Below are 57,671 nucleotides of genomic sequence, written 5' to 3'. Positions count from 1 at the left end.
AAATCAAGATCCAAAACACCAAACCGTTCACTCAGAACTTCTGTCGATAATTTTGTAATTTCAACTAACCCATTAGCAGCTTCAACTTTTTCTTTCAACTTCGCGACAAACCAGTTATTTTTTGAAAAAGCGAGCACACCACAACTTATTTTACGAGAAGACTCCATCCCTAGGTAATTGCCACCTTCGTTTAATGAGGATAGATCCTTTATCATTTCAATATCTGCATCTAGATACACTCCACCGAAACGCTCGAGAATCAAACACCGAATATAATCCACTGCAAATGCATATTTTTTCGCTGATAACATTTTATTGTAGAATAACAACTCACTTGGAGTGAAAGTATTTGATATTTTATTTTCATCCCAAAATAAAATATCAAACTCCGGTAATATAACGTGCCACGTTGAAACGCATTCTTTGTACAAAGGGGGTAATTCTGCATTGCCAACCCAAATATAGTGTATTAATTTTGGTACCATAATTAACTCCTAAGTTAACATTAAGAATGTCACTTAAACAACTCAGTCTGAGTGCGTTTTTTACTAATAGACATGAATATATAATAAAGCGAAAAATTCAAAGTTAAATTAATCAACACATTTTCCACCACTGCATAAGACAAAAAACCTATAATAATAGCCAATCCCTTTATGTTCTTATGTTTTTGTAACTCAATAATTGACTTAGTATATAAAAATAGAATTAGCAATATCCCAAACAACCCATGATTATGGTAAACGGAAACGTATGACACATCAAGAGGATAATCTACATCACTCATGTCTGGCATGCCGAAGATTATTTTTTGAACCGAATCCATATCAGCAATAGCCAGGCTGGAAAAGTATAGTCGTCCTGAAAGTAGTTTATTCAAATAAGAAAATTCACCTGCATTATAAGTAACAAACAATGTAGCTACAATCAACAGAGTTGGATACAAAACTGCTAATTTATTTAGCTTTCCAGAAAATTTCAAAAAGAGAAATATAAATGGAAAAATAAGTATTAATAAATAAAAGCTTCTTGTGTGAATAGTTGTAAAAATTAACGCTAAAGAAAAAAATGCAACTGAACAGAAAAATGCTCTAAAAATTGAACTAGCTAATAGCAAATATAGTATCACCAGCAACTGCGGAAATGAATTTGGATTTTCAAAACCAAATGTTGCTATCATTCCATATCGTACATCGTAAAAAAAACTACCATTATTCCATAAAGATGTAGTAAAGAAGACAACTATGATTAACGATATTAAAAATAAATATAAAAGTTTAAATCTTGCATTGGACAAAACATTACTACTGACCCCCCAAAAAACAAGAACAAGCCAAAAAATAAAATTATTAATATTAAAATAAATTGAAACAATCATCAGCAAGAGCAAACCAAAAAGAAATATTGCTCTCACATTTAAACTAAACGCTATGCTACCAATAAGAATATAAAAACCACACAACACCCAGAATATTAATTTATATAGTAGTCCTAAATCTCCTGATTGCTTCAAAAAAACATTATCACCGTAACTGATTTTTAATACATTAGCAAATAAAATTACAATAAAAAGAAGACATAAAGAAGATGATATTAATTTTTTATTCGCATTCCTCATGATAACTTTCTCTTTATAAATAGAATTTTGAAAAAATAAAATATGGCATACTGAATAAATACGGAAAAAACAGCGCCAACAAAACCAATATACTTAGTCAACGAAAATATCACAATACAGTGAATAGTATTTGTGATAATCAATGTAATCATATTTTCTTTCATTAGGCCTAAGGCAACCGAAAATGGGTTTAACCAACTGAGCATTAATACTATGCTTTGACCAACCAGAAAAATAAAAATAACCCATCGATAATTAAAAAGTTGTTCATTAAAAAACTTAACATCAAACCAATTGATACTTAAATAATAAAATATTAAAATAAAAATAGACAAACAAAAAACCAGCAAAATTATTTTTTTTGCAATTACAAAAACATCATTAATATCATTATTTTTTATAATCTCTGTAAATCTAGGATAAAGAATCTGGTTAATTGGTTCAGATATTTGCTCCATAATCGAACCAAGCCTTTTTATTATATTATATATAGCCACAGAATTAGGCCCTAAGAAAGTAGCGACTATAAATTTATCCAACTGTGTCACAGGCAAATCAATTATGGCATGAACAGTTCCCCAACAACTAAATTTGAAATAATCTATTATTTCAAGCTTTGTTATTATAATAGTTTCGAGTAAATTACTATTGTTTTTTTTCAATACATATAATGTGAGGACGCTCCAACAAGCTAAATCTACATACAATGTGTACATGAATATAGCTTCAGCATTTGAGTGGCTCAACATAAATATGCCGACCAATTTGGCTAACATTGAAATAATATAACAACAAGAAATAAATCCAAACTCATTTTTTTTTCGTAAGATCCCGATTATAGTACCATTCTGTATGAAAAACAAACTCAAGATTAGTATAAATACAAGATGAATAGAATATCCAATTTCGCAAAAGTAGCCAATCAGAGCATATATAATAAATGCCACAATTATAGAAAATATAAGATCTATTATTAACGAAGGTATTGTATATTGGTTTTTATTGCTCTCTGAAAACCTTATATAAGCTTGCCATGTAATAGGTCTTAAAGCATTAAGACCTATTAGAAAAAAAGTTTGAAAAATAATGAAATTGCCATACGTTGTAGTGTCATATTTTTTTATAACAATAGAAGCCAGCAAAAAACTCCCTACGCTTGTTGATATATTTCCAGAAAAAACAATCAATATTTTTTTTATGAAAGCAATCAAAATAACCTCTACTGATTATTCATTTTTTCTTAGATCTAATTAATTTATATAAATATGTCAACAAGAATGTTGGTATAAGTCTAGGAATTGCTCTAGCACAGAATATAAAGAAGCCAAAAATTATATTGTTTATGCCTAGTTTATTCTTAAGTAAATATAACTCCCATTCGCTAGCTATATATTTAAGACCTCTTCTTCTACCCAACATATTTTGCCCTGCTCGTACTTTAACTAAAGGAATTGCCATATTTTCCATCATATTGTTAGAAGCTATTAATCTCAACCAAAGATTATAATCCTCCATAAATAAGTGGTGAACATAACCTCCAGCAGAAATTATTCTATCCTTCCTAAACATTACAGTCATATGGTTAAACGGGTTACCATATATTGCTTTTCTTTTGATCCCACTGTCATTATGTGGAACTACTCTCCGGCTAATTTCAACTTTAATATTTTCATCGTATTCTATTATATCACTTCCAACGATACTCAGCTCATCTCTTTCAGATAAAATTTTAATCTGTCTTTCAAATCTATCTTTTACACATTGATCATCCGTATCCATTCTTGCAATAAAATCATATGAACAATGTTGCAATCCAATATTTAATGCTCTACCTAATCCAACATTTGACTCAAGAGGTACAATCTTTAAAGGTAAATAGTTTTCCCAGTAGCAAATTATCGATTTTAATTTTTCATCAATAAAACCATCCAAGACTAGTACAATCTCATTAGCTTTTGTTGTCTGTTCATATAAACTAAGAAAACACAAATCTAAGGAACTTGGAGATTCTTTATTATAAAGAGACATCAGTACCGAAAAACCAACATCAAGATTTGCCATGCTCAATTACCTTTTCCTTCATTTTCACTAAGTCATTTAGTTTAGAAATAATATTATTTTCCACAGTAACTCCAGTAAATGAATCAATATTAATTAAATAGTTATATATATAATAATATCGCCACACAGGATCCACTAATTTTGAGTAGAATGTTTTACCAATAAAAAAAGTTTCCTTTCCACAAATGATTGCTTCAAATCCAACCGTAGAGTTATTAACGCCTACACATTTTGATCCAAGAATAAGCTCAAATGTATTTCTATTTGAAATATAAACCCCATCTTCTTCTTGAATTATCTCTTTAATTTTATTGATAAATTCAGCATTCCTTTCCGCTGGGTGTACTTTAACAACAAGTTCCAATCCCATGCTACGAGACATTTTTATATAATATTTTAATGCTTGGACATTATTATAGTCGCTATTAAGCACGGGTAAAATCATTGACAATTGAAGCCCAGCGGAATATACACCTAATTGCGCAGAAGAAAAATGATTATTAATAAACACCCTATCAAATTGACCTTTAACATAATAAGAAAGGTGATGTATTATAAGTGGTGCCGCATAGCATATCGCATGTATAATATATCTATGAAAGATTAATGGCTTTATTTTGAATTTCTTTCTTCTTAACAAAAAAAACAATAAAATTAAATATCCAATTGCATTTCCAATTGCTAATGAAATTATTCGATATTCAGCATCCTTTTGAATAAATTCAAAAAAAAACAAAGTGGCAAAAAAACCTATTAAAGTCACAAGCGATTGGATTAATACATAATTAAATGCTTTTTTTTGGCATTGTAATAGTGATAGTCCAGCTTGAAGCAGTGATTGAAAAAGTGCCACCGTTGCTAATAGTGACAAAACAGGGTGCTTAAAATAAATCCCGATAGAAACAACACTCATATACATAATTGTAGAGAGCGTAATGCCTGCGAATAATATGTTATATACACTTTTATTGCCATAAAAGAAATAGAATCTAGAAACAACATCTTGTTGTACTAGACCTATAATTATACTTAATAGTGTAATTACAGCCATAAAATAAGATAAACTTCCATACTCCGCAGGTCCCAATTGCCTGGTCAAATATGGCAATAATAAAAAAGGAAATAATTTTGAAAATATCTCACCGATGAGATAAATCATGCTATCTTTAAGTAATGTCAATATATTTACTCTTAGTAAGAGATAACGCTACCGCCCCTGGCTTAAAGCTACCAATGCACTTCATTACTCATCATAAGTATGGCTAACCTAGGGTATCCATAAACACAATTTCAAATTTTCTTACTAAATATTTATCTAAAAAGAAAAATACTTGCTATCATACTAATGAGCCAATAACCATATTTTGATAATACAAATTACTATTAATAGCAAGTACCACTACCGTCTAGCGAAGTTTTTAATCTGTACTATTCGTAATTGTTCATCTTATTCACTCAACAACTTCTCAATCCCCTTCCGGAACTTCGCCCCTTCTTTCAGATTCCGCAGACCATACTTGACGAACGCCTGCATATAGCCCATTTTTTTACCGCAGTCGTAGCTGTCGCCCGTCATCAACATCGCATCGACAGATTGTTTTTTAGCCAACTCTGCAATGGCATCAGTCAGCTGAATACGACCCCAGGCACCAGGTTGTGTATGCTCTAATTCAGCCCAAATATCAGCCGAAAGCACATAGCGCCCTACGGCCATCAGATCGGAATCCAGAGTCTGCGGCTGATCTGGTTTCTCAATGAATTCAACGATGCGGCTGACTTTGCCTTCGTTGTCTAAAGGCTCTTTGGTCTGGATAACAGAGTACTCAGAAAGATCCCCCTCCATACGTTTTGCCAGCACCTGACTGCGCCCGGTTTCATTAAAACGAGCAACCATGGCAGCAAGGTTGTAGCGCAGGGGATCTGCACTCGCATTATCAAGAACAACATCAGGAAGCACCACGACGAACGGGTTGTCCCCAACAATTGGGCGAGCACAAAGAATGGAATGACCCAGACCGAGCAGCTGTGCCTGACGAACGTTCATAATAGTCACGCCGGGAGGACAAATAGACTGTACCTCGGCTAATAGCTGACGCTTAACACGCTGCTCAAGCAACGATTCGAGTTCGTAAGAGGTGTCGAAGTGGTTCTCAACGGCGTTCTTAGACGCATGAGTCACCAGAACGATTTCTTTGATACCTGCAGCTACAATTTCGTCGACAATGTATTGAATCATCGGCTTGTCAACGATCGGCAGCATCTCTTTAGGGATTGCCTTCGTGGCTGGCAACATATGCATCCCCAGGCCCGCTACCGGGATAACTGCTTTCAAATTAGTCATTCTCTCTCCTACCTCTTAACGGCTGATAAAGTATAGACTTTAGCCGTACGTTAGCCAGTATTGCTGGCTCCATCCTTAACACGAAATAACTGGGTTAAGGTAAACCGAATGCAAACTCTACACTTCACCAGCGCCAAGGTGAACTCGGATTCCTCGGAAACAAACTCATCTCGTCAGTTTTATAGCATTTCCGAAAAATCGAAGTTAACTAAGCTCCAGACACTCTACAAACCACAATCACTCAGAGACAAACGTAATGTCATCTTTCTTATCGTGCAAAAATTCGTATTTTAAAGTGCGATCCAGCCCCTGAGACAGCGTGTAAGGAGCAACAAAATCGGATGAGTGGACTTTCGTTGCATCAAACTGTGTGGTGGCGCAGAACTTCTTCACACGCACTGAGCTGACTGCATATTTTTTGCCTGTCACTTTACCCAAAATATCAAAGCAATAACCACCTAACATACCTAAAGCGTAAGGTAAGTGTGCTGAGGGGATTTTTTTACTTAAGCTCTGTTCAACTTCTGTAACCAGTTGATTCATATTGAGATCAGGTTTATCAACGTAATTATAAACCTCATAACCAGCTGTCACATTCTTCAGTTTATACTTGATAAACTCAACAATATTGCCTACATAAGCCATTGATTTATAATTCGTACCAGCTCCAACCATCATAAACTTACCGCCAGCTATCTGCTTCAGCAGATTATAAACGTTGCCGCGGTTGCGCTCGCCAAAGATAACCGTCGGGCGGATAATGGTCAGCGAACGTTCATTTGGAGCTTTAGCATGCCATTCACGGAGAACCTCTTCCGCTTGCCACTTGCTTTTACCGTAGTGGTTGAAAGGATCGTGAGGATGGTTTTCATCAGGGTTGATTTTGTTCAGACCATAAACTGCGACAGAGCTGGTGAAAATGATGTTCTTAACATCATTTTTCTCCATAGCGGCCAATACATTGCGCGTCCCCTGAACATTCACATCATAGTAGAGTGAAGTAGGACTGACATCATCACGGTGTTCAGCCGCTAACAACACGACTGTGTCATAGCCTGAAAGCGCCTGATCCAGAATTTGTTGGTCGCGAACATCGCCGATTTGCGTGATTTGCGGATAGAAATGACTCTGCTGTTTATCCAGATTCTTGATATCAAAATCCGCAACAGCCGTCTCCAGGAGTCTGGTCCCCACGAATCCGGAGGCACCGATGAGCAAAACTTTATCGTTCATAAATCACTTTGTCTGTTCGTAACACAAGAAACATATGATAAAGATGAGCGTCTTCCCTGAGTAGTCAATGCTGCCCAGCCCCAGCTTTAACAGTAATTGGGTGATTATAATCTTTTAGCCAATGATATCCAGTAAGAATATAGTGGGGTTACCTCCCCTGCCCCGGTAGTCGAAAATTCACCGCTTCGACATTCACTACCTGATGGTTTATACGGTCGATGTCAACTGAACTTTGCCCGACTTCGTTTACTGCATGAACATTGGCCAGCGAGAGTAGCGTGTCCTGTTTAGCCATAAACTTACCGCGTACGTCCTGGCGCAGATCGAAGTGCATCTTAAGTGCGGGCCCCGTGGCCGATTGCTGCATCACCCTGATGTTACGTAAAAAAAGGTGCTGCGGTTGGTTGTGCAACTCAAGCGTGGCATGCTTCATCTCCACGTTGGTGATGGCCACGAATGACGTTGCATTACCAGAGGAGATCTGAATTCCGCGTAATTTGTATTCACGTTTGGTGTTATCGAGATGGATATTATTTAGCTTAAAATTTTGTGGAATGGATAAATATCGACCTTTGATGACGCCATAACCAATGAGCATACCTGCGCTGTTCTCCATATTGATATTATCAATCACGAAGTTATCACATCCATAAATAGCAACCGTCGCATTATCAATGCCCGCTTTCTTACTGAAATCCGGGGTGATATTTCGCGCGGTTATATTACGAATAATAAAGTGTTTGCCGTTCTCAACATGAACTAACTGCCGACAGTCGGTACCGGTGATGTTCGCCACCACGAAGTTTTTTACCGCCAGTTCATCTGGATAGCTATTATCATAGGTACTGCCTGCCAGCCCGATACCGATGCCCCAGTTCACATTGCCGTTAGTACAGTTGATACGTTCGATGACATGGTCAGAAATCAGGATGTTGCTGTCGTTGATCGCAACATTCCACTCAATGGCATCCCCCTGTAGATCGCTAAAACGGCAGTTTGTGATCTTTACGCCATCCATTCGGTTATGAAAACCCTGACGCAATATCCCATAGTTAGCACGCGTGACAGTAATATCATCGATAATCAGATTACGCATCAGCCTTGAAGTTTTACCGCCGATATAGATTTGCGTCACCGGACCGAAACCGCTCATGGCAATCCCTTTTATTACACAGTCCGAACCACGTACATCCAGGGTAACGTTCTTCAGGCTCCCGCCCTGCTCGCCCACCACTTTGCATCCATCCTGCAGAACAAAGCGCCCACGGCCATTGCCACTTATTCGCCCTTGCAGGAAGAGCGTTTTGCCTGGCGGAATAACAATAGCAGTATTGAGATCCTTACATTCCAGGCCTTTTGGTACGACGACCATTTGCCCTTCTTTGAACGCCTGCCTGAAAGAGGCCACCCAATCCTGTGGGTTGTAATCCTGAATATTGACGCTCCCCGATGATTCAAGCGCGCGAACAACGGGAGTATGCAGTACGACAAGCGCAGAGCCCGCCGTCAGAAAAGTACGGCGTGAGAGTTTGTTCTCTGACATACAACCTCGATTTACATCGTTTGCAGCAGACTAGCTAACTGTTTATTGATAGCTAACTGATTAAATTCATTTTCAATTTTTTCGCGCGCACACTGCACAATCGACTGTACCTGCTTACTGTCGAGCAGGCTAAATGCCGCTAAACGTTCTGCCAGTGCCTGCGCGTCGTTTTCCGGTGCCAGCCAGCCTGATTTACCCGACTCGACCAGCTCCGGGATCCCGCTGTGAACAGTGGAAATCACCGGAATACCCACCGCCATCGCCTCCATCAGCGCCACCGGGATCCCCTCCATGTCGCCATCCCTTCCGGTGATTGAGGGCAGCAAAAAGACATCCGCCTGTTCAAGCATCTGCTTTACCTGATGACTGGGTTTAAAGCCGGGCATCTCAATCATATCATCAAGCTGATATTGCTCGATCAGCGTCCGCAACCGACGCTCCCACGGGCCAATCCCCAGAATGCGATAGCGAAATGAGATGCCTTGCTCTTTTAACTGACGACAAGCTTCGATGGCGAGGTGCAGTCCTTTTTTCTCGGTTAACCGGGCGACAGAGATTATTTCCAGCGGTGCGGCTGGTGCTTTTAGTTGGCGAGGGGTAAAACGCGTCATATCAATGCCCATACGCGAAACCGCGATTTTTTGCGGCGGGCATCCCATGTTTTTTAAACGTCCGGCCCAGAGATTGCTGATGGGTAACATCAAATCTCCACGTTGAAACAGTTGCTGATACTCAGGGGTATAGCGGGCCAAAACGCCCCGGTGCGAAACATCAACCCCATGAAATACCGTGGCGATTTTTCCGCGGATCATCCCAAGCTCACGCAGCTTGGCGGCCGTTACGCCTGCGGGCCCAAAATGAGCAATAAAGACATCCGCCTCAAATGCTCGCGGATTCCCGCCGCAAATAGCAGCCAAAATCAGATTGCGCGCCTCCTCACCATAGCGTGCAACATTAAGCGCTTTCCAGGTCGCTGCGCGGGTAATACCGTGCAGAGCCGCCGCTGCCCTATATTTCAGTTTCGCCAGTTTGCTTTCCGGTTCATTCAGCAACCAGCGAGTTTTTTCACCCAGACGGTAGGTATTAAAGGAGGCATGAGTATTTTCAAGATCGCCCTTCTGCAAAGCGACAATCTCCACGTCGTAGCCCATATCGATAAATGCGGTTATCTGATTGAGTACAAATGTCTCGGAGGAGAGCGGAAATTTAAGCAGAAAAAAACCAATCTTCATTTTTCCCCCTCAATACGCGTTAAAACCGACTGCACCATGCGTACCCCACGTTCGCGTTCGCGCATAACCGCGTCGCCGAGACGTATGCGCAGCTCAGGTAACTGTCCTAGAGTATCGGCAACCTTCCCTTCGAGACTGCCATCGAGAAGATGACGAATATCAACAGCCATCTCCGGTAACCCCAGTTGTTGCATGATCCCGGCCGATTTGTGCTCGTAGTTAATGGCGATGGCAGGCGTCATAAAATTCATCGAGATGATGGCAGAATGCAAGCGAGTCCCCACCGTCAGATCGCATGCGCCCAGAATCTTCCCCATCTCCAGATCGTTAAGTTCATCCATCACCACATGATATCGGGCCGGATCGTTAACATACTGGCGCAGGTTTAACGCCACCATGCGGTCATCTTTGTTGTAACTATCAATACCGGTGCAAGTTGACAGCGCTATCACCTGGTAACCTTCATCAAGGATGCGATTCACCACCCCGCCAAAGGCTTGCTCATAGGCTTGCTGCGTTGTCCCCAGACGCTTATCAAAAGGAGCCAGCTCACGCAATGTAATGGCAACGGTCTTCTGTTTAGCCGCCATGTCTAACCAGTGCTGTACCGAATAACCTGGCTCAAAATCCTCATGATGGTTGTCGACCAGCCAGGCCGTATCCACGCCTGTTTCGACTTTATCCGTGGTAATTGCGCTGCGCTTCATCAGATCCAGACTGACGGATTCACGTAAAATCAGCGCATTACAGTGACCAAACACGTAGTTCGCCAGTTGATTAAACTGCTCATCCTGGAATGGCCCCACGCTGTGACCAATCATGTACAGCGGTTTTTTCGCCATAAACGAACACAGGGCATGTTCAAACTGCGGCACGCCATACAGATCGACAAAGAACGATCCGCCGACCTGGATGATGGCGTCATAGCGCGACAGCAGACGGACAAAATCGGTAAAGCCCTGGGCGATAGCGATATTGCGCAGATTACCGGAATCGGTAACACGCGAGAGTAGTACCTGATGCTGATAGCGACGACGCAGCACTTTCTTCACGCGCCCCATAACACCCGCTGCGTTGTTATGTTGCTTCATCTGCAAATACAGCGGGTCGCCCATAACCGGGCGGTTTAGCAACCACGAAGAACTCACCGGGTAACGGCTCATCACATCCACTTCGGTCTCGGGACGCAACGCGTTAATGGCATCCAGCAAACCGCGCAGGATCGCGCTATCCCCTCGGTTCCCGCAGGTATGGTTGCCTAAAATTAGTAATTTCATTATGACCTCTTAAAACGTTGTTCTTATCCCGCACGGAGCAAGGTTTTCATTTTTTCACTGCGACAGAGTTGGCGTTTTATTTCCACCACCAGCGGATGGCGCGACAACACAATCATTAGCGCAAACACCAGTGCTCCTGCCGCTATCTGGATCCCCAGCAGCGCGCTTAATGGCACCTGGTTGCGCAGGGTTAAGCCCAACGCATAGCTCACCACAAGGGTTGGTAAGGAGAGATACAACGGCAGCCACAGACTGAGCATGTACTGACGGTAGCTGGAGCCAAGAACAGGCTTGATCATCACGAAGTAGCTGAGGATCGTGTTAATCACCTGGACCAACAGAAAGCCCAGCGCCACGCCAATCGCCCCCGCCAGATGACCGCCAATGAAAATGGCAGGAATAAACAGAAAGGTTTTGAACACATTGAATTTGAAGCTGATATCGACCCGGGCTTTCGCCATCAAGAGCGATCCTATTGGATTCCCCACCGAGCGCAGCAAACCCACAATGCACAACAATTGCAGGACCGGAATAATGCCGTTCCACTTCTCGCCAAACACCAGCGGCACCACGTTGTCCGACACCACCATCAGTCCCAGTAGTGCCGGGAAGTTGATAATCCCAACCACTGACAGCAGCTTGTAAAAATTCACCCGTAGTTTTTCGCTGTCTTCCTGGATTTTGGCAAACGCCGGAAACAGCACGCGGGTGATAATCGGGTTCAGTTTTATCGGCGGGACAACCGCCACGTTCCAGGCGAGATTGAATCCGCCCGCCACGCCAGCTCCCAACGTGCGGGCTAAAACCAGCGTGGAAAGGTTGGTATTGATGTAATTGATGATGCTGTCTGCCGTCAGCCATGCGCCAAAACGCAGGTTCGACGAAACAGATGCCAGCGAAAAATGTAGCCCCGGACGGTAAATCCGGCGGCCAAAATAGCCGAACAGCAGCGTACGTAGCGTACTATTCACCAGATACCCAAGAATGGCCATCAGCGCGAGCGGCCAGAAATGGGCGCTGACTACGGTAAAGGTAAATCCAGCCAGCACTGAACTGGTTTCAATCATGCCAATTTTGTTGAAGGCCAACTCTTTTTGCATCAGCGCGCGAAACTGCTGCCCGTGCGGTATCACCACAAACGCCAGTGATAAGGTTTTGATGAGCGGTGCCAGTTCTGGGTTATTGAGCACATGGGCAATCGTCTCGCTCAGCAGAAACATCGCCACGCATACCACAATACCCAGCCCAACGTTTAGCCAGTACAGCGTCGTCAGCTCCAGATAACCAATCTCTTTGCGTTGAATAATTGAGTTGGCGATACCGAAATCCGACAGCGTATCGGCCAGCGCTATGATCACCAGCGACACAGTTAACAACCCGAACTGGTGGTTATCAATAATTCGCGCCAGGACGGTCATCTGAATAAGTCCGAGGCCAATAATGATCACCGTGGCAATCGCCGACCACTTTGCGCCATTAAGCGTTTTTTCTCGTAAGCTCATGTTAATACGCCGCTTTGTTAACAAAGCCTTTGAATATCGTCAGAAAAACAATTTTGATATCGAACCACACGCTCCACTCGCGAATGTATTCGAGGTCAAACTCCACACGTTTCTCCATTTTTTCCAGCGTATCGGTTTCACCGCGCCAGCCGTTGATTTGCGCCCAGCCGGTAATACCCGGTTTCACCTTATGGCGTAACATGTATCCCTCAATCAGTTGGCGGTACTGTTCATTATGCGCCACCGCATGCGGACGTGGTCCGACGATAGACATCCCCCCGGTGAGCACGTTAATAAACTGCGGCAGCTCATCGAGCGACGTCCGGCGCAGGAAATTTCCCACAGGGGTAACGCGCGGATCGTTTTGCGTCGCCTGCGTCACCACCGCGTCGTTCTCCATCACTTTCATTGAGCGAAACTTCCAGACTTTGATCGGTTTGCCGTCCATGCCATAGCGAGTCTGGCGGAAAATCACCGGTCCTTTGGAGGTCAGTTTTACCAGTAGCGCTATGCCACATAGCACCGGGGAAATAAGTAGCAGGATCAGTGAAGCCAGCACGATATCTTCCGCGCGCTTTAACAGACGATTAATCCCCGAGAGTGGCGTGTCATACAGCGGCACCACCGGAATGCCGTTCATCTCTTCAATCCGTGAATGCAGAATGTTGAAGGTAAAGACATCAGGAATAAGGAGCACTGAACAGGTGGTATCGGCCAACTCGCGCACTAATTTTTTGACGCTGGCACCATCGCTCATCGACATGGCGATATAAACGTTATGAATGCGTGAGGCTTTAGCGTCATCCACCAGTTGTTGCAGATTACCGGCCCAGTCGCGGGAGTTTTTTCCAGGGATAGGGTCGTGATAGATACCTGCAACTTCAAACCCCAGCCACGGTTCATGGCGAAAGCTCTCCAGCAGCATTTGGCCGGCTGGCAGGTCCCCTGCCACCGCCACTCGACGAGTGTTGTACCCGCGATTGCGCAGCCATCCCGCGCCGTAGCGAATAAACGAACGACTCAACACCAGGCCAACACTGGACAGCAGATACCACGCCAGCCAGACGGCGAGACGGTTATCAAAATCGTTATTAAAGGCGATCAGACCTGCGCAAAAAATCAGGCTCAGCGTCCAGTTTTGCAGCAACAGCACCAGCTCAGTGGTCATTTTGACACCACGCCAGGAGCGATAAAAATCCGTTATGCCACCGAGCATCTGAAAAACGACCAGCGTGATCAGCGCCACCAGCAGGTGCATGTACAGGAAAGGCAAACCGCTTAATTCGCAGATTACCCACAACCCGCCAAACATGATGGTGATATCTGAAAAGCGTTGCACCATCGAAATTAACGACGCATTGGTTTTGGCGCGCTCGCGCTTCTTTAGATGTGTCATCGTGGTTCCTGTTAGTCACCCTTTGCCCAGAATCGGGCAAAGGAAGCACCAGCATTACTGATTCAGTAACGCCAGAAGAGTGCGCGTTCGCGCTTCCATCAACGGAATATCTCCGCGCGATTCCACGTTCAGGCGCACCACCGGTTCGGTATTGGAAGAGCGTAAATTGAAGCGCCAGTCGACAAACGACATGCTGATACCGTCCGTTCTGTCTACCGTCAGCGCCTCACGGGAAAAATGCTGCTCCACGCGCGCAATCGCTGCCGCCGGCTCTGCCAGCGTGCTGTTTATTTCACCACTCGCCGGATAGGCCACCATCCGGTCGCGGACCAGTTCGCCCAGCGACTGTCCTTTCAGACAAAGCAGTTCAGCCACCAGCAGCCACGGGATCATGCCGCTGTCACAGTAGGCAAAGTCACGGAAATAGTGATGCGCACTCATTTCACCGCCATAGACGGCATCTTCGTGGCGCATCCGCTCTTTGATAAACGCGTGCCCGGTTTTTGACATCACCGGTTTACCGCCTGCCGCCGTCACCACGTCCACGGTGTTCCAGGACAGACGCGGGTCGTGGATAATCTTCGCCCCCGGATTCTTCTCCAGAAACGCCTCCGCCAGCAGGCCGACAATGTAGTAGCCCTCAATGAACTGACCTTTTTCATCGAACAGGAAGCAGCGGTCAAAATCACCGTCGAAGGCAATCCCCATATCCGCGCCGTGTTCAATAACCGCGTTGCGCGTGTCAGCCCGACATTCCGGCAGCAGAGGATTGGGAATACCGTTGGGGAAGTTGCCATCCGGCGTATTGTGGATTTTGATAAACTCGACCGGCACGCCCAATGTTTTAAAACGGGCTTCAATGGCGTCCACTACAGGGCCTGCCGCGCCGTTGCCGGAATTGAGCACCAGCTTCATCGGTTTCAGATTGGCGGGATTGATGTAACCCAGCAGGTGGTCAATGTAGGCATCACGGATAGTAATACGCTGGTAGCGGCCACGTTTTGTCTCATCAACCGCCGGGAAGTCGTTGGCTTCCGCCAGGCGCTGTACGTCGCGCAGACCGGTATCACCGCTGATGGGCCGTGCCCCTTCCCGCACCAGCTTCATGCCGTTGTAATCCATCGGATTATGGCTGGCGGTCACTTCAATACCGCCGTCAATACCCAGGTGGAAGGTGGTGAAATAAATCTCTTCGGTACCCGACATGCCAATATCCAGCACATCCACCCCCGCATCCTGTAGTCCTTTTGCCAGCGCCAGCTTCAGCGTCTCGCTGGTCAGGCGCACATCGCCGCCGAGGACAATCGTTTTTGGCTTCAGGAACTCACCGTAAGCGCGGCCAATACGCCACGCGATATCTTCATTCAGCTCTTCGCCCAGCCTGCCGCGAATATCGTAGGCTTTGAAACAGGTTAATTTCGTCATGATTTACCCTTCTTCAGGCAACAGGAGGCCCTGACTCTTAATGAGCCTTTTAATGAGTGTTAAATGCATTTCCCGGCGCACTTCGCTTCCCGGGCCTACGGTGTTGTAGGCTGGATAAGCGAAGCACATCCGGCATCAGGTACGCCCGTATCTGTCCGCAAACCGCACCACATCATCCTCATCGAGGTAAGATCCGGAGCGCACTTCAATCAGATCGAGCGGGATTTTCCCCGGATTCTCCAGACAATGGGTCGCCCCAAGCGGAATATAGACAGACTCGTTTTCAGCGAGCAGTTTGATATCATCATTGATCGTCACTTTCGCGGTACCGGCCACCACCACCCAGTGTTCAGCCCGGTGATGATGCATCTGCACGGACAATCCCTCACCTGGTTTAACGGTAATTCGCTTCACCTGGTAACGGTCTCCGGCATCAATGGAGTCGTACTTGCCCCACGGACGGTAAACTTCACGGTGAATATGGTGTTCATGTCGTCCGTCAGCTTTAATTTGCTCCACCACTTTTTTGACGTCCTGCACCGCGTTGCGATCGGCGATCAGCACCGCATCTTTGGTCTGCACCACCACCAGATCCTTCACCCCGACGGTCGTCACCAGGCCAGATTCGGCATACACGTAGCTGTTCTCCGTTTTGTGGCTAATGACGTCGCCATGATGCACATTGCCTTCGGCGGTATGGGCGCTAATTTCCCACAGCGATGACCAGGAGCCGACATCGCTCCAGCCTGCGTTCATGGGCATCACCACCGCATCGGCCGTACGTTCCATTACCGCATAGTCCACAGACTCTTCCGGACAGGCGAGAAACGCCTGTTCATCAACGCGGATAAAATCGAGATCGGGGTCAACCGCACTCATGGCATTCTCACAGGCCTGAAGAATGTCGGGGCGATATTTTTTCAGTTCTTCCAGGTAACGTCCGGCGCGGAACAAGAACATGCCGCTGTTCCAGTAGTAATCGCCGTTCGCCACATAAGCCTGCGCGGTTTCCAGATTGGGCTTTTCAACAAACTGCGCCACTTCGAACGCCACTGCGTCGGTATTCGTTGGCGAAACCTCGCCACGGCGGATATAGCCATAGCCCGTTTCCGGCTGGTCCGGCACGATACCAAACGTCACCAGCTTACCCGCACTGGCATAGGGCATAGCATTGCGAACCGCCTCGCGAAATGCCTCTTCGTCGGCAATCATGTGATCGGCCGCCAATACCAGCAGCAGCGGATCTTCCTCCGGGCTTTGACGTTTTGCCGCCAGTGCGGCCAGCGCTATCGCCGGTGCCGTGTTACGTCCGGCGGGTTCGAGAATAATGTTCTCAGTCAGCTTGTGCAGTTGCCGTAGCTGTTCCGCGACGATGAAACGGTGCTGTTCATTACAGATAACCACCGGGCTTTCACACTCCACACCGTTCAGACGACAGATCGTTGTCTGCAGCATGGTGAGATCGCCTTTCAGGCACAGGAACTGCTTTGGATACAATACGCGGGACAGAGGCCATAAACGGCTACCCGAGCCACCGGCCATCACTACCGGAAAGAGTTTGCTTTGACTCATCATTAACCCCGAATATCAGCAATAAATTGGCTAAGCACGTTATCTTTATCCAGCGTGCGTTCGGCATAGTCACGTGCCACCGTATTGACTTTTGGCATCCTCAACGCTTGTTGGATACCGCAAACCAGCGCGTTTACCGATTCCGGCTCCACGCATACTGCGATGCCTGGAACAATGTTACAGAGCTGCCCCAGCTCGGTTTCCGGCTCGGCGGTAATCACCGCGTTACCACCAACGGCGAGGATATTGGTCAGTTTGGAGGGCAGTACAGCATCCGCCGCACCGCGCTTTTGTACCACCAGATGACAGTCCGCCATCTTGAGCAGCGCAGGCAGCGCGTCATAAGATTGCAGTGGAAAGAACATCACATTGTTCAGGCCGCGTTCGCTGGCCATACTCTCCAGCCGCGCTTTACCCCCGCCCTGCCCGACAATCACAAACAGCCAGGGCCGCTCGCTCAACAGGGCCGCTGCGTCGATCACACTCTCCAGCCCTTGCTTTTCACCAATATTGCCCGAGTAGAGAATGATTTTTTTTTCATCAGGCAAGCCCAGCTGCTGGCGCAACGCCAGAGCATCAGCGGCGTCCACATCGCGAAAACGCGCTACTTCTGACCAGTTCGGAAAGAAAATAACCTTCTGTGCATCAACGCCCTTTTCCTGTGCTTTGTTCATCATTGAGCGAGAAATGGTCGAAATATGGTCCATATTCAACAGCCCACTGCGCTCAAAGGCGCTGGCCAGTTTTGCCACCATACCGCGCTTGCCTTTGCCCGCCATGCCAAGTCCCAACATGGCATCAACTTCGTAATCCTGAATATGCAGCAGCGTGCGCGCCCCGGACAGCTTCGCCAGCAGGCGCATTCCCGGCGTACAAAACAGCGTCGGCACTACCCCAATGATGCGATCCGGCTTCCAGCGGCGTTGCGCCAGCAGTGGGAAGAAACTGCTCAGGGCGAAACTGCCTAAATGCAGTAGACGCTTGAGCGTGGAGGGCTGCTCAGGCACATACAGCGGGCAACGCCAGACGATGGCATCGCCCTCTTCACGACGGTAGCGCCAGGATGAATAGCGACCGTTGACTTTCCACTGCGGATAATAAGGCGGCGCGGTGATCACCCGTACGTCATGCCCCTGTTGCGCCATCCACTCCACCATTTCACCGGTGTATTTACCGATACCGGTCAACTCCGGCGAATAGTTGATGCCATACACAAGGATCTTCATAGCCCGGGTGCTCCGGCCTGACTCTTCTCACAGAAGTAAGCCCGGCTGTTGTCGTGCACGTGGTCACTGGCCAGAATCTCTTCAATTGCCAGCCAGCGGTACGCGTCATGTTGAACGTCAGGCAGTTGCAGGTCGTTTTCCGACACCCGCAGACGAAATCCCAGCACGATGTAATGCGTTGAGAAATCTTTCCCGGAAAAGTTGTCGTCATAGAAGTGCTGCCAGACACCGTAAAACTGCGCAACGGACAGCGGTAAACGTAACCCCAGCTCAGCTTCAGTAAGCCGCTCAAAGGCCGCGTGCAGCGGTTCATCTTTTTGCACCCGACCGCCAGGCACAAACCAGTACCCCTGCGCAGGACGATTGAGGCGCTTGCCAAGCAGAAATTCACCGTGGGCGTTTTCCACGATCAAATCGATGGAAATCAGCGGAGTTGAACGTACAACGGTGGCAAAATCCTCATGACGTAAAAACATGCTTACCCCCGGTAACGCTGCTGGTTTTCAAGGAACCACTGATATGTACTGGCAAGCCCCGCTTGCAGAGATATCTCGTGATACCAGCCCAACTGATGCAGACGCGTAACGTCGAGCAATTTGCGCGGCGTGCCGTCCGGTTTGCTGGCGTCAAACACCACGCGCCCCTTGTAGCCCACGACCTCCGCAATAGTCTGCGCCAGTTCACGGATGGTGCAGTCCACGCCGGTCCCCACGTTGATATGCGACAGCATCGGCTGGGTATATTCCTGCAACACTTCCTGAGCCAACTCCATCACGTGGATACTGGCCGCCGCCATATCGTCGACATGCAGAAATTCACGCATTGGCGTCCCGCTGCCCCATACCACCACATCCGGAGCATTTTGCCCGCGAGCTTCATGAAAGCGGCGCAGCAGCGCCGGGATCACATGCGACTTACTCGGATGAAAGTTGTCATGCGGCCCATACAGATTGGTCGGCATCACCGAGCGATAATCACGGCCATACTGTCGGTTATACGATTCACACAGCTTGATACCGGCAATTTTGGCAATCGCATACGGCTCATTGGTCGGTTCAAGTGTCCCCTGCAACAGTTCACTCTCGGCGATTGGCTGGGTAGCTTGCTTGGGATAAATACAGGATGACCCGAGAAACAACAGTTTATTCACGTTATGCAGATGTGCAGCATGAATAATGTTGCTCTCAATCATCATATTTTCATAAATAAAATCAGCAGGATAAGTATTGTTTGCCACAATCCCTCCTACTTTTGCCGCCGCCAGATAAACCTGGTCAATACGTTCAGCGGCAAAAAACGCCTGCACCGCACTGGCGTCCAGCAGATTAAGCTGGTCGCGGGTACGCAGCACCAGCTCCACATTATTTCGCTGCGACAATTGTCTGACGATGGCGGACCCCACCATCCCGCGATGGCCCGCCACAAAAATACGTTGTGTCTTCATCCTCAGTACTCCAGCGCGATGGCGACCTCGTAACCGTGCGACTTGAGCAGGGAATGTTTCTTCGCCGCATCAAGATCGTTAGCAACCATTTCCGAGATCATCTGGCGCAGCGTGATTTCCGGTTTCCAGCCCAGTTTTTCATGTGCTTTGGCCGGATCGCCCAGCAGCGTTTCCACCTCAGCCGGACGGAAGTAGCGCGGGTCAACGGCAATCATGACATCGCCTGGCTTCACGCCCGGTGCATCATGTCCGGTCACGGAAACCACGATGCCTTTCTCATTCACGCCCTCACCTTCAAAGCGCAATTTAATCCCCAGCTGAGCAGCCGCCATTTCTACAAACTGGCGCACGGAATACTGCACGCCGGTGGCAATCACGAAATCTTCCGGCTTATCCTGCTGCAGCATCATCCATTGCATCCTGACGTAATCTTTGGCATGCCCCCAGTCGCGCAGTGAATCCATGTTGCCCAGGTACAGGCAAGACTCCAGCCCCTGAGCGATGTTGGCGATCGCCCGGGTAATTTTGCGAGTGACAAAGGTTTCGCCGCGGCGCGGAGACTCGTGGTTAAACAGAATGCCGTTACAGGCATACATCCCGTAAGACTCACGGTAGTTGACGGTTATCCAGTAGGCGTACAGCTTAGCAACGGCATACGGTGAACGCGGATAGAACGGCGTGCTCTCTTTCTGCGGGATTTCCTGAACCAGACCGTACAGCTCAGAGGTAGACGCCTGATAAAAACGGGTCTTTTTTTCCAGACCAAGGAAGCGGATCGCCTCCAGCAAGCGCAAGGTGCCGATCGCATCAACATCTGCGGTGTATTCCGGTGAATCAAACGACACCGCAACGTGGCTCATGGCACCCAGGTTATAGACTTCATCCGGTTGGACTTCCTGTAAAATACGGGTCAGATTGGAGGAGTCCGTCAAATCGCCATAATGCAGATGAAATTTGGGATTGCCTGAATGCGGATCCTGGTAGATGTGGTCCACACGTTCGGTGTTGAATGATGAAGCGCGACGCTTAATACCGTGTACTTCGTACCCTTTTTCCAGCAGGAGTTCTGCCAGGTAAGAACCATCCTGCCCGGTTACGCCAGTAATGAGAGCGACTTTTGACATGTTATAACCTCTTCAGTGATCCCCTCAGGGAGTAACTTTCTCGACGCGTTCGCGCGTGACTACTGCGGGATTTCCCCGACAAATGACATTTGCTGGCAGCGATTTAAATACGCTGCTTCGTGCTCCGACGACGGTGCCATCGCCAATCGTCACGCCAGGCGCGACAAACACATCTGTCGCCAGCCAGCATTTATCGCCAACCACTATCGGTGTGGCGTTAATATCAAAATGTTGGCTGGCATAATCATGACTCCCGGTGCATAAATAACTTTTTTGCGAAATAACTGCGTGGGCCCCAATCGTAATATCACCTAACGTATATAAAACCGCGTCATCACCCACCCAGGCATAATCTCCCAGAGTTAGTTTCCACGGATAAGTAATTTTTACTGAAGGCCGAATGACTACGTTTTTTCCTATTTTTGCGCCAAACATCCGTAATAAAAAAGCACGCCAGCGATACATGACCTGTGGAGACCAGCGAAATAATGTTGCTTGCACCGCCCACCATAATTGCACTTTAATAGCGCCGCCGCCGCGAAAACCTCCAGGCACTTTAAATCCGCTTAAGTCTTGCATACTGTGCCCTTACGTTTTTCCATATAAGGTTTTTGTTTTATCGGTTGTGCGCAGGCGTAAATATTCTGACAAACCGGTCCAAAAACCTGGCATGTGTAATATCTGGCGCTGTACTTTTTTGGCATCCCGGCACAATTCCAAATTATTCGTCGTTGACACTCCGCCCATAGAAAATTCCGACACCAACCCGCGCAGCTTTTTAAAAGCGTAACCGGACTTGTATAATTTGGCTGCCAACGCGTAATCTGACGATATTTTATATTGCAAATCATAATGCCAGACATTCAGTCCTGAGAGCGGAAAAAATATTGCCTGATGGCTGGCTGGCAGGCTGTGATAAATATACCAACCCGGTTTTGCCCGACGCTTAATTTTGTTGCCATTGCCGAAATCCAGCAACGCATCGCCAATGACCATAGTTTGGTCACTCTGCATTTTTAGCTGGCGGATAAAACAAGCCGCATTCGCATGCAGAATATCCCCGGAGTTGAGGAACAGTGCAAACCGCCCGCGCGCCATGGCGATGCCTTTGTTCATCGCATCATAGATGCCGTTATCCGGCTCGCTGACAAACCGTAACCGGTGTTCTCCACTGAGTCCTTCAAGAAACGCCGACGTACCATCCGAGGAGCCGCCATCAACAACAATCCACTCAAAACTGATATCACCCGCTTGCGCCAGATGTGCCAGCGACGCGTGAGTTTTGACGATCCCTTCCAGATTGCGAAAGGCGACGGTAATGATACTGAGCAGCATGTAAGTTACCTCGCGATATTCAGCGCCTTGCGCAAAATAAACGGACACACAATTAAAAATGCGTATTCCGGACTAAATACTGAACCTGTAAAAAACAGTGACAATGGTGTAAAAAGATAAAGCTGCACCCGATAATTCTGATTATCGCCAAACGCATTGATCATCATTTTCATGACCTTCCCCATGTACCATAGGGCTAATATCACCGCGAACCATGAAAAATAAATAATCAGCAGATACAAGCCATTGTCTATTGTTTTACCGACATCTGCACCGTTAAAAATTCCGAATGACGCGACGTATTCATAAAGTGAGCCAAATCTCACTACGCCATCAACGTTCAGTAATGAATAACCGACCATCACTAATGGTCCTACGATACGATAATACGATGACGAACCTTCAGTTCCTAAATCACCAAGCCGCGTTGCGATGTACGGAAAAGCAAATATCACACCAACTAAAAACACGCTCAATGAGATTATCGCCAGAGGTAGCTTCTTTTTTATCGCATCCTTATTTAGGTACTGAAACGCCCATTCCAGGAGGTAAAACAAAATAAACGTCATTACTCCTGAAAACGATCCCGATAATATTATCCCTACCAGAATCATAGCATCGGACTTAGGTGTTTTGATACCAAACTGTTTGATACTGAGCCAAATTGAGATTAACGCCAGAGCGAAGAATGCCGGTTCGAAATAGAGCGCGGTGGTTCGTTTCCCACCAAACTTAATAAAGTTCAGAACATAGCTGTTACTGTAAATAAGATATTTCGAAATAACTTCCATTAAACTGCTGCCGCCGCTGAGAATTATCTGTGCCATTTCAGCTGCAGCTAACCCCACCACCAGTCCCACGACCAGCCAGAAAAAGCGCAAGATTTTAATGTAGTTATGCGGTGAAATGGTTTTGAAGCGAATACTCCATACCATGCCAATAATCACCACGGTATAGATAAACAACATGGCGGACGTCACGTACTTGCTGGCATCCAGTGACTGACCGAACAGATAGTTAAATGCCGTCAGTCCGCCCCCTACGCCCAGCGCGATCATTAATTTTTTGATATTGATGCGCTCGATAAACAGCAACAGCAGAACGGGTAAAAAGGTGACGATAGTTATCGGGAAGCTCTCGCCAAGCTGGGCGAGTTTGACGTTTACTAGCAGATAAAGCAGCGGTAGCACCAGATAGCTACAGATTCTGATAGAACGAGACATATTCCTCCAGCATCTGTTGTCCACTGTATGCCAACTGGCTGCGCTGGCTAAATGCGGCAAGCGACGTGTCAAATACCGCCTGCGCAATGTCTGATTTTTTCAGCTGCACCAGTTGCAACACTTCAGCTTCGCTGAACGTTTTTCCACCTGATTTAGCCAGCACTTCCTGCGCGGCATCGCTGTGCGTGGCTATTACCGGTACGCCGATGGACAGCGCTTCGCACAGAATCAGCGGGTAGTTATCGACACGGGAGCTGAACACCAGTCCATCCATCTGATTAAGCGCACTCATCAACGTGCGCTTATCGCTCTCAAAACCGTGATTGATGACGTTATCTCCCGCAAATGGCGAAAATTTGCCGAAGGTATGCAACTCAATTTTGTCTCCGAGCGCGGTAATAGCTCGCACCAGTTGCTGACTGGTTTTGCCGTCATAGCGCAGGTCATGAGCCACCACGGCAATTTTCGGCCGACCGCTCTCCTCAGGCATCGCGGGTAGTTCGGCAAGAATGGTTTCAGTTGCCACATCAATGCCATTATTGATAATGCGGCAGCGTCCCGCGCCATACAGGCTGTTGAAGGCGTCGGCCACATGCTGACTGGGCGAGATAAACTGGCAACCCAGCGCCAGCATCGCACGAAACATCTGCCGCTTAACGGGCAACTGTTGATGGGCTTTATCGATTTTTACCGGCGGATAGTTGCTCAGCGTTGGGCATTGCAGACAGCCCGTTTTCCAGCCTTCGCAGCCATCGGTAAAGGCACAGCGCCCGGTCACACTCCAGTGATCGTGCAGCGTCCAGACGAAGGTGATATCCGGTTTATGCGCTTTCACTTTTTGGCAAAAGGAGACTACCTCTTCCAGGTTCAACCAGTAGCTGTGCAACACATGAAAATGCAGTACCAGCGGGCCGTTAGTGCGGGTAACCGTACGATATAGCTTGTCGAGATTGCCGAACATGTCGCGGTTCGCGAAACGAAACAGCGCAATGTTCGCCGCCGACGTCAGGCGCGGCGTATATTTGATAACCTGCGGGTATTTCGCATGGCTGGCGCTTTTTTTACCGCCTTTGCCATAGCCATAGACAAAACGCGACGACAGCCCTTTTTCCAGCGACCTCAGATGCAAATCTAACGCCACGCCTGCCGCCCCACCTTCTGCGAGTCGCACATTAAATTGTAATATCTTCATTTTATTACCTTCACCCGTGCCTTCTCGCCTACGACCAGCGCATTGTCCGGAACGCTATCCACCACGACGCTCCCGGCACCAATCGTCACGTTATCGCCAATAGCAACGTCGCCAAGCAGAGTGACATTGGCCCCCAGCTCAACGCTGTTACCGATTACCGGGCAGGACAAATCGTTGGTGCCAAGATTGCCGATGGTGACGCCGTGACGTAGGGTAAAATCATCCCCCACAACCACATGTTTATTGATAACCACCCCATAGCCATGATGGATGGTGAAACGACGACCGATTGATGCAGCAGCCTGAATTTCATAGCCAAACAGGCATTCGGTGATAAGGCGGTACATCACCAGTATCGGAGCGGCCCACAGGTTGTTTAAGATGTTTTTTTTACGCCAGACGGAGCAAAAATGGGCAATCCGATAGGCCACCACCATGCAGCAGGGGCGCAGACTCCAGCCGTTCACGCGTAAATCTTCCAGCATAATTAGCGTCCTCGCAGTCCGTCGGCCAGACGCTTACTGTTGCGAACAGAAAGCAGCGTCAGTAGCGTGCGCCAGTTCATCCGTTTATTGCGGATCTGATAGAGGGTAAACAGCTGATATTTCTTGCTGGCCCGGTCAAATTTGCCTTTGTGCTTGCGGTAAAACTGAAAGTAGCCGGAGAATTTATTCGGCGATGAGGTAATGCGCATCTCACCGTGATTCACATGCAGGATCTGCGTTGCCTCTTTGACCTTCCACGGTTTGCCATACGCCACCACCATGCGCAGGAAGATGTCGTAATCCTGCGCCGCTTTCAGCGTGGTATCGAACAGACATGCTTTAAACCGCCATGCCCAGGTAAATACCTGGTTACCAATGATGTTGCGCTTATAAAACCTGCGGCGTGAATAAACGGACTTAGGATAGAGCGGCAGACTGGTCGGCTGCGAATACACTTCGCCCTCACAGACATAGTCATTGGCATACAGAAACGCCCGCGTGACCAAATGATGGCGATAGTTGAGAAATACACTCAGTCGGTTCGGCGTCCATTCATCATCATCATCAATCCCCGTAATGTATTGTCCGTTGGCCTGCATAATGGCCTGATTACGTACCGCGCAGGCCCCGGAGTTGGTGGAATTATGCGTATACGACACGCGCGGATCGTTGAGTTCCTCAACAAACTGCTGCAACTGCTCATATGAGGAAGAGCAATCATCCACAATGATCATCTCCCAGTGAGGATAGTCCTGGCGCAACACCGATTTAATCGCCCGAATGGCCAGCTGCTGGCGGTTCCAGGTTGGCATGTAAATTGAAATTAGCGGGTTTTCTGTGGTCATTTTCGTTTCCAAAAAAAGTTGCCTGATGGCACTACGCTTATCAGGCCTACATTCAATATGCGTTGCTGTTAGTTATTTCGAATCCGACGTGTATTCGTATTCGTAGTAGCCGTAATCCTGATACCCGCTCGCGCGGCGGAAGATCGAGTTGAGGATCACCCCTTTCACCTGAATGCCATTTTGCTCGAAGCGGCCCAGGCTGGTTTCCACCTCTTTAAGCGTGTTGACCGCATAACGCGCTACCATCAGCGTGGTGCCGACGTGGCGCCCTACGATAGCCGCATCGGTCACCGCCAGAATTGGTGGGGTGTCAATCAACACCAGGTCATAGTGCGAGCTGGCCCAGGCAATCAGTTCGCCGAAGCGCTCGCTCATCAACAGTTCGGAAGGATTGGGAGGAATTTGACCGCGAGGGATCAGATCAAAATGCGGAATCGATGTCGGTTTAGCGCTGGATGAGATATCCCCTTTGCCAATGAGGATCTCAGACAGGCCGTTGACGTTATTGGTCCCCAGCAGTTCGTGGGTATAGCCTTTGCGCATGTCGCAGTCGATCAATAGCACGCGTTTGTTAGTCTGGCTAATAACTGCCGCCAGGTTAGCGCAGACAAACGTTTTCCCAATCGACGGGCTGACGCCGGTCAGCATCAATACGTTGTTACGCGCCTGCATCATGGCAAAGTGCAGGCTGGTACGCAGGCTACGGACCGCTTCTATGGCGAGATCCGTTGGATTCCCCACGGCCAGCAGTTGGCTTTGCTTGTAGCGTTTCACACCTTTAATGGTCTGAACGTTATCACGCGCTTTTTGCCATTCAGACAGCGGAATACTGGCATACACGCTGATACCATGCTCTTCCAGCGCCTGGGGGCTTTCAATACCGCGATTAAACAGAGAACGCAGCAGTACGCCCACCACGGAAAGCATTAAACCGAGAATGATACTGCCGAGAATAATCAGCGCCGTTTTCGGCTTCAGCACGCCAGGCTGGGCAATCGCGGGATCGACAATGCGCACATCACCGACCGTACTGGCCTCGGTAATCTTCAGTTCCTGTTGCTTGTTCAGCAACTGCATATAGACCTGCTGACCGGACTCCACATCACGCGTCAGGCGAACAATTTCCTGCTGCGTTTTCGGCATCGCCGTTACGCGCCCGTTCAGCTTACTTTTCTCATCTTCCAGCGCCTGGCGTTTTTCCAGCAGCGTGCGGTACGCCGGATGCGCTTTGGTGAACAGCTTGGAAATCTCCGCTTCTTTGAAGGTCAGTTCATTCAGCTGAGCATCGATATTCACCATCGAATCCAGCACCGCTTTGGCTTCCAGCGGCAAATCCACGGAGTCTTTATCCTGACGAAAGGCGTTCAGCTTGTTTTCAGCAACATCCAGGTGGTTACGCACTTCAGGCAACTGTCTGGCCAGAAACGCCAGACTTTTGGCGGCTTCTTCGGATTTACGTTCCACGTTTTGTTGCAGATAGTTACGGGTAATACTGTCGAGGATCTGGCGGATTTGCTCGCGGTCTTCACCGGTAAAAGTCAGGCTCAATACACCGGTATCTTTGCCTGTTTCCGTCACCATCAGGTTATTTTGCAGGGTGTTTATCATGCCCAGCGTGGAGAATTTGCTGACGGTAAATTGGCTCTCCGGGCTGGCATGAATCGCCTCAACCAGCATCGTCACGCCATCGTGTTCCAACACCTTGCCGACTTGCCCCCGAACGCTAAAACCCCCGTCACTCACCAGTTGATAGCTTTTGTCATTCAGCACATTGAGCGTGAAGGTCTGTTCATTCATTGCCTTTGGCAGCGTGAAGGTAGTCACATTAACCGTTTCGTTCTGACGGCCCATCAGCCGGTCCCAGCCCGCGCCAAAAATAGGGAACGTATCTTTGGTCACGCCGATATCGAGGTTGAGATCGTCTACCGTTTTCCCTAATACCAGTCGAGACTGAATGAGCTGAATTTCCGCTTCCGAGGCCGGGGGTTTGTTCGACAACGCCGAGCCAATATCCTGCACCAGTGAATTTCCAGTATTTTGCTCAATTTGCACCAGCGCGTCCGCACTATAGATTGGGGTGGCGAACAGCGTGTAGACCGCGGCACACAATGCAAAAGCCGCGGTAATGCCAAGTACCCACCAGCGGGCTTCCACCACCGTTGCGACCAGACGACCAATATCGATTTCATCATTGCCCGTTACCGGCGCAGCAGACTGTTTAACTTTTTCTGTCATCGTTTTCCCTGCTCTGCGTTCAGTGCCTGAGCCCATTGGCGGGCAGACCGTTCAAGTAATGTGTACACCGCGTCAAACGCATCACGGCTTTTACGATACGGATCGGGAATTTCGCGCTCGCTATCCCAGTGACCAAAAAGCATCACTTTGCCGCGCATCTCCGGCACCATTTCACACAGGGCAGAGATATGGCGCTTTTCCATGGCCAGGATCAGGTCATACTCCCGGCACATTCGTCCCGAGATCTGCCGGGCACAATGATTATCCAGTGACAGGTTGTGCGCCTGCGCCACACTAATGGCGCACGGATCCGCGCCTTTCCCCACCAGCGCCCCAAGACCGGCAGAAGAGACCGTCAACGCCGGGTGAAATTGCCTTAACAAGCGCTCTGCCGTCGGGGAACGGCAAATATTCCCCACACAGACAACTAAGATTTTGTTAAACATGACGATTACCAGTTGTGAAGGTCGCTGGCCGTGTCCGTCATATAGCGAACACCACTAATAGTCGGCAGCAACTGATTGATCAAACGGTTCCAGCGAGCAACCGGCGCAGTAGTGACGTACACCACATCGTATGGCTGGAGTCGGAATGATGTTGCCATCACCAGCGATGTCGCATCGGACATATCAAGCTGATAGATATTGGCGATCTTGCCGTTGTTCCCGCCTTCGCCTTTCAATGGTCGAATAACGAAAATACCGCTGGCATTGGAGGTGGTCAGGTCAATACCTTCGGCATTGCCCAGCGCTTCGGTAAGCGTCATGCCACTGAAGTCCATTTTGAGGGTGCTCTGTTTTTTCACTTCCCCCATTACAAAGACTTTCAGATCGTCATTACGCGGGACAAACAGAATGTCGCCAGGATAGAGCAGTCGGTTCTGGCTCAGGTCGCCATTTTGCATCAGTGCTTGCAGTGAAATGCGTTGCTCCTGCCCTTTATGAGTCAGCACAACGTTGCGCCAGTCTGCCGCTTCGGTGAGACCGCCAGCGGCGTTAATGGCATCGAGAACGGTAAGCGGCACGTTGGTGATGGCCTGCTGACCGGATTTGTTCACCTGCCCGGAGACATAGGCCTTCTGCGAGCGGAAAGCGGCGATATTAACGTCCACCTGCGGGTCAGCAATGTACTTCGCTAAGCGCCCGGTAATATCACTACGAATCTCTGCCAACGTTTTCCCTACAACGCTGACTTTGCCGATGTAGGGGTAAAACATCGTGCCATCAGGTTGTACCCAGTTGCCGGTATCGCTTGAACTACGGTACTGCCCGGCCGGGGTGGTGAGTTCAGGATGGTCCCAGACGGTCACATTCAGGACATCCCCCGGACCGACCCGGTACTGATACCCGGCAATCTCCTGGTCCAGCGACATATTAGGTTGTGCAACATTTGGTCGAGGACGTAATTGTTCTACCAGCCGTGGGGTGAGTGGATAAACATTCACCATGCGATCGATATCAAAATCAGCGTCCTGCTGTTTAATCACATCTTTGCCCATCGTAGACATATTGCTGCCCGGAAGCACGGTACAACCGTTTATCAAGATTACCGATACCAATACTGGTATCAATTTAAGTTTGGATTTCATCATTGATTATTTATCACTTTGGCAGAGTAATTATCACATGCAATCTAAATAGCGACTTCGCCTGTACATATTTACCTTGCCGTTAATTGAAATGGAATTTAACTGGCATCAGTCCTAAAAAAAATGAATTCATCTGCGGTCTCTTGACAGAATAATTTAGGCTTGTTTCAGGCGACCAGACACGCTACCGCCCCTGGCTTCACTAGCTACCAATGCACTGATTAATTTAAATTTTTATCTTCTCCTTTATTTTCATCACATTTACAGCAGCAACGCATCGGGAATGACGTCACTGGTTAATGAGGAAATATTTATCTTTTGATTATTACCGCAAGAATTGTTGCAGCTAAGCGAATATCAGGCAAGATAACAAGCCACCGATACCAAGCTTTTAAGATTAATATTAAGCGTTGGATTTGTATATTTTTAGGATTTTATTGATGTTGACAATATTGATATAGAAACATCCCACCTGCGATATTTCTTAAATATATTAAGATTAATAAAATCATTTCCTGTAGTTACATTAAGGCTATTATTCTGCATCTGTTCTGATATAACCGACAGAGAAATCCCCTCTCGCCATTGCATTTTTCGCCAGTTTTACCCATGATCGAATTGTGACAATTGTCATACAACTATGGGTATAGCATTTACTATGGAATGGATTGCCGATCCGTCAATCTGGGCCGGACTGGTCACGTTAATCGTGATCGAACTTGTTCTTGGCATTGATAATCTTGTTTTTATTGCCATCCTCGCGGAGAAACTACCTCCTGCCCAGCGGGATAAGGCGCGTATTACCGGGCTACTGCTGGCGATGGTTATGCGCCTGCTGCTGCTGGCATCAATATCCTGGCTGGTAACGCTGACCACACCGCTGTTCAGCATTCGCGATCTCAGCTTCAGCGCCCGCGATCTGATCATGCTGTTCGGCGGTTTCTTCCTGCTGTTTAAAGCCACTATGGAGCTCAACGAACGGCTGGAAGGAAAAGACAGCGACAATCCCACCCAGCGTAAAGGCGCTAAGTTCTGGGGTGTGGTCGCGCAGATCGTGGTGCTGGACGCCATATTCTCTCTCGATTCCGTCATTACCGCTGTTGGGATGGTCGATCACCTGGCCGTGATGATGGCTGCGGTGATTATTGCCATCAGCCTGATGGTGCTGGCGAGCAAGTCGCTGACACGCTTTGTCAACAGTCATCCAACTATCGTTATTCTGTGCTTGAGCTTCTTGCTGATGATTGGTTTTAGCCTGGTCGCCGAAGGATTTGGTTTCCATATCCCGAAAGGTTACCTGTATGCGGCCATCGGCTTCTCGGTGATGATCGAAGCATTAAACCAGTTGGCTATCTTTAACCGTCGTCGCTTCCTCTCAGCCAACCATACTCTGCGCCAGCGCACCGCCGAGGCGGTAATGCGGCTGCTGAGCGGGCAAAAAGAAGATGCCGAACTGGATGCCGAAACCGCGGCAATGCTGGCGGACCATCATGAAGGTCAGATTTTCGCGCCTCAGGAGCGGAGGATGATTGAACGTGTGCTGAACTTCAATCAGCGTACCGTCAGCAGTATCATGACCTCGCGTCACGATATTGAACACATCGACCTCAATGCTCCCGAAGCAGAAATCCGCGCCTTACTGGAAAAAAACCAGCATACGCGTCTGGTGGTCACTGGCGAAGACGGGCAGGAAGAACTGCTTGGCGTGGTGCATGTCATCGATTTGCTGCAACAGTCTCTGCGCGGCGAGCCGCTCGACCTGCGCGTCTTGATTCGCCAGCCGCTGGTGTTCCCGGAAACTCTGCCGCTACTTCCGGCGCTTGAGCAGTTCCGAAACGCCCGGACGCACTTCGCGTTTGTAGCCGATGAATTTGGTTCCGTCGAAGGGATTGTGACGCTGAGTGATGTGATGGAAACCATCGCCGGCAATCTGCCAAACGAGGTAGAGGAAATCGACGCCCGCCATGATATTCAGAAAAACGCCGATGGTTCATGGACCGCTAACGGGCATATGCCGCTGGAAGACCTGGTGCAGTACGTCCCTATCCCATTAGATGAAAAACGTGAGTATCACACCATTGCCGGGCTTTTAATGGAATATTTGCAGCGCATCCCAAAAACCGGGGAGGAAGTCCAGGTTGGCGACTATCGGCTAAAAACACTGCAGGTGGAAAATCATCGCGTGCAAAAAGTCCAGCTGATACCGCTACACAGTGAAGAAGAGATGGATTACGAGGTGTAAGTCACGAGCCGGATGGGGCATTAGCCACCGTCCGGCAATATGAATCAGAGCTTATCCAGCAACTTTTTAACATCTTTGCCGTTGCGGGAATCTTTATTGCGATCGGCCCAGTCATTCAGGCGACGTTTTGCTTCATCCTGCAGATGTTTACGCAAAAGCTGATCAACTTGCAGACTGTAGTTCAGTGATTGCCATTGACCATAGACTCTGAGAGGAACCGGGGTGGCCTTCAGGAAATTAATCAACTTACTTTCACCATCCCAACCGCCCAGCACGCGAATGTTAAACAGCGTGTCGCAATTCAGCTTCACCAGATCTAACGTTCCTTTGCCGGTCAGTGCCAACATAGCGGACTCCCCAACCATGTTATCCAGCGTAACCTCACCATTATCCAGCGTCATATCGGTTACAAAATGATCCAGACGGGTCACGTTCTCCATATTTTGCTGGGCTTTAGCATCTCCACCGCTACGCTCGACGGCCTGCTGTATCATCTGCTGGAAGTTCATCCCTTCCATTCGCGTATCGTTCATTTCGACATGGGCCTGCCCTTGCCAGCTGTGACGAAACGCCTGGGCGTCAATATCCGAGCCGGAAAAATCTCCTGCCAACGACAGCTTGCCGGTGAGTGCGATGGGGTAATCAAAGGCCTTCAGAATAGTGCCAATTTCAACACCTTCCAGGCGCGGATGAAAGACCGCTCGCGGTTCTCCCTTTCTGGCATCCAGCGTGCCGGGCAATGAGATCAGCCCGCCATCACTTTTTCCCTGCAACTGTGCAATGCTCAGTAAACCGAACCGGTTGTCTATTTTTGCCGAGACATTCTCAAACGCCATTTTCCGCCACAGCACTTTGTCAGCCTGCAAAGCGATGTCTGCCGAAAAACCCTTGAGTCCCTGATACGAAACAGCATCAACCTGGGAAGCAATAACGGGGCGCGCCAGCGTTGACTGACTCTGACCTTGCTGAACTTCACCTTTTGCTGTCACCGCTGCGTCATGTTGTACGAGTAGGTTATCCAGATTGAGCTGACCAAATTTTAGGTCAACGGCCCATTCCGGTTTTTCCAACAAGGCCACATGCGCTTGCCCGGAGAAAGAAGAGTCATTAGCGGTCAAATTTATCTGGCTAAATGAAAGCTGTTTTTTCTCTTCCAGCCATTGCGCCTGAAGATGTCCCTGACCGTTAATCCCCTGCGGCGGCAGATCGGCCCCATGCAGTTGCCAGCTTAACTGCTCAATATTCGCAGATAAGTTGTGCGGATAATCGGAGGCATCGACCGTACCGTTAAAGGATAACGCGAGATCGCGCTGATCGCGGTTCACACGCCCGGAGAAATCAAACGTGCCGCGGTGCTGGCTATCTTGTTCCATCTCCAGACGAATATCGCGAACGGTAACCTGTTCATCGTCTTCATGTTGGAACACCAGAACACTGTCGGCAACGCGCAGACGGGCGATATCAAACGACCATCCTTTGTCTTCCGCCAGATCGGGCAACATATTGTCTTTTGGGGCAACGGGTGCATCTTTGCCGCGTACCGCCTCAGTTTGCGGGGTCAATTGAATCACTGCGCCTTTGAGCATCACCTGCTTCACGCTGAGCTGGTGGCTCAACAGCGGCCACAATGCAACGTCGAGACGCATATTATCAGCACGAACCAGGGGTTCGCTGGCGCCTTCAGCCGTTAACATCACTCGCCCTGAGAGGATACTCAGTTGCGGCCATACGTGCCAACGCAGGGGGCCATCCAACTGCAGCTGATACCCGCTACGTGCGGCAACCTGCTTGACCATATACGCGCGGAAATCATTCGGATTCACCAACAGTACTAACGCAGAAAAGCCGGCCACCAGCACGACCAGAAGAATCATCAGCGTCGTCAGAAATCGTCTCATGCTATCCCCAATGGACTGATAAACACTCAGTCTTTATCGATCCGGCTGGCAACGGCGCCCTGCTGGTCGCGATACTTCGCATCCTGACGACGGTTGTAGGGTCGCGCTGCCGGACCGGAAAGCGGTTCGAAACTTAACGCGCCAATCGGCATCCCCGGACGCAGAGCCAGCGGTAATTTTCCGGAGTTGTAAAACTCCAGTACGATACAGCCAGACCAGCCCGGATCGATACGGTGTGCGGTGACGTGTACCATCAGTCCCAGACGAGCCAGCGAAGAACGGCCATCTAACCAACCGACGAGATCGGAAGGCAGCGTCACGGATTCGAATGTTACCGCCAGTGCAAGTTCCCCCGGATGCAGGAAAAAGGCTTCGCCGTCCTTAAGGACGATTTCATCACTCATCACGCGATCCAGCGCGGCGCTGACTTCATCTTTCGGTCCGCTTAAATCGATATACGCCGCCGTATGACCGCGGAACGTACGGAATTTGTTGCCAAGGCGCACATCTACCGTGGCGCCATTGATTCGCTCGACAGGAGGGCGTGGATTGATCGACAGGCGACCTTCATCCAACCAGGCTTCAATATCTCGGTCACATAAACGCATGGCACTTTCTCCTTTCGTGCTTCAAACCCTTAATGCCAGGTGCGTTAAGGGTGAACCAGGTTATCACTGAACGGTACACAATTCGCTGAACTTATTCAAAGAACTGACTGATTTTAGCCTTCAGAATATCGATGGCGATGCGGTTTTTACCCCCGCGCGGCACAATGATGTCGGCGTATTGTTTTGAAGGCTCAATAAATTGCAGGAACATTGGGCGGACGGTTTTCTGGTATTGCGCCATCACCGAATCCATTGAACGACCACGTTCGTTCACGTCCCGCTTGATACGGCGCATCAGGCAAATATCCAACGGCGTATCAACAAAAATAGAGAAGTTCATCTCGTCACGCAAACGCGCATCCGTCAGCAGCAAAATGCCTTCCAGGATGATGACTTTCTTGGGTTCGATATGAATAGTGTCCTGCGTACGCGTGTGCTCAACATAGCTATATACCGGCAGCTCAATGGCAGAGCCGCGTTTCAGCGTTTGCAGATGTTGAAACAGCAGGCTATGGTCCATCGCGTTCGGATGGTCGTAGTTGGTTTTTACACGTTCTTCCATCGACAGATGGCTTTGATCTTTGTAATAGCTGTCTTCGGGAATAACGCCAATATGTTCGTCACCGACTTGTTCACGCAATTCGCGATAAAGAGTACTGGCAATAAGGCTCTTGCCGGAAGCCGATGCGCCGGCAATGCCGATAATGACGCACTGATGGGACTGATCAGTCATAAATTTAGCGACCTGATTAACCTGGATGTAAGGAAGGGCGGCGCCGAAACGCCAAACGCGGCAATTATAGGGATTTCAGCGGCGCGATGCCACCCCAGGCTGCACCAATGCTGTCCCTGTCGCAAATTAAAATGCTCAGATTTAGAACAGCCGCTATATTTATTCACCTGCCTTAGGAATTAATAGCTTGGGAGTGTTAATTTATGAGCAGCTGGCGTATAAATTGTAAATTGTTTGTACTAGCATAATCCCAGATTAAATGTGATGCGTCCGGCATCTCTGCTGGGCGACAACGGCTATTTGGGTAGAGTGGTAATGAGTAAACAATCCCAACATGTTTTAGTTACCTTACCCCATCCTCTACTGCGCCTGGCCAGTTTAGGTCTGGTGGCTTTCATCTTTACGTTGTTTTCGCTGGAACTGTCACGTTACGGCGCACAGCTTGCACCGCTGTGGTTTCCAACCTCTATCATGATGGTGGCTTTTTACCGTCACGCTGGAAGGATGTGGCCTGGGATCGCGCTGGCTTGCTCATTCGGTAGCATCGGCGCCTCTTTACTCTTCTTCCCCGTACAGTCGCTTAATTTCTCCTATACGGTCATTAACATTATTGAGGCTGTTGTTGGTGCAATGTTATTGCGTAAACTGCTGCCCTGGTACAATCCTTTACAAAATCTTAACGACTGGGCGCGCCTGGCATTTGGCAGCGCGGTTGTTCCGCCACTGCTGGGCGGCGTGTTGATGTGGATGTTGCTGCCGAAGGAAACTACGTTAAATACCTTTCTCATTTGGGTACTGTCAGAATCCATTGGTGCACTGGCGTTGGTGCCGTTAGGTTTGCTGTTTAAACCACATTACCTGCTGCGCCATCGCAACCCGCGTTTACTGCTTGAGACCCTGATTACGCTATTGGTGACCTTAACGCTTAGTTGGCTGTCGATGATGTACATTCCATGGCCGTTCACTTGCGTTATTGTCCTGCTGATGTGGAGCGCTGTCCGTCTGCCGCGTATGGAGGCGTTTTTAATATTCCTCAGCACCGTGATGATGGTTTCGCTGATGTTGGCCGCCGACCCTTCGTTGCTCTACACCCCCAAACTGACCATGTTGACCAGCATACCCTGGCTGCCGTTTTTAATGATCCTGTTGCCAGCCAACATGATGACCATGGTGATGTACGCGTTTCGAGCCGAACGCAAGCACATTTCAGAAAGCGAATCGCGCTTTCGCAACGCCATGGAATATTCCGCGATTGGCATGGCACTGGTTGGCACCGAGGGGCAATGGCTACAGGCCAATAAAGCCTTGTGCCAGTTTCTGGGCTATAGCCAGGAGGAGCTACGTTCGCTGACCTTCCAGCAATTAACCTGGCCGGAAGATCTGAACAACGACCTTGAGCAGCTCAACATGCTGGCACGCGGAGAGATTAATAGCTATTCCATGGAAAAACGCTATTACACCCGCGCGGGCGACGTCGTCTGGGCGTTGCTGGCCGTTTCGCTGGTGCGCCATAGCGACAACACTCCACTCTACTTTATCGCTCAGGTTGAAGACATTAACGACCTGAAGCATACCGAGTGGATTAATAAACGGCTGATGGAGCGCATTACTCTCGCCAATGAAGCCGGGGGTATTGGGATTTGGGAATGGGAACTGCAGCCTGACGTGATCAGTTGGGATAAACGGATGTTCGATCTGTATGAAGTTCCCGCACATATCAAACCCAGTTGGCAAGTCTGGTATCAATGCCTCATACCTGAAGATCGCGAGTACGCCGAAAATGTGATTCGTGATTCGCTGGCCGCACGGGCTCCGTTTAAGCTTGAGTTTCGTATCGCAGTAAAAGATGGCATACGCCATATCCGCTCGTTGGCCAACCGGGTGCTGAATAAAGACGGTGAAGTTGAACGCTTACTTGGTATCAATATGGATATGACCGAAGTGAAGCAGCTTAACGAAGCGCTGTATCAGGAAAAAGAGCGCCTGCACATTACGCTGGACTCAATCGGCGAAGCGGTAATTTGTATTGATGTCGATATGAACGTGACCTTTATGAATCCGGTCGCTGAGAAAATGAGCGGCTGGCAGCAGGACAGTGCCATCGGCATTCCGCTATTGACGGTACTACATATTACTTTTGGCGAGAACGGTCCGCTGATGGAAAATATCTACAGTGCTGACATGTCGCGTACGGCAATCGAGCAGGAAGTGGTCCTGCATTGTCGTAACGGCAACAGTTATGACATTCAGTACAGCATCACGCCCCTCAGCACCCTTGACGGCGGCAGCATTGGTTCGGTGTTAGTCATTCAGGACGTCACAGAGTCACGGAAGATGCTCCGCCAGCTTAGCTACAGTGCCTCACATGATGACCTGACGCAGTTGGCAAACCGGGTCAGCTTCGAAAACCATCTAAAACAATTGCTGCATTCGGTACACGACACGCGCCAGTGCCATGTACTGGTTTTTATCGATTTGGATCGTTTTAAAGCTGTGAACGACAGCGCGGGTCATGCCGCCGGCGATGCCCTGCTGCGTGAGCTCTCTGCGCTTATGCTCAGCATGTTGCGATCCAGCGATATGCTGGCGCGCCTTGGCGGCGACGAGTTTGGTCTGTTGCTGCCGGATTGTAATATCGAAAGCGCCCGCTTTATCTCAGGACGCATCATCAGTGCTATTAACAATTACCAATTTATGTGGGAAGGCCGTTTGCACCGTATTGGCGCCAGTGCGGGAATTACGCTGATTGATGAGAAAAACCATGTCGCGACTGACGTTATGTCTCAGGCCGATATCGCCTGCTACGCGGCGAAAAACAGCGGACGTGGGCGAGTCTGTGTCTATGAACCTCAGCAAAGCCAGGCCCATGCCGCGCGTAGCCAACTGTCATTGGATGAACAAAGACACACTATTACACACAACCCTATGCTGATGATCGCCAGAGGTGTTGCTTCTCCGCGTATACCGGAGACTTTTAGCTTCTGGATTATCTCGCTTCGCTTAGGCACCGCTGAGGGTGAAGTCATTGAAGATCAAGCCTTCCATGCCGGGTTGGTCGATCCCACGTTGAGTCAGGCGCTCGATCGTCGGGTATTCGGCGAGTTCTTCCAGAGTGCTGCCTCGGCTGTCGCCAACAAGGGCCTCAGTATTGCCCTGCCCCTTTCCGCCGCCGGCCTGCTCAACACAGAACTGGTAGATGAGCTGCTAGAGCACTTGCAACGCAGCCCGCTACCACCACGATTGCTGCATCTGACCGTTCCATCCAGCGTCATCAAAACAAGCCCAACGCAGGCGGTATCCGCCCTGCATCGACTGCGGCAGTACGGTTGTCGAATTGTGTTAAGTCAGGTTGGTCGCGACTTAGAGCTTTTTGACAACCTGAAATATCACATTGTCGATTACCTGTTACTCGACAGCGAGCTAAGTGCCAGCGCTCCCGGCAACTTGATCGACGAAATGTGGGTGTCCATTATCCAGGGTCATGCTCAGCGCCTGGACATTAAAACCATCGCCGGTCCGGTGCAACTGCCACTCATCATGGATACGCTTTCTGGCATCGGTATTGATATGATTTATGGCGATATTATTGCCGACGCCCAACCGCTGGATCTGCTACTGAATACCAGCAATTTCGCCATCAACTGACGGTTGCCAACCATCCGTATACCAGATGTGCAACAGCGCATAGGAGCGCCAGGGTTTCCAGCGCTCTGCATACCGCCGGATCTGGGCTGGTGTCATGCCGGCAAAACGCTGCTTAATCAGATAATCATCCGGCAGAAAAACGTCCTTCGCCTGCCAGCCGCGCAGCGCAAAGTAGTTGGCGGTCCATCGCCCTATCCCGGGAAATGTTTGTAGCTGCTTAACGCCTTGTTCGATATCGGCAGGGGCTGTTGTCGCGAGCGTTCCTTCAAGGGTTGCATGAGCAAGGTGAATCAACGCTTCAGCGCGTTTGAGCGGCATTCCTAACGTTTTCAGGTGCAGCGGATCGGCGTTGGCAAGCTCTTCTGGAGAGGGAAAACACACATACTCGGGCGCATCCTCCAGCGTATTGCCATAAGCGTGCGCTACTTTCGCTGTCAGTTTCGCGGCCATCGCCACGCTGACTAACTGTCCTAAAATCGCCCGTACCCCTTGCTCAAAAGCATCGACACATCCCGGCAGGCGCAATCCCGGACGCGCCGCGCCGAGGTTACCCAGCGCGCCGACAATTTGCTGCGGGCAACATGAAAGATCGAACAAGCGCGTTATTTTTGCCAGGCACTCGGAGGCTACAGGCTGTAACCCTGAGCTCAACGTCACGTGTAACACATTGGCGTGCAGATCCGGGACAACACTCACCAGACCACGATGCTCCCCTACGGACAGACTTCGGACATAACTCAGTTCTTCTACGGTTTCGACACCTTCAACCGCACGGGCGGCAAGAAATCCCAGCATCCAGGGCCAGTCATAAGGCGGTTGCCAGCTCAGCGTGAACATTCGGTTTTCCTTTTAAAGCAAACTTACAGCATAAACGGTATTCAATCAGTACGCCTTGCTTTCATATTCCAGTTGTCGGGCCGTCAACTATTCGTTAAAGTCACGCCCCTTCTTCACTGGCATGGGGATTTTTACGGTGTTTATTGGTTTTGACTACGGTACGGCAAACTGTTCAGTGGCCGTTATGCGTGATGGGCAGCCCCACCTGCTCAAAATGGAAAATAACAGCACGCTGCTACCCTCAATGCTGTGTGCACCAACGCGCGAAGCGGTTAGCGAGTGGCTGTATCGCCATCACGACGTTCCAACCACGGACGATGAAACACAGGCGCTGCTTAGCCGTGCGATGCGCTACAATCGCGAAGAGGACATCGACGTTAACGCCAACAGCGTGCAGTTCGGTCTGACATCGCTGGGTCAGTATATTGAAGACCCGGAAGAGGTGTACTTCGTTAAATCGCCAAAATCATTTTTGGGCGCCAGCGGTCTGAAGCCACAGCAAGTTGCGCTGTTTGAAGATCTCGTCTGTGCAATGATGCTGCACATTCGCAACCAGGCTCAAAGCCAACTGCCGGAAGCTATCACTCAGGCCGTAATTGGTCGCCCCATCAACTTCCAGGGATTAGGCGGCGATGACGCCAACACCCAGGCGCAGGGGATTCTTGAACGTGCGGCCAAACGTGCCGGTTTTCAGGATGTCGTCTTCCAGTACGAGCCGGTAGCAGCGGGGCTGGATTACGAAGCCACACTGCAGGATGAGAAACGCGTGCTGGTGGTAGATATTGGCGGGGGTACGACCGACTGTTCACTACTGCTGATGGGGCCGCAATGGCATCAGCGCGCCGATCGCGAAAACAGCCTGCTGGGACACAGTGGCTGCCGTGTAGGCGGGAACGATCTGGATATCGCGCTGGCGTTTAAACACCTGATGCCGCTGCTAGGTATGGGTGGTGAGACTGAAAAAGGGATCGCCTTACCGATTCTCCCCTGGTGGAACGCGGTTGCGATCAACGATGTTCCCGCGCAAAGTGATTTCTACAGCAGCGCCAACGGTCGTTTACTGAACGATCTTGTCCGCGACGCGAAAGAAGCCGATAAAGTAGCCTTGCTGCTTAAAGTCTGGCGCGAGCGTCTGAGCTATCGCCTGGTGCGCAGCGCAGAAGAGAGCAAGATCGCGCTTTCCGACCAGACCATTGTAACGGCGGCGATACCGTTTATCAGCGACACGCTGGCAACCGATATTAGTCAACATGGATTGGAGGCCGCGCTCAATCAGCCCCTGGCGCGCATTCTGGAGCAGGTCAAACTGGCGCTGGACAACGCGCAGGAAAAACCGGACGTAATTTATCTGACCGGCGGCAGCGCGCGTTCACCGCTGATTAAAAAAGCCCTCGCCCAGCAGCTTCCAGGGATCCCTATCGCGGGTGGCGATGACTTCGGTTCTGTCACCGCCGGTCTGGCCCGCTGGGCTGAGGTTGTTTTCCACTAAGCGGCTCGCAAGCTGAAAGGTGTGCGTATTGACATCACCGTTGCTGTGGCTTATTTTCAGGAGTGAGGGTTAGGGAAGGTTTCCCCTCCCCCTGGTGTCTTAGTAAGCCGGTAAGCTAATGACTAAGAGTATCACCAGTATGATGACGTACTTCATCATAACCCTTTCCTTATTTTGGCCCCTTCCTCGGGAGGGGCTTTCCCGTTCCAGCGTCCCGCTGAAATCTCTGGCTTACCTCCTTTTGCCTTGACCGCACTCTAACGCACAATGACGCATTCGCTATTTTCGCCGCAAATTGTTGCGTAACGCCTCGCAAAGCCGCGTCAGCATTCAGACGAATCCCGACAGTGTTTCATAATTCCTCCATTTTTCTCCCTTGTTCACTGGCTAAACTAGTATCATTCCGCGAATCGTTTCAGGATGAGAAACTCATAACAATGAAAGGCAGTAATAAATCCCGCTGGGTGATAGCAATCGTGATCGTCGTGGCCACCGTCGCCGCCATCTGGTTCTGGCAAAGCCGCAGCGCTTCCCAGGAAACCGCACCGGGCGCTACCAAACCAGCGCAGCACACGCCTGGGTCGGCACGCCGTGGATTGCGCTCCGGACCGTTGGCTCCCGTGCAGGCTGCCACTGCCACCGAGGAAGCCGTTCCACGTTACCTGACAGGGCTGGGTACCATTACTGCCGCCAATACCGCCACGGTACGTAGCCGGGTGGACGGTCAGCTCATTGCCTTACACTTTGAGGAAGGACAACAGGTAAAAGCCGGCGACCTGCTGGCAGAGATAGATCCCAGCCAGTTCAAAGTCGCTCTGGCTCAGGCGCAGGGACAACTGGCAAAAGATAAAGCCACGCTGGCGAATGCCCGTCGCGATCTTGCCCGCTATCAACAGTTGGTTAAAACCAATCTGGTCTCCCGCCAGGAGCTGGATGCCCAGCAGGCGCTGGTCAATGAGACGTTAGGCACAATCAAAGCGGATGAAGCCAGTGTCGCCAGCGCTCAGTTGCAGCTCGACTGGAGTCGGATAACCGCACCTGTCGATGGTCGTGTCGGCCTGAAGCAGGTCGATGTCGGTAACCAAATTTCCAGCGGCGATACCACCGGGATCGTCGTCATTACGCAAACTCATCCCATCGACCTGATATTTACTTTGCCTGAAAACGACATTGCTACCGTGTTGCAGGCACAAAAATCGGGGAACCAGCTGAAGGTCGAAGCCTGGGACCGAACCAATTCACAAAAACTGAGTGAAGGCGTCCTGCTCAGTCTCGACAATCAGATTGATGCAACTACAGGAACCATCAAAGTTAAAGCCCGTTTTAACAATCAGGATGATGCGTTATTCCCTAACCAGTTCGTCAACGCCCGCATGCTGGTCGACACGCAGCAAAATGCCGTTGTGATCCCAACAGCAGCCCTGCAGATGGGCAACGAAGGGCACTTTGTCTGGGTACTGAACAGCGACAACAAAGTGAGCAAGCATCTGGTTAAACCGGGTATTCAGGACAGCCAAAAAGTGGTGATCGCCGCTGGGTTGTCCGCAGGCGATCGGGTCGTGACTGACGGTATTGACCGTCTGACGGAAGGCGCAAAAGTCGAAGTCGTTGAGGCGCACGACGCCTCTGTTTCCGATGAGAAGACAGCGCCACGCGGATACGGCAAAAAAGGAGCCAACTCCTGATGCAGGTGTTACCTCCGGACAACACAGGCGGACCATCGCGCCTGTTCATTCTGCGCCCCGTCGCCACTACGCTGCTGATGGTCGCGATTTTGCTTGCCGGTATTATCGGTTATCGCTTTCTGCCAATCGCCGCCTTACCTGAAGTGGATTACCCCACGATTCAGGTCGTGACGCTCTACCCTGGCGCCAGCCCAGACGTTATGACCTCGGCGGTAACCGCGCCGCTTGAACGTCAGTTTGGCCAGATGTCTGGCTTAAAACAGATGTCATCACAAAGCTCCGGTGGCGCATCGGTCGTTACGTTACAGTTTCAACTGACGCTCCCGCTGGATGTTGCCGAGCAAGAAGTTCAGGCCGCGATTAACGCCGCCACCAATTTATTACCCAGCGATCTACCTAACCCTCCGGTCTACAGCAAGGTAAACCCGGCAGATCCGCCGATCATGACGCTGGCGGTCACTTCCAGCGCCATGCCGATGACGCAGGTGGAAGATATGGTCGAAACCCGCGTCGCGCAGAAAATCTCTCAGGTATCCGGCGTGGGTCTGGTAACACTTTCCGGCGGGCAACGTCCGGCGGTCCACGTGAAACTTAACGCTCAGGCCATTGCCGCACTCGGTCTTACCAGCGAAACCATCCGTACGGCCATTACCGGTGCCAACGTCAATTCAGCAAAAGGGAGTCTTGATGGCCCAACGCGCGCCGTTACCCTTTCAGCTAACGACCAAATGCAGTCCGCAGATGAATATCGTCAGCTCATTATTGCCTATAAAAACGGTGCGCCGGTTCGTCTGGGCGATGTTGCTACCGTCGAACAAGGAGCAGAAAACAGCTGGCTAGGTGCATGGGCAAATAAGCAACAAGCTATAGTGATGAATGTGCAGCGCCAGCCTGGGGCGAACATTATCTCCACGGCAGACAGTATCCGCCAGATGCTGCCACAGCTCACCGAAAGCCTGCCCAAATCGGTTAAGGTCAGCGTACTTTCCGATCGCACCACCAATATTCGTGCCTCTGTTGCAGACACCCAGTTCGAGTTGATGCTGGCGATAGCGCTGGTGGTGATGATTATCTACCTGTTTCTGCGCAATGTTCCGGCGACGATTATTCCTGCAGTCGCCGTACCGTTGTCGTTAATCGGCACCTTCGCGGTGATGGTATTTCTTGATTTCTCCATCAACAACCTGACCTTAATGGCGCTAACCATCGCGACAGGCTTTGTTGTGGATGACGCTATCGTGGTTATCGAGAATATTTCACGCTATATCGAAAAAGGCGAAAAACCGCTGACTGCTGCCCTGAAGGGCGCGGGCGAGATTGGTTTTACCATCATCTCCCTGACGTTTTCATTGATTGCGGTATTGATCCCACTGCTATTCATGGGCGATATTGTCGGGCGTTTGTTCCGTGAATTCGCCGTTACGCTGGCGGTGGCGATTCTGATTTCCGCCGTTGTCTCGCTCACTCTTACGCCGATGATGTGCGCGCGCATGCTGAATCAGGCCTCATTGCGTAAGCAAAATCGCTTCTCCCGCGCCTCAGAGCGAATGTTTGATCGCGTCATAGCCGGGTACGGTCATTGGCTGGCAAAAGTACTTAACCATCCGTGGCTCACACTTAGCGTAGCGCTCGGAACGCTGGCATTGAGCGTCATGCTTTGGGTTTTTATCCCCAAAGGTTTCTTCCCAATCCAGGACAACGGCATTATCCAGGGTACGCTACAGGCACCGCAGTCCAGCTCATTCGCCAGCATGGCCGAGCGCCAGCGCCAGGTTTCAGATGTCATCCTTAAAGATCCGGCGGTAGAGAGCCTGACCGCTTTTGTCGGTGTGGATGGTACTAATCCGGCATTGAACAGCGCGCGTTTGCAAATCAACCTTAAACCGCTGGATGAACGTGACGATCGGGTGCAGAAAGTGATTGCGCGCTTACAGGATGCGGTTGACAGGGTTCCCGGAGTTGACCTTTATCTTCAGCCCACTCAGGATCTGACGATTGATACTCAGGTGAGCCGGACGCAATATCAGTTCACGCTGCAAGCGACATCCCTTGATGCCCTCAGCACCTGGGTTCCACAGCTGATAGCAAAACTACAGCAGCTACCGCAACTGTCCGACGTCAGCAGCGACTGGCAGGACAAAGGGCTGGTAGCGTATGTGAACGTCAATCGCGACAGCGCCAGCCGTTTGGGCATCAGCATGTCAGATGTTGACAACGCCCTGTACAACGCCTTCGGCCAGCGTTTGATTTCGACTATTTACACCCAGGCAAATCAATATCGCGTGGTGTTAGAACATAACACCAACAATACGCCGGGGCTTGCGGCACTGGATACAATACGTCTGACCAGTAGCGACGGTGGCATAGTACCGCTCAGCGCAATCGCCAGTATTGAACAGCGTTTTGCCCCGCTGTCGATTAACCACCTCGATCAGTTCCCGGTCACTACCATCTCGTTCAACGTGCCAGACGAACATTCGCTGGGTGATGCGGTACAGGCGATTCTGGATGCCGAAAAAACGCTTAACCTGCCCGCAAATATTACGACCCAGTTCCAGGGCAGCACGCTCGCCTTCCAGGCCGCGCTGGGAAATACCATCTGGTTGATTGTGGCTGCGGTTGTGGCGATGTATATCGTGCTCGGCGTGCTGTATGAGAGCTTTATTCACCCAATTACTATTCTCTCCACGCTGCCGACGGCGGGCGTCGGGGCACTGCTGGCGTTAATGATTGCCGGCAGCGAACTGGACGTCATCGCGATTATTGGCATTATTTTGCTCATCGGTATCGTCAAGAAAAACGCCATCATGATGATCGACTTTGCCCTTGCCGCGGAGCGCGAACAAGGCATGGCACCGCGCGATGCTATTTTCCAGGCCTGTCTGCTGCGTTTCCGCCCAATTCTGATGACTACGCTGGCGGCACTGCTCGGCGCGTTGCCGCTGATGTTAAGTACCGGCGTGGGCGCAGAGTTACGCCGTCCGTTAGGCATTGGCATGGTCGGTGGACTGCTTGTGAGTCAGGTATTAACCCTGTTTACCACCCCGGTAATTTATCTGCTGTTTGACCGTCTGTCGCTGTATGTGAAAAGCCGCTTCCCGCGTCAGGAAGAGGAAGCGTAAATGAAATTTTTCGCGCTTTTCATTCATCGGCCGGTGGCGACCATTCTCATTTCGGTGGCCATCACCCTGTGCGGCATACTCGGATTTCGTCTGCTGCCGGTCGCTCCGCTGCCGCAGGTGGATTTTCCGGTGATAATGGTCAGCGCATCATTACCCGGTGCCTCCCCTGAAACGATGGCGTCTTCGGTCGCAACTCCGCTGGAGCGCTCGCTGGGCCGCATCGCGGGCGTAAACGAAATGACTTCGAGTAGTTCGCTTGGCAGTACGCGTATTATTCTCGAATTCAAATTCGACCGTGACATCAATGGCGCGGCGCGGGACGTTCAGGCCGCGATTAACGCCGCGCAAAGCCTGCTGCCCAGCGGGATGCCGAGCCGACCAACGTATCGCAAAGCTAACCCTTCCGATGCGCCAATCATGATCCTGACGCTGACGTCGGACACTTACTCGCAGGGTGAACTGTACGATTTCGCATCAACACAACTGGCGCAGACCATCGCGCAAATCGACGGTGTGGGCGACGTGGACGTTGGAGGCAGTTCTCTGCCTGCCGTGCGGGTAGGACTCAACCCGCAGGCGCTGTTTAACCAGGGCGTGTCACTGGACGACGTGCGTAGCGCGATCGACAATGCCAACGTGCGTAAGCCGCAGGGCGCTATCGAGAATGATACCCATCGCTGGCAGGTACAAACTAACGATGAGCTGAAAACCGCCGCCGAATATCAACCGATTATCATCCACTATAACAACGGCGCAGCGGTGCGACTGGGTGATGTTGCGTCTATAACCGACTCTGTACAGGACGTTCGTAACGCGGGGATGACCAACGCCAAACCGGCCATTCTGCTGATGATCCGCAAGCTGCCGGAAGCCAATATTATTCAGACGGTAGATAGCATTCGCGCCAAATTACCGGAGCTACAAACGCTGGTCCCGGCCGCCATCGATCTGCAAATCGCCCAGGACCGTTCACCGACCATTCGCGCTTCACTAGAGGAAGTCGAACAGACGCTGATTATCTCCGTGGCGCTGGTTATCCTGGTGGTCTTTGTTTTCCTGCGATCCGGGCGTGCGACTCTGATCCCCGCGGTAGCGGTTCCGGTCTCGCTGATCGGTACCTTTGCCGCCATGTATCTGTGCGGATTCAGCCTGAACAACCTGTCGTTAATGGCGTTAACCATTGCCACGGGATTTGTCGTAGATGACGCCATCGTGGTGCTGGAAAATATTGCCCGCCACCTGGAAGCGGGAATGAAGCCACTCCAGGCGGCGTTACAGGGTACGCGCGAAGTGGGATTCACCGTGCTTTCCATGAGCCTGTCGCTGGTGGCGGTATTCCTGCCGCTGCTGTTAATGGGCGGATTGCCTGGACGCCTGCTGCGCGAATTTGCCGTCACGCTGTCGGTTGCCATCGGTATCTCGCTGCTGGTGTCGCTGACATTAACGCCAATGATGTGCGGCTGGATGCTTAAATCCAGCGCCCCGCGTGAACAGTCGCGTAAACGGGGATTTGGTCGCGTGCTGGTAGCGCTGCAGCAAAGCTACGGCACTTCACTTAAATGGGTACTGCGCCACACGCGACTGGTAGGCGTGGTATTACTCGGCACCATTGCGCTGAATATCTGGCTTTATATTTCCATCCCCAAAACCTTCTTCCCAGAGCAGGATACGGGCGTATTGATGGGAGGGATCCAGGCTGACCAGAGCATCTCTTTCCAGGCGATGCGCGGTAAACTGCAGGATTTTATGAAGATCATCCGCGACGATCCGGCGGTGAACAATGTCACCGGCTTTACCGGTGGGTTACGGGTTAACAGCGGGATGATGTTTATTACCCTCAAGCCCCGCGATGAGCGCCGTGAAACCGCTCAGCAGGTGATCGACCGCCTGCGCGTTGCGCTTTCAAAAGAACCAGGTGCGAATCTGTTTCTGATGGCGGTGCAGGACATCCGCGTTGGCGGACGCCAGGCCAACGCCAGCTATCAATACACATTGCTGTCCGACGATCTGGCGGCGCTGCGTGAGTGGGAACCGAAGATCCGTAAGGCGCTTGCCGCCCTGCCCCAACTGGCGGACGTCAACTCCGATCAGCAGGACAATGGCGCGGAGATGAATCTGATTTACGATCGCGACACCATGTCTCGTCTTGGGATCGACGTGGCGGTCGCCAACAGCCTGCTGAATAACGCCTTTGGTCAGCGACAAATTTCAACCATCTATCAGCCGATGAACCAGTACAAAGTGGTGATGGAGGTCGATCGACGTTACACCCAGGACATCAGCGCGCTGGACAAAATGTTCGTCATCAACAATGAAGGTAAGGCGATCCCGTTATCGTACTTTGCCAAATGGCAGCCAGCGAATGCGCCACTGTCGGTAAACCATCAGGGATTATCTGCCGCCTCAACCGTGTCGTTTAACCTGCCGACAGGTTCTTCACTGTCAGAAGCGACAGAGGCCATCAACAGAACCATGACCCAGCTAGGCGTCCCCTCCACGGTTCGTGGCAGCTTTGCCGGTACCGCCCAGGTATTTCAGGACACTATGAACTCGCAGGTGATCCTGATAATCGCCGCCATCGCCACCGTCTATATCGTGCTGGGTATGCTGTATGAAAGCTATGTACATCCGCTGACCATTCTCTCCACGCTACCTTCGGCAGGGGTCGGGGCTTTGCTGGCGCTGGAGCTGTTCAATGCCCCATTCAGCCTAATCGCCCTGATAGGGATCATGCTATTAATTGGAATTGTGAAGAAAAACGCCATCATGATGGTCGATTTTGCGCTGGAAGCGCAGAGAAACGGTAAGCTGCAGCCGGAAGAAGCTATTTTCCAGGCCTGCCTGTTGCGCTTTCGCCCAATCATGATGACCACGCTGGCGGCGTTATTTGGCGCACTGCCGTTAGTGTTATCCGCAGGGGATGGCTCTGAGCTGCGCCAGCCGTTGGGGATAACCATTGTCGGTGGGCTGGTCGTGAGCCAGCTCCTGACGCTGTACACCACGCCTGTGGTCTATCTCTTTTTCGACCGTCTGCGTCTGCGTTTTTCGCGTAAAAACAGCAAACCGGTAGCAGAGTTATGACAGAACTTCCCGACAGCACCCGCTGGCAACTTTGGATTGTGGCATTTGGTTTTTTTATGCAGTCGCTGGATACCACCATCGTTAATACCGCGCTTCCCTCGATGGCGGCAAGCCTCGGGGAAAGCCCGTTACACATGCATATGGTCATAGTGTCATATGTTTTAACCGTTGCCGTGATGCTGCCCGCCAGCGGATGGCTGGCGGACAAAGTTGGCGTGCGTAATATCTTCTTCACCGCCATTATCCTGTTTACGCTTGGCTCGCTGTTTTGCGCCGGGTCCAGCACGCTCAACGAGCTGGTGATGGCGCGCGTCTTACAAGGCGTTGGCGGTGCGATGATGGTGCCAGTCGGCAGGCTGACGGTGATGAAAATCGTCCCGCGTGAGCAATATATGGCGGCGATGACGTTTGTCACTTTACCCGGTCAAATCGGCCCGCTGCTGGGCCCAGCGTTAGGCGGAATTCTGGTTGAATACGCCTCCTGGCACTGGATCTTTTTGATTAACATTCCGGTAGGCATTGTCGGCGCGATAGCGACGTTAATGTTGATGCCCAACTACACCATGCAAACCCGACGCTTCGACCTCTCCGGATTCGCGATGCTGGCGGTCGGTATGGCGGTTCTGACGCTGGCGCTCGATGGCAGCAAAGGAACAGGTCTCTCCAGTATCACGCTGGCGGCGTTGGTCATCTGCGGGGTGCTGGCTATTGCGCTGTATCTGAAACACGCCCATCGAAATCCCCGCGCGCTGTTTAGCCTGAATCTGTTTCGCACATCGACCTTCTCGCTAGGTCTGTTCGGCAGTTTTGCCGGACGCATCGGCAGCGGTATGCTGCCGTTTATGACGCCGGTGTTTTTACAGATTGGCCTCGGTTTTTCACCGTTTCATGCCGGACTGATGATGATCCCGATGGTGCTGGGCAGTATGGGCATGAAGCGCATTGTGGTGCAGGTCGTTAACCGCTTTGGTTATCGTCGCGTACTGATTACCACCACGCTTGGCCTGTCGCTGGTCAGTCTGTTGCTAATGACCACGGCACTGCTGGGCTGGTATTACGCCCTGCCCTTCGTGCTGTTTTTACAGGGAATGGTCAACTCAACGCGCTTTTCATCCATGAATACCCTGACGTTAAAAGATCTGCCTGACGATCTCGCCAGCAGCGGCAACAGCTTGCTGTCGATGATCATGCAGCTGTCGATGAGTATCGGGGTGACCATCGCGGGTCTGCTGTTAGGCATGTTTGGCCAGCAACATATCGCCATCGACAGCGGTAGTACGCATAGCGTCTTTATGTATACCTGGCTGTGCATTGCATTCATTATTGCGCTGCCCGCCATTATTTTTGCCCGCGTGCCGAACGACACGCAAACCAATGCGGTGATTTCACGACGCAAAAGGAGCACCTGATGAAGTTCTGGCGGCCCGGTATCACCGGCAAACTGTTTCTGGCGATTTTCGCCACCTGCATTGTGTTGCTGATCAGCATGCACTGGGCCGTACGCATAAGCTTCGAACGCGGTTTTATCGACTATATTAAGCACGGTAACGAACAGCGGCTGCAAATGCTCAGCGATGCGTTAAGCGAGCAGTACGCGCAGCACGGCAACTGGCGATTCTTACGCAATAACGATCGTTTTGTTTTCCAGATCCTGCGCTCTTTTGAACACGACAACGACGATGATAAACCGGGTCCAGGCATGCCGCCACACGGCTGGCGTACACAGTTTTGGGTTGTCGATCAAAATGCCCACGTACTGGTCGGCCCGCGGGCTCCTGTCCCCCGCGACGGTATGCGCCATCCCATCCGCGTCAACGGTAGCGAAGTGGGTGCTGTGATTGCCTCTCCGGTGGAGCGTTTAACGCGTAATACCGATATCAATTTCGACATGCAGCAAAGACGTTCCAGCTGGCTTATCGTCGCGCTCTCCACGATTCTGGCTGCGCTGGCAACGTTTACGCTGGCGCGCAGCCTGCTGGCCCCGGTTAAACGGTTGGTGGAAGGCACGCACAAACTGGCGGCGGGCGATTTCACCACTCGCGTTACGCCAACCAGTACGGATGAGCTAGGCAAGCTGGCGCAGGACTTCAACCAGCTCGCCAGTACGTTGGAAAAAAACCAGCAGATGCGTCGTGACTTTATGGCCGACATTTCTCACGAACTGCGCACGCCGTTGGCGGTGTTGCGCGGTGAACTGGAGGCCATTCAGGATGGCGTCCGCCAGTTCACGCCCGACTCCGTTGCTTCTTTGCAGGCTGAAGTGGGTACGCTCACCAAACTGGTTGACGACCTTCATCAGCTCTCCATGTCAGATGAAGGCGCGCTGGCCTATCAGAAATCATCGCTGGATCTTATCCCGCTGCTTGAGGTGGCAAGCGGCGCATTTCGTGAACGCTTTGCCAGCCGTGAACTGACGATTCAACTCTCGCTCCCGGACAGCATGACGGTATTTGGCGACAGGGATCGCCTGATGCAGTTGTTCAACAATCTGCTGGAAAACAGCCTGCGCTACACCGACAGCGGCGGCGGGCTGCACATCAGCGCCGAACAACGCGAACGCATGGTGTTATTAACCTTCGCGGATTCCGCTCCCGGCGTAAGTGATGAGCAGTTACAGAAGCTGTTTGAACGATTTTATCGCACCGAAGGCTCGCGTAACCGCGCCAGCGGAGGTTCCGGGCTGGGGCTGGCGATTTGCGTCAATATCGTACAAGCGCATAATGGTCTGATCCGCGCCGCCCATTCGCCTTTTGGTGGGGTTAGCATTACAGTAGAGTTACCGCTGGAACGCGATTTACAGAGAGATGTATGACTGAGTTACCCATTGATGAAAACACGCCGCGTATTCTGATCGTGGAAGACGAACCCAAGCTGGGGCAACTGCTCATCGACTACCTGCGGGCAGCGAGCTACGCTCCTACGCTCATCAGTCACGGCGACCTGGTTCTGCCTTACGTGCGCCAAACACCGCCCGATCTGATCTTGTTGGATCTGATGCTGCCCGGTACCGATGGTCTGACCCTGTGTCGGGAAATCCGCCGCTTCTCAGAAGTCCCCATCATGATGGTAACCGCTAAAATCGAAGAGATTGATCGCCTGCTGGGGCTGGAGATCGGTGCAGATGATTATATTTGTAAACCGTACAGCCCGCGCGAAGTCGTCGCGCGTGTTAAAACGATCCTGCGCCGATGCAAACCGCAGCGCGAACTACAACAAATGGATGCAGAAAGCCCGCTTATCGTCGATGAAGGCCGTTTTCAGGCCTCCTGGCGTGGGAAGATGCTCGATTTAACACCCGCTGAATTCCGCTTACTTAAAACGTTGTCACATGAGCCGGGAAAAGTATTCTCCCGAGAACAATTGCTTAACCATCTCTATGACGATTATCGCGTCGTTACCGACCGCACCATCGACAGCCATATTAAGAACCTGCGACGCAAGCTGGAGTCGCTGGATGCTGAGCAGTCGTTTATCCGCGCGGTCTATGGCGTGGGGTATCGCTGGGAAGCCGACGCCTGCCGAATTGCTTAAACACTCCTGCCCTTCAGGGCCCGCTGCTTCATGGGGCCCTGGTGACTAGCAACTCTCCAAATATCGCTCATACTCTTTCTGACAACACTGTCGTCAATAACTGTTTGATCTAAAACTTTTAATCAAGGAGTTCATATGGCTGGTTGGTTTGAATTAAGTAAGAGTAGCGATGATCAGTACCGCTTTGTTCTTAAAGCTGGGAACGGGGAAATAATCCTTACCAGTGAGCTTTACACTACCAAAAGCGCTGCGGAAAAAGGGATCGCATCTGTCCAGGCTAACAGCCCTCTGGATGAGCGTTATGAGAAAAAAACAGCGGCTAATGGAAAATTACATTTCAACCTGAAAGCTGCAAACCACCAGATTATTGGTAGCAGTCAACTGTATGCGAATGAACAGTCACGCGAGACCGGTATTACTTCGGTTAAGACCAATGGTGTCAGTCAGACGATAAAAGATAAGACCTGATAATTACTCGCTCAGCCGGGTAACGCAACGCTGTCGCCCGGCGTTTTTCTTTACCTGCCTTCCCTGCAGCGCTACAATGCCCGCCCTTAATATGGGGGCACTCCCCTAACCGCCTCATTGAGTGAGGCGAGTCTGACCTGTCATCAGAACGAGAAAATTATGTTTAAACCGGAACTCCTTTCCCCGGCGGGAACGCTGAAAAACATGCGTTACGCTTTCGCCTATGGCGCAGACGCTGTGTATGCGGGCCAACCGCGTTACTCACTGCGCGTACGCAACAACGAATTCAACCACGAAAACCTGCAGCTCGGTATTAATGAAGCCCATGAACTGGGTAAAAAATTCTATGTGGTGGTTAACATTGCCCCACATAATGCCAAGCTGAAGACCTTCATTCGTGATCTGAAACCGGTGGTGGAAATGAGGCCGGATGCACTGATCATGTCAGACCCTGGTCTGATTATGCTGGTGCGCGAAAACTTCCCTGACATGGACATTCACCTTTCGGTACAGGCTAACGCCGTAAACTGGGCGACGGTGAAATTCTGGAAGCAGATGGGGCTGACCCGCGTGATCCTCTCCCGTGAGCTGTCGCTGGAAGAGATTGAAGAGATCCGCACCCAGGTGCCGGATATGGAGCTTGAGATCTTCGTTCACGGCGCGCTGTGCATGGCTTACTCCGGCCGTTGCCTGCTCTCTGGCTACATCAACAAGCGTGACCCAAACCAGGGTACCTGTACCAATGCCTGCCGCTGGGAATACAACGTGCAGGAAGGGAAAGAAGATGTAGTGGGCAATATCGTGCATAAGTACGAGCCTATCCCGGTACAAAACGTCGAACCCACGCTGGGTATTGGCGCACCAACAGACAAAGTCTTTATGATTGAGGAAGCCCAGCGCCCGGGTGAGTACATGACCGCATTCGAAGACGAACACGGCACTTACATCATGAACTCGAAGGATTTGCGTGCCATTGCCCACGTTGAGCGCCTGACGCAGATGGGCGTGCATTCCCTGAAGATCGAAGGCCGCACCAAGTCGTACTATTACTGTGCACGTACCGCGCAGGTCTATCGTAAAGCCATTGATGATGCCGCAGCCGGTAAACCGTTCGACCCGCAACTGCTGGAAACGCTGGAAGGCCTGGCGCATCGTGGTTACACCGAAGGGTTCCTGCGCCGCCATACACATGACGACTATCAAAACTACGAATACGGCTTCTCTGTTTCCGAGCGTCAGCAGTTTGTCGGCGAATTCACCGGCGAACGTAAAGGTGAACTGGCGGCCGTGCTGGTAAAAAACAAATTCACCGTCGGCGACAGCCTGGAGCTGATGACCCCACAAGGCAATATCAACTTTACTCTCGAGCAGATGGAAAACGCGAAAGGCGAAGCCATGCCAGTTGCGCCGGGCGATGGTTACACCGTGTGGATGCCTGTACCAGAGGATATCGATCTGAATTATGCATTGTTGATGCGTAATTTTGCCAGTGAGTCCACACGTAACCCGCATGCTAAGTAGTTAATTACGGTTATTTTTCAGCGTTCGGAAGATTCTTAGAAATCGATCACATACCGTTTCGTTCATTAAGGGTATTATCCACTCCGCTGAAAAACATAACCCATAAATGCTAGCTGTACCAGGAACCACCTCCTTAGCCTGCGTAATCTCCCTTACGCAGGCTTATTTTTTGCCTGCCGTTTAAACTCTCCGAATCTCCCCAATTCAAATCTTTACTTTCAGGCGAAAAAAAACCGGGCATTACGCCCGGCTCATTAGGTGATTAAAGATTAATGTGCCGCTTCTGGCTTGTGCTTTTGCGCACTCTGGAAGCCATAGGTCAGCTCATTTTTCTCTTTATCCAGCGCAACGGTCACCTGACCGCCATCCACCAGCGAACCGAACAGCAGTTCGTTAGCCAATGGTTTTTTCAGGTTATCCTGGACAACACGCGTCATTGGACGTGCGCCCATTGCGCGGTCATAGCCTTTCTCTGCCAGCCAGTCACGTGCTTCCTGACTCACTTCAAGAGAGACACCTTTCTGATCCAGCTGAACCTGAAGCTCGACGATAAACTTATCAACAACCTGATGAATCACCTCGGTAGAGAGATGATCGAACCAGATAATGTTGTCGAGACGGTTACGGAATTCCGGCGTAAACACTTTTTTGATTTCGCCCATCGCATCAGTACTGTTGTCCTGATGAATCAACCCAATCGATTTACGCTCAGTTTCACGTACACCAGCGTTGGTGGTCATGACCAGCACCACGTTGCGAAAATCCGCTTTACGCCCGTTATTGTCGGTCAGCGTGCCGTTATCCATCACCTGCAGCAACAGGTTAAAGACATCCGGGTGCGCTTTTTCGATTTCGTCCAGCAGCAGTACCGCATGCGGATGCTTAATAACAGCATCAGTCAGCAAACCGCCCTGGTCAAAACCGACATATCCTGGAGGCGCACCAATCAGACGGCTGACCGTGTGGCGTTCCATATACTCGGACATATCAAAACGCAGCAGTTCAATGCCGAGGGCTTTGGAGAGCTGCACCGTGACTTCGGTCTTACCGACACCAGTTGGTCCGGCAAACAGGAACGAACCGACCGGCTTATGCTCATGTCCCAGACCGGCACGGCTCATTTTGATCGCTTCAGTCAGCGCCTCAATGGCTTTATCCTGTCCGAATACCAGCATTTTCAGACGGTTGCCCAAGTTTTTCAGCGTGTCGCGATCGCTCTGCGATACGCTCTTCTCCGGGATCCGCGCAATGCGGGCCACTACGGACTCAATATCCGCCACGTTGACGGTTTTCTTGCGCTTGCTGACCGGCATCAGACGCGCACGTGCGCCCGCCTCATCAATCACGTCAATCGCTTTATCCGGCAGATGACGATCGTTAATGTATTTCACCGCCAGTTCGACCGCTGCACGCACCGCTTTGGCGGTATAGCGGACGTCATGGTGCGCTTCGTATTTCGGCTTCAGACCATTGATTATCTGCACGGTCTCTTCTACCGATGGCTCAGTGACATCGATTTTCTGGAAACGGCGCGCTAACGCGCGGTCCTTTTCAAAGATATTGCTGAATTCCTGATAGGTTGTGGAGCCTATCACACGGATCTTACCGCTGGAGAGCAACGGCTTGATCAGGTTAGCCGCATCCACCTGGCCGCCCGATGCCGCACCCGCGCCAATAATGGTATGGATCTCATCGATAAACAGAATGCTGTTAGTATCCTGTTCCAGCTGTTTCAGCAGCGCCTTAAAGCGTTTCTCAAAATCACCGCGATATTTGGTGCCAGCCAACAGCGAGCCGATATCCAGGGAGTAAAGGGTACAATCAGCCATGATTTCAGGCACATCACCCTGGACGATACGCCAGGCGAGGCCTTCGGCAATGGCGGTTTTACCGACACCAGACTCTCCCACCAGCAGCGGGTTGTTTTTTCTGCGACGGCACAGTACCTGAATGGCGCGCTCCAGCTCTTTGTCCCGGCCAATGAGCGGATCAATTCCGCCCACTCGGGCAAGCTGGTTAAGGTTAGTCGTGAAGTTCTCCATACGGTCCTCCCCGCCAGCTTGCTCTTCGTTATTTGGCTGATTCCCAGAGTCAGAAGACTGGCTGGGTTCATCTTTACGCGTGCCATGAGAGATAAAATTCACCACATCAAGACGACTTACTTCATGCTTACGCAGCAGATAAGCCGCCTGAGATTCCTGCTCGCTGAAGATAGCAACCAGCACATTTGCGCCGGTAACTTCATTGCGTCCGGAGGACTGAACATGAAAGACCGCACGCTGCAGTACACGCTGAAAACTCAACGTCGGCTGCGTGTCGCGCTCTTCCTCACTGGCAGGCAATACAGGTGTGGTCTGTTCAATGAAGGCTTCGAGTTCCTGACGGAGCGCCACCAGATCCACAGAACACGCTTCCAGCGCTTCGCGGGCCGACGGGTTACTGAGCAACGCCAGTAACAAGTGCTCGACGGTCATAAACTCATGTCGGTGCTCGCGCGCTCTGGCGAAAGCCATGTTTAAACTGAGTTCCAGTTCTTGATTGAGCATAGGCACCTCCCCCAATGTTTATGCCTGCATTCAGGCTTTTTCCAGCGTACACAGCAACGGATGCTCGTTCTCCCTCGCATATTTGTTCACCATCGCTACTTTGGTTTCAGCCACTTCGGCAGTAAACACGCCGCAAATCGCTTTGCCTTGATAGTGAACTGCAAGCATCAGTTGCGTTGCACGTTCTACATCATAAGAAAAGAATTTTTGTAACACGTCAATAACAAACTCCATCGGAGTGTAATCATCATTGACTAATATCACTTTATACATAGATGGCGGTTTTAGCGCGTCGCGCAATTTGTCTTCCGCCAGCAGATCGAAATCCAGCCAGTCGTTCGTCTTACCCATTGTCAGTCGTCATCTTC

Annotated in this window: 45 protein-coding genes (1 of these 45 cut by a window edge); 11 read left to right on the top strand and 34 right to left on the bottom strand. The window is 50.4% G+C overall.

The window, feature by feature from the left end:
• The 27 genes from GFB57_RS13215 to GFB57_RS13085 form a co-directional block, all read right to left on the bottom strand.
• Nucleotides 1–485: the 5' portion of a glycosyltransferase gene (locus GFB57_RS13215; protein WP_003031046.1), read on the bottom strand. It extends 223 nt beyond the left edge of the window; only the first 485 of its 708 coding nucleotides appear in the window; it begins with the start codon at nucleotides 483–485; the stop codon falls past the left edge of the window.
• Between the two features lie 29 nt (nucleotides 486–514).
• Nucleotides 515–1,618: a hypothetical protein gene (locus tag GFB57_RS13210; protein WP_003031045.1), complete on the bottom strand. Its 1,104-nt coding sequence runs from the start codon at nucleotides 1,616–1,618 to the stop codon at nucleotides 515–517.
• Nucleotides 1,615–2,829 carry an oligosaccharide flippase family protein gene (locus GFB57_RS13205; RefSeq protein WP_008324695.1) on the bottom strand — a complete coding sequence of 405 codons (1,215 nt, stop codon included), beginning with the start codon at nucleotides 2,827–2,829 and terminating at the stop codon, nucleotides 1,615–1,617. The genes GFB57_RS13210 and GFB57_RS13205 overlap by 4 nt, the downstream gene beginning before the upstream one ends.
• A gap of 19 nt (nucleotides 2,830–2,848) precedes the next feature.
• Entirely contained in the window at nucleotides 2,849–3,679 is an 831-nt protein-coding gene (locus tag GFB57_RS13200; RefSeq protein ID WP_003031043.1) for a glycosyltransferase, read from the bottom strand.
• The gene (locus tag GFB57_RS13195) at nucleotides 3,666–4,859 is read right to left on the bottom strand and encodes an oligosaccharide flippase family protein (protein WP_290366807.1); all 1,194 of its coding nucleotides are present in this window, start codon (nucleotides 4,857–4,859) and stop codon (nucleotides 3,666–3,668) included. The genes GFB57_RS13200 and GFB57_RS13195 overlap by 14 nt, the downstream gene beginning before the upstream one ends.
• A 267-nt stretch (nucleotides 4,860–5,126) precedes the next feature.
• On the bottom strand, nucleotides 5,127–6,020 hold the full coding sequence (gene galF / locus GFB57_RS13190) for a UTP--glucose-1-phosphate uridylyltransferase GalF (protein ID WP_003031038.1): 894 nt from the start codon (nucleotides 6,018–6,020) through the stop codon (nucleotides 5,127–5,129).
• Nucleotides 6,021–6,257: 237 nt separating this feature from the next.
• The gene (locus GFB57_RS13185; protein WP_003031036.1) at nucleotides 6,258–7,253 is read right to left on the bottom strand and encodes an NAD-dependent epimerase/dehydratase family protein; all 996 of its coding nucleotides are present in this window, start codon (nucleotides 7,251–7,253) and stop codon (nucleotides 6,258–6,260) included.
• Between the two features lie 148 nt (nucleotides 7,254–7,401).
• Nucleotides 7,402–8,796, bottom strand: a complete 1,395-nt coding sequence (gene wcaM / locus GFB57_RS13180) for a colanic acid biosynthesis protein WcaM (protein WP_003031033.1) — start codon at nucleotides 8,794–8,796, stop codon at nucleotides 7,402–7,404.
• An 11-nt stretch (nucleotides 8,797–8,807) separates the two neighbouring features.
• Nucleotides 8,808–10,028 carry a colanic acid biosynthesis glycosyltransferase WcaL gene (gene wcaL / locus GFB57_RS13175; protein WP_008324691.1) on the bottom strand — a complete coding sequence of 407 codons (1,221 nt, stop codon included), beginning with the start codon at nucleotides 10,026–10,028 and terminating at the stop codon, nucleotides 8,808–8,810.
• Nucleotides 10,025–11,305, bottom strand: coding sequence for a colanic acid biosynthesis pyruvyl transferase WcaK (gene wcaK / locus GFB57_RS13170; RefSeq protein ID WP_003031028.1), 1,281 nt, complete (start codon nucleotides 11,303–11,305; stop codon nucleotides 10,025–10,027). Before wcaK ends, wcaL begins: the two co-directional genes overlap by 4 nt.
• A gap of 23 nt (nucleotides 11,306–11,328) precedes the next feature.
• Nucleotides 11,329–12,807 carry a colanic acid undecaprenyl disphosphate flippase WzxC gene (gene wzxC / locus GFB57_RS13165; RefSeq protein WP_008324690.1) on the bottom strand — a complete coding sequence of 493 codons (1,479 nt, stop codon included), beginning with the start codon at nucleotides 12,805–12,807 and terminating at the stop codon, nucleotides 11,329–11,331.
• 1 nt (nucleotide 12,808) lies between these two features.
• Entirely contained in the window at nucleotides 12,809–14,203 is a 1,395-nt protein-coding gene (gene wcaJ / locus GFB57_RS13160; protein WP_003036736.1) for an undecaprenyl-phosphate glucose phosphotransferase, read from the bottom strand.
• Nucleotides 14,204–14,257: 54 nt separating this feature from the next.
• Nucleotides 14,258–15,628: a colanic acid biosynthesis phosphomannomutase CpsG gene (gene cpsG / locus GFB57_RS13155; RefSeq protein WP_003036738.1), complete on the bottom strand. Its 1,371-nt coding sequence runs from the start codon at nucleotides 15,626–15,628 to the stop codon at nucleotides 14,258–14,260.
• Between the two features lie 135 nt (nucleotides 15,629–15,763).
• Nucleotides 15,764–17,200: a mannose-1-phosphate guanyltransferase gene (gene cpsB, locus GFB57_RS13150; protein WP_003036740.1), complete on the bottom strand. Its 1,437-nt coding sequence runs from the start codon at nucleotides 17,198–17,200 to the stop codon at nucleotides 15,764–15,766.
• Between the two features lie 2 nt (nucleotides 17,201–17,202).
• Nucleotides 17,203–18,426, bottom strand: coding sequence for a colanic acid biosynthesis fucosyltransferase WcaI (wcaI, locus tag GFB57_RS13145; protein WP_003036742.1), 1,224 nt, complete (start codon nucleotides 18,424–18,426; stop codon nucleotides 17,203–17,205).
• Complete coding sequence (locus GFB57_RS13140; protein WP_003036744.1) at nucleotides 18,423–18,902, bottom strand: GDP-mannose mannosyl hydrolase; 480 nt, start codon at nucleotides 18,900–18,902, stop codon at nucleotides 18,423–18,425. Before GFB57_RS13140 ends, wcaI begins: the two co-directional genes overlap by 4 nt.
• A 2-nt stretch (nucleotides 18,903–18,904) precedes the next feature.
• Nucleotides 18,905–19,870 carry a GDP-L-fucose synthase gene (locus GFB57_RS13135; RefSeq protein WP_003036746.1) on the bottom strand — a complete coding sequence of 322 codons (966 nt, stop codon included), beginning with the start codon at nucleotides 19,868–19,870 and terminating at the stop codon, nucleotides 18,905–18,907.
• Between the two features lie 2 nt (nucleotides 19,871–19,872).
• On the bottom strand, nucleotides 19,873–20,994 hold the full coding sequence (gene gmd / locus GFB57_RS13130; RefSeq protein WP_003036748.1) for a GDP-mannose 4,6-dehydratase: 1,122 nt from the start codon (nucleotides 20,992–20,994) through the stop codon (nucleotides 19,873–19,875).
• 24 nt (nucleotides 20,995–21,018) lie between these two features.
• Nucleotides 21,019–21,573, bottom strand: coding sequence for a colanic acid biosynthesis acetyltransferase WcaF (gene wcaF / locus GFB57_RS13125; RefSeq protein ID WP_003036750.1), 555 nt, complete (start codon nucleotides 21,571–21,573; stop codon nucleotides 21,019–21,021).
• A 9-nt stretch (nucleotides 21,574–21,582) separates the two neighbouring features.
• Nucleotides 21,583–22,329: a colanic acid biosynthesis glycosyltransferase WcaE gene (gene wcaE, locus GFB57_RS13120; RefSeq protein WP_003036753.1), complete on the bottom strand. Its 747-nt coding sequence runs from the start codon at nucleotides 22,327–22,329 to the stop codon at nucleotides 21,583–21,585.
• 5 nt (nucleotides 22,330–22,334) lie between these two features.
• Nucleotides 22,335–23,552 carry a colanic acid polymerase WcaD gene (gene wcaD, locus GFB57_RS13115; protein WP_003036755.1) on the bottom strand — a complete coding sequence of 406 codons (1,218 nt, stop codon included), beginning with the start codon at nucleotides 23,550–23,552 and terminating at the stop codon, nucleotides 22,335–22,337.
• The gene (gene wcaC, locus GFB57_RS13110; protein ID WP_003036756.1) at nucleotides 23,527–24,744 is read right to left on the bottom strand and encodes a colanic acid biosynthesis glycosyltransferase WcaC; all 1,218 of its coding nucleotides are present in this window, start codon (nucleotides 24,742–24,744) and stop codon (nucleotides 23,527–23,529) included. The genes wcaD and wcaC overlap by 26 nt, the downstream gene beginning before the upstream one ends.
• Nucleotides 24,741–25,229: a colanic acid biosynthesis acetyltransferase WcaB gene (wcaB, locus tag GFB57_RS13105; RefSeq protein ID WP_003036758.1), complete on the bottom strand. Its 489-nt coding sequence runs from the start codon at nucleotides 25,227–25,229 to the stop codon at nucleotides 24,741–24,743. Before wcaB ends, wcaC begins: the two co-directional genes overlap by 4 nt.
• A 2-nt stretch (nucleotides 25,230–25,231) precedes the next feature.
• Nucleotides 25,232–26,074, bottom strand: coding sequence for a colanic acid biosynthesis glycosyltransferase WcaA (gene wcaA, locus GFB57_RS13100; protein ID WP_003036760.1), 843 nt, complete (start codon nucleotides 26,072–26,074; stop codon nucleotides 25,232–25,234).
• 72 nt (nucleotides 26,075–26,146) lie between these two features.
• Entirely contained in the window at nucleotides 26,147–28,309 is a 2,163-nt protein-coding gene (wzc, locus tag GFB57_RS13095; RefSeq protein WP_003036761.1) for a tyrosine-protein kinase Wzc, read from the bottom strand.
• Nucleotides 28,306–28,755, bottom strand: a complete 450-nt coding sequence (wzb, locus tag GFB57_RS13090) for a low molecular weight protein-tyrosine-phosphatase Wzb (protein WP_003036763.1) — start codon at nucleotides 28,753–28,755, stop codon at nucleotides 28,306–28,308. The genes wzc and wzb overlap by 4 nt, the downstream gene beginning before the upstream one ends.
• Nucleotides 28,756–28,760: 5 nt before the next feature.
• Complete coding sequence (locus tag GFB57_RS13085) at nucleotides 28,761–29,900, bottom strand: polysaccharide export protein (protein WP_003036765.1); 1,140 nt, start codon at nucleotides 29,898–29,900, stop codon at nucleotides 28,761–28,763.
• A gap of 655 nt (nucleotides 29,901–30,555) precedes the next feature.
• Between GFB57_RS13085 and GFB57_RS13080 the strand changes: the two genes are divergently transcribed.
• Complete coding sequence (locus tag GFB57_RS13080; RefSeq protein ID WP_003036767.1) at nucleotides 30,556–32,139, top strand: TerC family protein; 1,584 nt, start codon at nucleotides 30,556–30,558, stop codon at nucleotides 32,137–32,139.
• A 44-nt stretch (nucleotides 32,140–32,183) separates the two neighbouring features.
• Here the strand turns inward: GFB57_RS13080 and asmA are convergent, their stop codons facing one another.
• The 3 genes from asmA to udk form a co-directional block, all read right to left on the bottom strand.
• The gene (gene asmA, locus GFB57_RS13075) at nucleotides 32,184–34,037 is read right to left on the bottom strand and encodes an outer membrane assembly protein AsmA (RefSeq protein WP_003036770.1); all 1,854 of its coding nucleotides are present in this window, start codon (nucleotides 34,035–34,037) and stop codon (nucleotides 32,184–32,186) included.
• A 26-nt stretch (nucleotides 34,038–34,063) separates the two neighbouring features.
• Entirely contained in the window at nucleotides 34,064–34,645 is a 582-nt protein-coding gene (gene dcd, locus GFB57_RS13070) for a dCTP deaminase (RefSeq protein WP_003036774.1), read from the bottom strand.
• A gap of 91 nt (nucleotides 34,646–34,736) precedes the next feature.
• A complete protein-coding gene (gene udk / locus GFB57_RS13065) occupies nucleotides 34,737–35,378 on the bottom strand; it encodes a uridine kinase (RefSeq protein WP_003036776.1) in 642 nt (213 codons plus the stop codon).
• A 315-nt stretch (nucleotides 35,379–35,693) separates the two neighbouring features.
• Between udk and GFB57_RS13060 the strand changes: the two genes are divergently transcribed.
• A complete protein-coding gene (locus GFB57_RS13060) occupies nucleotides 35,694–39,023 on the top strand; it encodes a diguanylate cyclase (RefSeq protein ID WP_003036778.1) in 3,330 nt (1,109 codons plus the stop codon).
• Here GFB57_RS13060 and alkA read toward each other — a convergent pair.
• Nucleotides 38,991–39,860 carry a DNA-3-methyladenine glycosylase 2 gene (gene alkA, locus GFB57_RS13055; RefSeq protein WP_003036780.1) on the bottom strand — a complete coding sequence of 290 codons (870 nt, stop codon included), beginning with the start codon at nucleotides 39,858–39,860 and terminating at the stop codon, nucleotides 38,991–38,993. The two genes, GFB57_RS13060 and alkA, sit on opposite strands and share 33 nt — an antisense overlap.
• Nucleotides 39,861–39,996: 136 nt before the next feature.
• On the opposite strand from alkA, the gene yegD reads away from it, so the two are divergent.
• Entirely contained in the window at nucleotides 39,997–41,349 is a 1,353-nt protein-coding gene (gene yegD / locus GFB57_RS13050) for a molecular chaperone (RefSeq protein ID WP_003036782.1), read from the top strand.
• A gap of 99 nt (nucleotides 41,350–41,448) precedes the next feature.
• On the opposite strand, the gene GFB57_RS13045 is transcribed toward yegD, so the two are convergent.
• The gene (locus GFB57_RS13045; RefSeq protein ID WP_106672390.1) at nucleotides 41,449–41,508 is read right to left on the bottom strand and encodes a type I toxin-antitoxin system Ibs family toxin; all 60 of its coding nucleotides are present in this window, start codon (nucleotides 41,506–41,508) and stop codon (nucleotides 41,449–41,451) included.
• A gap of 278 nt (nucleotides 41,509–41,786) precedes the next feature.
• Here GFB57_RS13045 and GFB57_RS13040 point away from each other — a divergent pair, with 278 nt between their 5' ends.
• From GFB57_RS13040 to yegQ, 8 genes are all read left to right on the top strand, one after another.
• Nucleotides 41,787–43,034, top strand: coding sequence for an MdtA/MuxA family multidrug efflux RND transporter periplasmic adaptor subunit (locus tag GFB57_RS13040; RefSeq protein WP_003036784.1), 1,248 nt, complete (start codon nucleotides 41,787–41,789; stop codon nucleotides 43,032–43,034).
• Nucleotides 43,034–46,156 carry an MdtB/MuxB family multidrug efflux RND transporter permease subunit gene (locus GFB57_RS13035; RefSeq protein WP_290366806.1) on the top strand — a complete coding sequence of 1,041 codons (3,123 nt, stop codon included), beginning with the start codon at nucleotides 43,034–43,036 and terminating at the stop codon, nucleotides 46,154–46,156. The genes GFB57_RS13040 and GFB57_RS13035 overlap by 1 nt, the downstream gene beginning before the upstream one ends.
• Nucleotides 46,157–49,237, top strand: a complete 3,081-nt coding sequence (mdtC, locus tag GFB57_RS13030; protein WP_290366805.1) for a multidrug efflux RND transporter permease subunit MdtC — start codon at nucleotides 46,157–46,159, stop codon at nucleotides 49,235–49,237. It abuts the gene before it with no gap.
• Nucleotides 49,234–50,646, top strand: a complete 1,413-nt coding sequence (locus tag GFB57_RS13025; RefSeq protein WP_003036790.1) for an MFS transporter — start codon at nucleotides 49,234–49,236, stop codon at nucleotides 50,644–50,646. The genes mdtC and GFB57_RS13025 overlap by 4 nt, the downstream gene beginning before the upstream one ends.
• On the top strand, nucleotides 50,646–52,049 hold the full coding sequence (gene baeS, locus GFB57_RS13020; protein ID WP_003036792.1) for a two-component system sensor histidine kinase BaeS: 1,404 nt from the start codon (nucleotides 50,646–50,648) through the stop codon (nucleotides 52,047–52,049). The genes GFB57_RS13025 and baeS overlap by 1 nt, the downstream gene beginning before the upstream one ends.
• Entirely contained in the window at nucleotides 52,046–52,768 is a 723-nt protein-coding gene (gene baeR / locus GFB57_RS13015) for a two-component system response regulator BaeR (protein WP_003036797.1), read from the top strand. The genes baeS and baeR overlap by 4 nt, the downstream gene beginning before the upstream one ends.
• 135 nt (nucleotides 52,769–52,903) lie before the next feature.
• Nucleotides 52,904–53,236, top strand: a complete 333-nt coding sequence (locus GFB57_RS13010) for a YegP family protein (protein ID WP_003036800.1) — start codon at nucleotides 52,904–52,906, stop codon at nucleotides 53,234–53,236.
• Between the two features lie 159 nt (nucleotides 53,237–53,395).
• On the top strand, nucleotides 53,396–54,757 hold the full coding sequence (yegQ, locus tag GFB57_RS13005) for a tRNA 5-hydroxyuridine modification protein YegQ (RefSeq protein WP_003036803.1): 1,362 nt from the start codon (nucleotides 53,396–53,398) through the stop codon (nucleotides 54,755–54,757).
• A 269-nt stretch (nucleotides 54,758–55,026) separates the two neighbouring features.
• On the opposite strand, the gene clpA is transcribed toward yegQ, so the two are convergent.
• Together clpA and clpS are read right to left on the bottom strand one after the other, a co-directional pair.
• Nucleotides 55,027–57,303: an ATP-dependent Clp protease ATP-binding subunit ClpA gene (gene clpA / locus GFB57_RS13000; protein ID WP_003036804.1), complete on the bottom strand. Its 2,277-nt coding sequence runs from the start codon at nucleotides 57,301–57,303 to the stop codon at nucleotides 55,027–55,029.
• A 30-nt stretch (nucleotides 57,304–57,333) separates the two neighbouring features.
• Nucleotides 57,334–57,654 (bottom strand): ATP-dependent Clp protease adapter ClpS, encoded by a 321-nt coding sequence (clpS, locus tag GFB57_RS12995; protein ID WP_003036810.1) that lies wholly within the window; start codon nucleotides 57,652–57,654, stop codon nucleotides 57,334–57,336.
• Nucleotides 57,655–57,671 lie beyond the last annotated feature (17 nt).

It is taken from the genome of Citrobacter sp. S39 (assembly GCF_009495675.1).
Taxonomy (GTDB): Bacteria; Pseudomonadota; Gammaproteobacteria; order Enterobacterales; family Enterobacteriaceae; genus Citrobacter; species Citrobacter freundii.
Note: the sequence above shows the minus strand (reverse complement) of the source record. Positions and strands in the feature narration are given on the sequence as shown.

Bases quoted from the DNA above. Each gene is read 5' to 3' on its own strand.
- GFB57_RS13210 (WP_003031045.1), bottom strand. From the start codon at position 1,618: ATGAGGAATGCGAATAAAAAATTAATATCATCTTCTTTATGTCTTCTT.
- GFB57_RS13200 (WP_003031043.1), bottom strand. From the start codon at position 3,679: ATGGCAAATCTTGATGTTGGTTTTTCGGTACTGATGTCTCTTTATAAT.
- galF (WP_003031038.1), bottom strand. From the start codon at position 6,020: ATGACTAATTTGAAAGCAGTTATCCCGGTAGCGGGCCTGGGGATGCAT.
- GFB57_RS13185 (WP_003031036.1), bottom strand. From the start codon at position 7,253: ATGAACGATAAAGTTTTGCTCATCGGTGCCTCCGGATTCGTGGGGACC.
- wcaM (WP_003031033.1), bottom strand. From the start codon at position 8,796: ATGTCAGAGAACAAACTCTCACGCCGTACTTTTCTGACGGCGGGCTCT.
- wcaL (WP_008324691.1), bottom strand. From the start codon at position 10,028: ATGAAGATTGGTTTTTTTCTGCTTAAATTTCCGCTCTCCTCCGAGACA.
- wcaK (WP_003031028.1), bottom strand. From the start codon at position 11,305: ATGAAATTACTAATTTTAGGCAACCATACCTGCGGGAACCGAGGGGAT.
- wzxC (WP_008324690.1), bottom strand. From the start codon at position 12,807: ATGAGCTTACGAGAAAAAACGCTTAATGGCGCAAAGTGGTCGGCGATT.
- wcaJ (WP_003036736.1), bottom strand. From the start codon at position 14,203: ATGACACATCTAAAGAAGCGCGAGCGCGCCAAAACCAATGCGTCGTTA.
- cpsG (WP_003036738.1), bottom strand. From the start codon at position 15,628: ATGACGAAATTAACCTGTTTCAAAGCCTACGATATTCGCGGCAGGCTG.
- cpsB (WP_003036740.1), bottom strand. From the start codon at position 17,200: ATGAGTCAAAGCAAACTCTTTCCGGTAGTGATGGCCGGTGGCTCGGGT.
- wcaI (WP_003036742.1), bottom strand. From the start codon at position 18,426: ATGAAGATCCTTGTGTATGGCATCAACTATTCGCCGGAGTTGACCGGT.
- GFB57_RS13140 (WP_003036744.1), bottom strand. From the start codon at position 18,902: ATGTTTTTACGTCATGAGGATTTTGCCACCGTTGTACGTTCAACTCCG.
- GFB57_RS13135 (WP_003036746.1), bottom strand. From the start codon at position 19,870: ATGAAGACACAACGTATTTTTGTGGCGGGCCATCGCGGGATGGTGGGG.
- gmd (WP_003036748.1), bottom strand. From the start codon at position 20,994: ATGTCAAAAGTCGCTCTCATTACTGGCGTAACCGGGCAGGATGGTTCT.
- wcaF (WP_003036750.1), bottom strand. From the start codon at position 21,573: ATGCAAGACTTAAGCGGATTTAAAGTGCCTGGAGGTTTTCGCGGCGGC.
- wcaE (WP_003036753.1), bottom strand. From the start codon at position 22,329: ATGCTGCTCAGTATCATTACCGTCGCCTTTCGCAATCTGGAAGGGATC.
- wcaD (WP_003036755.1), bottom strand. From the start codon at position 23,552: ATGTCTCGTTCTATCAGAATCTGTAGCTATCTGGTGCTACCGCTGCTT.
- wcaC (WP_003036756.1), bottom strand. From the start codon at position 24,744: ATGAAGATATTACAATTTAATGTGCGACTCGCAGAAGGTGGGGCGGCA.
- wcaB (WP_003036758.1), bottom strand. From the start codon at position 25,229: ATGCTGGAAGATTTACGCGTGAACGGCTGGAGTCTGCGCCCCTGCTGC.
- wcaA (WP_003036760.1), bottom strand. From the start codon at position 26,074: ATGACCACAGAAAACCCGCTAATTTCAATTTACATGCCAACCTGGAAC.
- wzc (WP_003036761.1), bottom strand. From the start codon at position 28,309: ATGACAGAAAAAGTTAAACAGTCTGCTGCGCCGGTAACGGGCAATGAT.
- wzb (WP_003036763.1), bottom strand. From the start codon at position 28,755: ATGTTTAACAAAATCTTAGTTGTCTGTGTGGGGAATATTTGCCGTTCC.
- GFB57_RS13085 (WP_003036765.1), bottom strand. From the start codon at position 29,900: ATGATGAAATCCAAACTTAAATTGATACCAGTATTGGTATCGGTAATC.
- GFB57_RS13080 (WP_003036767.1), top strand. From the start codon at position 30,556: ATGGAATGGATTGCCGATCCGTCAATCTGGGCCGGACTGGTCACGTTA.
- asmA (WP_003036770.1), bottom strand. From the start codon at position 34,037: ATGAGACGATTTCTGACGACGCTGATGATTCTTCTGGTCGTGCTGGTG.
- dcd (WP_003036774.1), bottom strand. From the start codon at position 34,645: ATGCGTTTATGTGACCGAGATATTGAAGCCTGGTTGGATGAAGGTCGC.
- udk (WP_003036776.1), bottom strand. From the start codon at position 35,378: ATGACTGATCAGTCCCATCAGTGCGTCATTATCGGCATTGCCGGCGCA.
- GFB57_RS13060 (WP_003036778.1), top strand. From the start codon at position 35,694: ATGAGTAAACAATCCCAACATGTTTTAGTTACCTTACCCCATCCTCTA.
- alkA (WP_003036780.1), bottom strand. From the start codon at position 39,860: ATGTTCACGCTGAGCTGGCAACCGCCTTATGACTGGCCCTGGATGCTG.
- GFB57_RS13040 (WP_003036784.1), top strand. From the start codon at position 41,787: ATGAAAGGCAGTAATAAATCCCGCTGGGTGATAGCAATCGTGATCGTC.
- GFB57_RS13035 (WP_290366806.1), top strand. From the start codon at position 43,034: ATGCAGGTGTTACCTCCGGACAACACAGGCGGACCATCGCGCCTGTTC.
- mdtC (WP_290366805.1), top strand. From the start codon at position 46,157: ATGAAATTTTTCGCGCTTTTCATTCATCGGCCGGTGGCGACCATTCTC.
- GFB57_RS13025 (WP_003036790.1), top strand. From the start codon at position 49,234: ATGACAGAACTTCCCGACAGCACCCGCTGGCAACTTTGGATTGTGGCA.
- baeS (WP_003036792.1), top strand. From the start codon at position 50,646: ATGAAGTTCTGGCGGCCCGGTATCACCGGCAAACTGTTTCTGGCGATT.
- baeR (WP_003036797.1), top strand. From the start codon at position 52,046: ATGACTGAGTTACCCATTGATGAAAACACGCCGCGTATTCTGATCGTG.
- GFB57_RS13010 (WP_003036800.1), top strand. From the start codon at position 52,904: ATGGCTGGTTGGTTTGAATTAAGTAAGAGTAGCGATGATCAGTACCGC.
- yegQ (WP_003036803.1), top strand. From the start codon at position 53,396: ATGTTTAAACCGGAACTCCTTTCCCCGGCGGGAACGCTGAAAAACATG.
- clpA (WP_003036804.1), bottom strand. From the start codon at position 57,303: ATGCTCAATCAAGAACTGGAACTCAGTTTAAACATGGCTTTCGCCAGA.
- clpS (WP_003036810.1), bottom strand. From the start codon at position 57,654: ATGGGTAAGACGAACGACTGGCTGGATTTCGATCTGCTGGCGGAAGAC.